This is a genomic window from Terribacillus saccharophilus (assembly GCF_002272745.1).
GTDB lineage: Bacteria > Bacillota > Bacilli > Bacillales > Amphibacillaceae > Terribacillus > Terribacillus saccharophilus_B.
Genome location: NZ_NPBD01000016.1, coordinates 56,971 through 98,051, shown reverse-complemented (window position 1 = coordinate 98,051; position 41,081 = coordinate 56,971). Strand labels below are relative to the sequence as shown.

Below are 41,081 nucleotides of genomic sequence, written 5' to 3'. Positions count from 1 at the left end.
TAGGAAAGTCGTCCATTTGGACGGCTTTTTTTATTTTTTTTAGGCATAGGAGTAAATCTCCTATGCCTTTTTTGTTTATTCTTTAGCCTATCGGGAAACAGTTTAGATAAAAGTCTTTTGGTAGGAGGATACGAATGGAGGATAGACATACATATAAACGCAGAAATATCCTGTCTGGATTTTTGTTCGGTGTCGGTTTGGTTGCTTTTATTGATGAAGCTGTCTTTCATCAGCTTTTGCATTGGCATCATTTTTACGATTTATCCTCTTCAACTTGGGGGCTTGTATCCGATGGTTTCTTCCATGCGCTGAGTTGGTTTGCGACGGTTGGAGGTTTGTTCCTTTTTGCTGATCTTCGCAGACGCAGAGGTCTGATTCCGCTTAGATGGGGCGGTGCTGTTTTGTTAGGGTGCGGCGTTTTCCAGCTGTATGATGGCCTGATACAGCATAAATTGTTCCGCATTCACCAGATTCGTTACGGAGTGGATATCTTCTATTATGATCTGATATGGAATGGTATCGCTGTACTGTTGATTGCGGCGGGAATTTGGTGTATCCGTCGTTCAAGGAGGAAAGAGTATGTACGTTGATAAACTTGCTCTCTTTTTTGCCTTCTTCTGTATACTATTTTATCTGCTGGCAATGAGAACTTCTGCGAAGCGCTTCAAAGCCTGGCCGCTGCGCAAGTTGATGTTATTTGTTAGCGGTATTGTTATTGGTCTTCAGGCTGTGGCGGGACCAATTGCTATGCATGCACATCATAGTTTTGTTTATCATATGATCGGGCATCTGCTGCTTGGGATGCTTGCTCCCTTGCTACTCGTTTTATCGCAGCCTGTCACCTTGCTCCTGCGTGCGCTGCCGCAATCGGGAGGGAGGGCTGTCTCTCGGGTTTTTCGCAGCAGGTATGCATGTTTCTTAATTCATCCGATCACTGCAGCCGTATTAAATATCGGAGGGCTATGGCTTCTTTATACAACGCATCTATTTCATTACATGCATCAGTCATCCTGGGTTTCGATGCTGGTTCATTTGCATATATTTGCTGCGGGTTATTTGTTCGCGCTGGCTATGCTGTATACAGACCCAGTTTCGTACCGGAAAAGCTATCTTTACCGGGTGATTGTTTTTGTATTTGCCCTTGCAGGACACGGCATACTGTCGAAGTTTTTATACGCGAATCCACCTATGGGTATAGCTGCTGCAGATGCACAGCAGGGTGCAGTGTTAATGTACTACGGCGGTGATTTGATCGATCTAACTATAATTGTTATATTGTGCTGGCAATGGTATCAAGCTACTGCGCCTAAAACTTCATTATCTACTGCAAAAGCTGCCGAATAAGGCAGCTTTTTTCATGGTTGCTTGTATTTTGGTAAAAATAACGCTGTAACAGATTTACAAAGTGTCAAGACACCTGTAAACTTAATGTGTCAAATAATATATTATCGTAGAGGTGCTGGAATGGAGAGAACAGTAGCAGGTCAAAAAACAGGCAAACCGATTTCTGAGCGGAAACTGCTCGGTATTGTCGGAACAGGCTGGTTGTTTGATGCAATGGATGTTGGTATTTTATCTTTTATTATTACGGCGTTAACATTGGACTGGGGATTATCATCCCAGCAGGCAGGCTGGATAGGCAGTATCAATAGCATCGGGATGGCTGTAGGGGCATTTGTGTTTGGAATTATGGCAGACCGTGTAGGCCGGCGGACAGTCTTTATGATCACGATTTTGATTTTTTCTATTGCGAGCGGGTTGTCGGCTCTAGCTGCATCTTACCTTATTTTCGTTGTGCTGCGCTTCTTTATCGGTGCAGGGCTGGGCGGTGAGCTGCCAGTTGCGTCAACATTAGTATCGGAGTCTGTGGCGCCAGAAAGACGAGGGCGCATGGTCGTACTGCTGGAGAGCTTCTGGGCGGTCGGCTGGCTGCTAGCAGCCATTATTTCTTATTTCGTCATCCCAGATTACGGCTGGCGGATAGCTCTCTTACTGACAGCGATACCTGCGTTATTTGCAGTCTTTCTTCGTAAAAATCTGCCGGATTCACCGTCTTATACAAAACTGAAGAAAAAAACTTCAGTCATGGCTGGAATTCGTCAATTGCTTGCGAAAGGATTTGCTAAGCGCAGTGCGATGCTTTGGATTGTTTGGTTCTGTATTATGCTCAGCTATTATGGCATGTTTCTGTGGCTTCCGAGCGTGATGGTGGAGAAGGGGTTCGATATGGTCCGCAGTTTCGAGTACGTATTAATTATGACACTCGCGCAGCTGCCAGGTTACTTCTCTGCAGCTTGGCTAATTGAGAAGGTGGGCAGGAAGCCGATTTTAATCATTTATCTTATCGGTACAGCCATTAGTGCAGTTCTTTTCGGTAATGCAGAGTCAGCGGGTATGCTGCTTACGGCAGGAATGCTGCTGTCATTTTTCAATCTAGGGGCTTACGGTATTTTGTATGCTTACACTCCGGAACAGTATCCTACTGCTATCCGTGCAACTGGCTCTGGGATTGCTGCAACCGCAGGAAGAATCGGAGGTATTCTTGGACCATTACTGATCGGTTATCGTGGTTCATTGGGGATATCTGTCAGCACTGTTTTCCTTCTATTCTGTGTAACAGTTCTCATTGCTGCAGTAGCAGTGTGGTTGCTTGGGGAAGAAACGAAGGGTAAAACACTTGCTTGATGCGAGATTTCGGTCCTGTGTGGTAAAGTAGAGCAAGAGTAAGAAGGAGGTTAACGCTTTGTTTTCCATACAAGATTATACCGAGGCAGTCAGTGTCTCCTTGAGGAAGCATTCAGAGGATGTCATAAGTGAATTGAAGCAGATCTTCCAGCTGCCGTTCCTCCCGGAAGTAGAGAAAATTGCTTTTCGCATGTTCAAGGAGCCGATGGCTTTTGAACTGACAATCATGTATTATGCACTCGATGCAGACGGCAACGAACGTTATTATGATGAAATGGGCGATAAATACGCTGGAGGAAGTGAAGAAGTAGCAGAGGAGATCCCGTATTTCCAACTGCCTGATACAGCTACCGATGCATTTGAAGCTTTTCGTGAACTGCAGGAGGATGCTGTAGAAAAAGCGGATGAACAGGTGATGATTGCCTGGTTTGCTGACTGCTACAAGCGAGCTGGCGGAAATGCTTTTGCTCTAGAAGCGAGTGTCGGTTTTCACAACGACGTGAAGGCATACTTCTTAAAACAAGGTGCCTGGGCGGAAGATCGACACTGAATGAAAGTGCGTACCACGTGTACGTACTTTTTTTATTCAAAAAAAATTAACAGCTTCCTTTACAGGCTGTTAATTGCGCTACATATTTTTTCTTTGTTTTTCGTATTCGTTCAATAGATCATCAAGCTGCACGCTTGCGGTGACGACTGCATCGGATGTAAGTGGCATACGGCGGGACAGGCTTAGCATGTGGTTGCGCGTCTGTTCGATTTTTTCCAAAAGATTGTCTAAAGTAACCATTTTAACCTCCAGAATCTGATATACTATTTGTCGTTAAGAGTACCCTTTATTTTTTTATTTAAAACTTCATACTTTAAGAAAATATTAAAAATAAGAAAAAAACTGTTGCTGGCACACTATAAGGTTTGAAAAAAAGATATTTTTGTGAAAGTGAAACCTTTTCGGAACGTCATTCGTTACTAAGAAGCCGCAGTTAGGCGGGAGGATTCCATGGAGAACATCATAAAATATCATATAAAAAACGTCAAGAAGGGTGATCATGCGGCCTTCGAGGAAATCGTTTCCTTTTATCAGAACAAGGTGTACCATATCGTATACCGAATGGTCGGAGACAGCCACGAAGCGCAGGATATCGCCCAAGAGGCATTTATCCGTGCTTACACCAACATCCATTCTTTTGACGAGAATCGAAAATTCTCCACATGGCTTTACCGGATCGCAACGAACTTAAGCATCGACCGTTTGCGGAAGAAAAAGCCTGATTTTCATCTGGATGCCGAGGTGAAGGGGACAGAAGGATTGGATATGTATTCTCAGTTGGCTGCTGACCAGGCACTGCCTGAGGAAGAAGTCGAAAGCATGGAGCTGCAGAGTTATATCCATAAGGAAATATTGTCCCTCCCGCCAAAGTATCGCAGTGTTATCGTACTGCGGTTCCTGGATGATTTATCATTAGCGGAGATTGGCGAAATCCTGGACCTGCCGCTCGGGACAGTGAAGACGCGTATCCACCGTGGCAGAGAGCTACTACGGAAAAAATTGCGCCACGTATAAAGGGGGGTAACACATGAATTGCGAAGAAAGCCTTGCGCTTATGCATCTGTATCTGGATGGAGATGCTTCAGAGGAAGAAGCACAGCAGCTTCGAGAGCACCTGAAAACCTGCCCAGATTGTAACCAGCATTACCGAGAGCTCAAACAGACAGAAAGCCTGCTTAGCGGTGCTGCCTATGAGTTGAGTGCACCGGCCGGCTTCACCGCCAGTGTCATGGCGAATTTGCCGAAAGAAAAGAAGCGCGTCGGGTATATGAGATGGTTCCGTGCGCACCCTGTCATCACAGCTGCTGCGGTATTCTTCCTATTCATGTTCACAAGCGTATTATCTGCTTGGAATAGTGATAGCAGTGTAAGTGTATCGAAGCAAGAGGGTTTGATAGTAGAGAATGATCTCGTAATCGTACCGGAAGGCGTCACAGTCAAGGGGGACCTGGTCGTCGAAAATGGCGATTTGGATATCAAAGGTCAAGTGGATGGTGATGTTACGATCATCAATGGCGACCTCGTCGAGGATCCTGGTGCTAAAGTGAATATGGCTTCTGTTGATAATATATCAGGTGAATATCAGGAAATTGACCGGATTTTCGGCTGGGCTTGGTACCATCTAAAAGAATTGGTTACATTCTAATGTAAGAGTAAGTTGAGCTGCTTGTAGAAGGGCTCTTTTTTTTACCCTTAAATCATTGGCGGTACAAGCCCGTATTACGTTAAGATAACAGGGGACAGTAAGGTTAGATTACTCTCCTTGTTAGTAAGCGACTGCTTTAGGGGAACTATGCTATAATGTACGAAGAAATTCGAGCTATTCATATAAAAGGACGTGTATCCATGTTTGGGGGATTAAGTGAACTTTCTATATTATCCATACTGCGGATTATCGTGGACATTGCAGCAGTATGGTTCATTTTCTACAAAGTCTTAATGCTCATAAGGGGAACGAAAGCAATTCAGCTGTTGAAGGGGATCTTCATCGTTGTTATTATCGCTTTCTTGAGCAGTGAGCAGATACTCGACTTCCCGATGCTCGCCTTCTTGAGCTCGCAGGCGATTACATGGGGATTCGTAGCCATCGTCGTTTTGTTCCAGCCGGAGATCAGGCGTGCATTGGAGCAGCTCGGGCGAGGCAGCTTCTTCTCCCGAAACGTGCGATCGGAGGAAGAACAGACAAATAAGAACATAGAAGCGATTGTGAAGTCCTGTAATTACATGGCGAAGCGGCGGATTGGTGCGCTAATCACAATCGAGCGCGAAACAGGTATGGGAGATTATATTGAGACAGGAATTCCGGTGAATGGTCATTTGACATTCGAACTGCTCACGAATATCTTTGTCCCGAATACGCCATTGCATGACGGAGCTGTCATTCTGAAAGAAAACCAGATTGCAGCAGCTGCCTGCTATCTGCCGCTTTCTGAGAGTCCGTTCATTTCCAAGGAACTTGGGACGCGTCACCGGGCGGCTATGGGTATCAGTGAGGTGACGGATGCACTGACAATCATCGTTTCGGAGGAGACAGGATCAATTTCCTGTACGAAGAACGGGGAGTTGTTCCGTGATATCACACCGGATGCCTTGAAAGAGATCCTCGATAGAGAAGTAGGCGTACCAGCTTCCGGTTCCAAGGCGAGAAGATGGAGGGGTAAGAATGGATAAATGGCTGAAGAGTCCATGGACATTGCGTGTTGTATCGCTTGTGTTTGCTGTCCTTCTCTATGCCTATGTTAGTGCGGAATCGGACGTAGATAACCGTGCGGGTGAGGTTCCAATCACCAGCTCGGACGAAACAAACACAGTCGATGCACCTGTCGGCATCCGGATCGACGACTCCAAATATGTCGTCAGCGGTGTACCGGAGTATGTATCTATGCAGCTTGTTGGACCAGCAAGTGATGTAACGGCAGCAATACAGCAAAAGAACTACGAAGCTTATGTGGATCTGACAGATCTTAATACAGGAACGCATACAGTGAAGCTGCATTACGAAAATGTCTCGGACAACCTGCAGGTATATATGCAGCCAGCCTCAATTGAGGTGACAATTCAAGAAAAAGCTTCACAGCAATTTAACGTAAACGTAGGCTATACCAACGAAGATCAAATGGCATCAGGATTCCAAGTTGATAGCTCCACTGTGGAACCTCAGACGGTTTCAATCGTAAGTACACAGGAGGTCATTGACCAAATTGCCAGTGTACGTGCTTATGTGGATCTGACAGACATCGATGCTGATATTAATAGCAGAGAAGCGCCGGTGAAAGTATATGACGCCCAGGGCAATGAGCTCAGTGTGAATGTACAGCCGGAAACAGTCGAGGTTTCGGTGCAGGTAAGCAATCCGAGCAAGACAGTCCCAGTAGAAGTGAAAACAAAGGGGCAAGCGCCAAATGATGTGTCTGTTGCTGCGCTTACACCAGATAAGCAAGAAGTGACTATCTATGCACCGCAGGATACATTGGATGGTATCGATTCGGTCAGTACCGAAGAAATTGATTTGTCCAAGGTGACAGAGAACCAGACGATAGATGCGGATTTACAGCTGCCGGATAATGTACGCTCAGCAAGTGATGAACAGATATCAGTCGATATTGAGCTGGATGAAACGAGCGAGACGACAATCGAAAACGTTCCAGTTACAATCGAAGATCTGCCTGATGATCAGGAAGCGACCATTACAGATCCTCAGAATGAGCAGATTGATGTAACAGTAAGTGGAGCGCAGAGTGAAATCGAAGGCCTATCGGCAGACGATATTACGGCAGTGATTGATGGAAGCAGCTTGGAAGAAGGGGAGCAGACGGTTCAGATCGACGTATCAGGACCTCGGAATATCGAGCTTACCCCGAGCCAAGAGGAAGCCACAATAACTGTTCAGACCGCAGATAATGCAACGAGTGAAGAAGAGCAAGATACGAATACAGATACACAGACACAGTGACTGTGAGCCATGTGAAGGAGAGGTAACAATGGGAAAATATTTTGGAACGGACGGCGTCAGGGGGATTGCGAATGAGGAGCTCACCCCGGAGCTTGCCTTCAAGCTAGGCAGATATGGCGGCTATGTACTGACAAAGACAAGTGAAGATAGACCGAAAGTGATGATCGGCAGAGATACACGTATTTCCGGTGAAATGCTTGAAGGAGCACTTGTTGCAGGACTTCTGTCCATCGGAGCTGAGGTAATGCGCGTCGGTGTCGTCAGCACACCAGGTGTTGCTTATCTTACAAAGAATATGGGAGCAGCTGCAGGTATTATGATTTCTGCGTCCCATAACCCTGTACAGGATAACGGTATCAAGTTCTTCGGTCCAGACGGTTTCAAGCTTTCTGATGAGCAGGAAAACGAAATTGAGCAGCTGATTGATGCAGAGACAGATGAACTGCCTCGACCATCCGGAGCTGATTTAGGTCAGATCAATGACTATTTCGAAGGCGGTCAGAAATATATTCAATATTTGAAGCAGACAATCGACAATGATTTCGAAGGACTTCACATTGCAATCGACTGTGCTCATGGAGCAACTTCTTCCATTGCAACACACTTGTTTGCGGATCTGGAAGCGGATATCTCCTCCATCGGTACATCACCTGATGGATTAAACATCAATAAAAACGTCGGCTCTACACATCCAGAAACATTGCGTGATTTCCTTCTGGAAAAAGAAGCAGATGTCGGACTTGCCTTCGATGGTGATGGCGATAGATTAATCGCTATCGATGAAAAAGGACAAATTGTTGACGGTGACAAGATCATGTACATCTGTGCTAAATTCCTGAATGACCATGGACGTTTGCGTCATAACACGGTCGTATCCACGGTAATGAGCAATATCGGCTTCTACCGTGCATTGGATAAGCATGCTATCAAGAGCAACAAAACAGCTGTTGGTGACAGGTACGTGATGGAAGAAATGCGCCGTGGTGACTTTAATCTTGGTGGAGAGCAATCTGGTCACATCATCTTCTTGGATTACATGACAACTGGTGATGGAATGTTAGCAGCACTACAGCTGATCAATGTTATGAAAGAAACAGGTAAGAAGCTATCCGAGCTTGCGAGTGAAGTAGAGATTTTCCCGCAGATCCTAATAAATGTGCCGGTAACAGATAAGAAGGAAGCACTTGTGAACCAGCAGATCCTCGACTCTATTGCAGAAGTCGAGCAGGAGCTTGGTGATCAAGGACGCGTCCTTGTACGACCTTCTGGTACAGAATCGCTTGTACGGGTAATGGTAGAAGCGCCGACGAAGGAAGACTGCGAGAAACATGCAGACAAAGTAGTTGCTGTTATCAAGCAAGTACTAGGAACAAAATAAAACCAACGTATGCGCAGGGAACAGAACATGCTCTCTGCGCATACTTTATTTACATGCAAGAAAGAATTGACCAACTGGATTTCCTTCATGTAAAATGGAGGAGTTAGTCATTCAAGCAGGAAAGTGAGGATAGAGGTTACAACATTATAAAAGCGCCAGGACTTATCCCGAGCGGTGGGGTAAGTTGACGAGGTGGAGGTTTATCGAACCATTCGGCGGATGCCTCCCGATTGCACACATCTCAGTCGTCATGTTTTAGAGCTGAAAGCAGAGAGGCGACTCTTTGGATAAGGACAAAACAAGATGTGAAAAATAGATAAAACGAGAAAGGGGCAAACAACGCCCCTGGCTTTAAGCGCAGGCCGTTCGTTTGCCCCTTCCAAGTCTTGAGGAGGACAACAACGACATGTGTGGAATTGTAGGATATATTGGACAGAATGATACAAAAGAAGTATTGCTTAACGGACTAGAAAAGCTGGAGTATCGCGGATACGATTCAGCTGGTATCGCAATTGAAAACGAGCAAGGTGTGAACCTTTTCAAAGTAAAAGGCCGCATTGCTGCATTGCGTGAAAAAGTAGATCACAACGTTTCATCCACAATGGGGATTGGCCATACACGCTGGGCGACACACGGTGCACCGAACGAAGACAACGCGCACCCGCACCAAAGTGCTTCTGGCAAATTTACGATTGTGCATAACGGTGTAATCGAGAACTATGTCGACATCCGTAAAGAGTATCTTTCTGACGTAACATTGAAAAGTGATACCGATACAGAAATCGTTGTACAGCTTGTAGAGAAAATGTATGAAGAGACGCAGGATACAGCAGCAGCATTCCGTAAAGCGGTTAGCTTGCTTACTGGTTCTTATGCCCTTGCAATGATCGATAAAGACGATAAAGAAACAATCTTTGTGGCAAAAAACAAAAGCCCATTGCTTGTAGGTATTGGCGAAGGCTTCAACGTCGTAGCAAGTGACGCGATGGCAACACTTCGTGAAACAGATACGTACAAAGAGATCCGTGACAAAGAAATCGTTATCGTTCGCCGTGACAGAGTGGAAATCCAACTGCTAGACGGTACAACAGTAGAGCGCGATAGCTTCAAAACGGAAATCGATGCAGCCGATACTGAAAAAGGCACATACGATCACTTCATGCTAAAAGAAACTGACGAGCAGCCATTCGTTATCCGTAAAATCATCCAGCACTACCAGGATGAAGCGGAACAAATCAAAATGGACCCTGCTATCCGTAATGCGATGATGCATGCAGACCGTATTTACATCGTGGCAGCGGGAACAAGCTACAACGCTGGACTAGTCGGTAAACAATTCATCGAAAACCTGGCTAAAATTCCAGTTGAAGTGCATATTGCTAGTGAATTCGCCTACAATATGCCGCTTCTATCTGAGAAGCCATTATTCATATTCCTTTCCCAATCTGGTGAAACTGCCGACAGCAGAGCCGTATTGGTGAAAATCAAAGAACTCGGACACCCAGCACTTACAATCACAAACGTGCCAGGATCCACCCTTTCTCGTGAAGCAGACTTCACATTGCCGCTTTACGCTGGCCCAGAAATTGCGGTTGCCTCTACTAAAGCATATACAGCACAGATGGCAGTTATGCTATTGCTTGCTGTAGACGCAGCAAAAGGCAAAGAAATCACACTAGATTTCAACCCGCTTCAGGAGCTTGCGATCGTTGCGAATGCAATGGAAGTACTGACAGACCAAAAAGAAACATTCGAAACACTAGCACAAAGCTATCTAAGTGAATCCCGCAACGCATTCTTCATCGGCCGCGGCGTCGATTACTTCGTCTGTGTCGAAGGATCACTGAAACTAAAAGAAATCTCCTACATCCAAGCAGAAGGCTTCGCTGGAGGAGAACTGAAACACGGCACTATCGCCTTGATCGAAGAAGGCACACCAGTCATCGCACTAGCTACACAAAGCTCCCTGAACCACTCCATCCGTGGTAACGTCCAGGAAGTAAACGCACGCGGTGCCAACACATTGCTTATCAGCATGAAAGGCCTTGAGCATGACGAAGACGCCTTCGTCATCCCAGCAGTGCATGAGCTATTAACACCACTTGCAAGTGTCGTACCGCTTCAATTGCTTGCTTATTATGCAGCAGTACAGCGTGGTGCGGATGTCGATAAGCCGAGAAACTTGGCTAAGAGTGTAACGGTGGAATAAGGAAAAAGAGATATTGCTATTAATCACCCCTTTGGATAATATTGTCTAAAGGGGTATTTATTTGCACTAAAAAGTAATCTATTATATTTTATCGACAAAAAAATTAAATTCATACATTTAATTAAAGTGAGTTGATTTTAAATGGGAAACGTTGAGGCAACCAGCAATAAAATAAAAGAAAATCAATATACTACAGACGCTAGTCCTAGTTGGAATGGTTATAACCATCAAGGCAAAGTGGGTATTTATGTTGTTTTAAAAATGATAGAAAAAATAAAGAAAGAAGATCACTCAAGATATGAATTGGAGCTAGAGTGGTTTGAAGATTTTTCGATAAAGAAAGATGATTTATATCAATCAATTCATCAAGTTAAGACTTATTCAGACACAGCGATATCCAAGTACAAAGATGCAATTTGGTTGCTATTAGCGAAATTATTAGACTTTACACATATAAGCAATGCATACTTACATGTTACTCAAAGTCTAACAAATAGTGAGAATATAAGGGGAAGATTGTTAGAATTAGATCCACCAACAGTTGTTAGTAAAGACAAAGATAAGGAAGATGATAAAAAAAGGACTAAATCGATATATGCTTCACCGAGAGAATGCTATGACAAAGTAGATGCTTCTGGTAAATATGAAGAGGTATCAAAAAAGTTTTTCTTGTATAACTATAACGAAGACCAAAATTATTGCTCTATGGAAGATATAGAATACTTGATTAAGGATCAATTGAAGAGATTAATTAAAGAGAATGTCACAGAAGTTCGTGTGGATAGAGCCTATCATTATTTATTAGGTCTAGTGGATAAAAATATAAGGCAACGACATAATAATATACAAGATAAGACGCGGGAAAATATACGGGTTCCTATAAAATTTGTTGAGATACAAGAGATAGTGGAAAATAATTTTGAAACGGTGAGTAAAGAATATGTATCTTATCACCTTAAGAATGATTTTAATAGAATTACAAATTGCTTAATTGAAGACTTAGAGGTTGATTTAGAAGATGGCATTATTGGTATAGAAGAGATAGAAAATATAAGAAAACTGGTGAATTATACAAATCAATTAAGTGAGGAAGATTTTTTGGTGTTTTGCTTGAAAATTACACCTGACAATCAAGTTAATATGGAAATACCAGATCAAATTATAAAAGTTATTAGGGAATGCTTGCATCAGACCAGTCTGAATGATGGTTTCTTTGAAATTTTAAAACAAGTCAAAAGAAATATAGATCCAGAAAGACTAATTTACAGTAAGAAAAACCAAGATGGAATTAATATGAATTATCTTCCTTCAACAATTATCGAAAAATTTCATCGTTCTAGGACGGCTAGGTTAGCCAATAGAATTGTTAACAATGCTCAGCCAGAAATGTTAAATGAAGTTGATAATATTATAACGAAGCACATAAGTTTACCTTTCTTGGAAGATCCGCATGTAACTTCAAATGTTCCGGATCCAGATATAGAAATCTTAGACCAAAACTATCATAATCGAATAACAAAAATAAAGAAAATAAGTTTGATTGATTTAGATACGGCAAAAGGGGAGCTATCATGAAGAATATAATAGACAAGATATTTAATGATAATGACTTTATCAAATTGTATATTAGCGATAAGTACAATAATCAGATTTCATATTATGCAAATTATAGCAAAAAGGCTGCCAACTTTTATTTGGTTGTATACTTATCTGAAATAGAGAGTAATTTTTTATCCGAACAAGTGCCCGATTACTATGATGCAGTAAAAGAGATGGAGAGTGGGTATGACGAGAGGATGGACAAAAATCTCTCAATGCTGATTTGTATAAATTCAGATAGATTTGATAATAACACTTTATCTGATGTAGTATTCGAACTTGAAGAGGATCCATATTTCTTTAAAAAATATGTTTTTGAATACAACAGAGTTCAATTGGAACAGCTTGAAATATTATTTAACAACATAAAGGATTCAAACTCTACCTTAAATAGTATAGTGAATAACGCAAAATATTTTCTGGATTTTAAAAGTTCAAATAAGAATACTGAAACATTACTTTATGAGATCTGTACTCGCTTAATGATTAAGTTACCTTTTCTAGGTTTAAATAAACAGCAGGAAGATATAGAAGATTTATCTCAAGAAATTAACAAGGTACTAAATGACGAACAACTATTAGAGCTGAACTCTAATCTAATGGATGTAGACGTAAATGACGTTGATTTAATAGAACAACTGATAGAAATATGGGAAGGTGGTAAAAATGAGTAAATATAAAATTGGCAGAGTATTCATACAAAATTTTAAGCACATAGATATTCTTAACTTAGATTTTTCAAATAAAGACTTAGTCGTTTTAGATGGTCCTAATGGGTTTGGGAAGACTACAGTTTTTGATGCCATTGAGATAATATTAACAGGTAAAATAAGTAGGATTAAGAATACTGCGGATAAAAGGTATGGATACAATGAAATACTTTTTGCAAATAAGAAAGATATGGATACTGAAATCAAAGTTGAATTTATAAGTGAAAAAGAGAATTTTGTTATTTCTAAGAGAATTGATTCAAATAAAAAATTAAGATCAACTGATCGCAAACCGGATAATTGGGCAATCTTCCAAACCTTTGCACTACCTAGTTTTTCTTCTGAAATTGAGGCGGGGATAGAGATTGAACAGAGTGAAATAAGTACTAAATTGTCATCAAGTAATCTAAAGAGGTACTTCAGTCTATTTTATTATGTACAACAAGAAGAGAACACTTTCTTCTTAAAACATAGTGCCAAAGAAAGAATGGATGAAATATCTCAACTGTTTGATACATATAAAGAAGAAAAGGAATTAGAAAAATTAAATAAAATAAAATCAAATATCGAAAGCGAAATAAAGACAATTGAAAGACCGCAAGGGATATTAGAAAGAAACCAAGATAAGTTAAATTTATTAAAAGAGGGCGTAAAGGATTTAAATACAGATAATCTGAGGTCAGTGGAATATTTCTCTTTATTACCAAATCATGAAACACAAGAAGAATGGGATAAGAAGGACATTGTCGTTAAGAAAGATAGTAGAGAAAAATTTATAAAAGATCTTAGGGAATTATATACATTAGTTAGAGATATAGAAGATTTTTCGCATACGGAATTTAATAATAAATTAGATAGATATAGTGAAAACATAGGCTTACTAAGAAATACTATAAACGCCTATTCTAATTTAGATAAAGTTGATATGATAAAAAAATTAAAAGAAAAAGAACGGCAATTAAAAGTTATGCAAAATGACTTATCTAAAGAGAAACTGAGTAACAAAATACAACTTTCACTTTTTACAGAATTGAATTCCTTAGTTGATTTCGATTTTGACATCGATGACATTGAAAAATACATTAATGACTTAAAAAGCCATAAAGATAGTATGGGTGAGATGTCAGATTTAGTTAGGAATTTAAATGAAACCAGAGAGACTTTAGTTGATCATTTTAATAAAATTAAAGAAAAAAATACAGATAAAGAATGTCCCTTGTGTGGTAGCTCATATGAATCATATGAAAGTTTGATTTCATCTATTTCTTCAAAAACTCAATACTTTTTGTCTTTATATGATGATTCCACCCAAAAGTATGACCAGCTTTACAACGAATTGTATGCAAAACACATTGTTAATATTCTAGAGAGAATAGATATTTATCTTAGTGATAATAAAAATATTGTCAGCGACAACTTTTTTGACCAGTTTACGGAAGCTGTTCAACAAAAGGATGATATATTAAGCTTCATGAAATGGTGTGAAGAGCATCATATTGATATAAGTACTTATCTAAACAGCAATACTGTAGATATTGAAGATATAAACAGCAGAGTTAGTGAAGTAAAAGAGAGTTTAATTGCTCATAAAAAAAATGTTGGTGATTCCTATATCAATCATACTAATAAGCTAATAGTTTTTAATAGACTATTTAATGGAAATTTAGAAGAAGTACGAAAGATAAAACTTGAAAAAATATTGGATAAAGTGGCGTATATAGATTATCAATACTATTATGGAAGTTCTACAATTATAAAAGAAATTGAAAAAGAGATTACTACCATAACATTAAAAGCAGATAAATTAAAAGAAATGATAGAATCTATAAAGTTAATAATAAGCGTATATGAAAACCAGATAATTAATCATTGGAAGAAAATAATAAGGGATATAGAGATTCCTTTCTATATCTTCAGTGGTAGGATAATCCAAAATTATCAAAGGGGATGTGGACTTTTTATATATGAAAATGAAAGTTTCGGACAGAAGAGTATTAGATTTGTCTCTGATATGAAATCTGATCATGATGCCATTAATTATCTCTCATCAGGGCAACTATCTGGATTAGTAATTTCTTTTACCTTGGCATTAAATAAAGTGTATGGTAAGGACTCGGTAGATTTATTATTAATTGACGATCCTGTACAAACAATGGATGAGATTAACATAGCTTCGCTAATTGAATTATTAAGAAACGAATTTAGGGAAAAACAGATATTCTTATCTACGCACGAAGAAGACGTCTCAAGATATATTCGTTATAAGTTTCTAAAATATGGTTTAAATACTGTTAGAATAAATCTTAAGAATGAATTATATACAAACCTTCTTAGCAATTAATTAATCTTGTAAATGTACACTGTAGATATGCAAGGTAAGTATCTTTTTGAAGATACTTATAAATCTTACATTGAAAATGGAGACAAACTAAGTTTCTAATAGTTATAGACAGTAACTTAGAGTTAGTCTAGCAGTATAATTACCTACAGTACAAGATTTCTAAGATTAATTACTGATTCCATATTGGCTTATTGTACCTTTGCTTAGGTGTGGTGAGCCTTTTCTTTTTGTTTCTAAGATTCTTATTGTAACTGACAACTATTACGTCAACATTGTATATGATGCTATGAGATCTAACTTAAACATTCCGTTATTTTATGAAGCATTATAAATATTATATATAAGATTATATGGTGCGACTTTTTATAATTAAGAAAGAAGGTGCACACCAAATGAAAAAAACATATTTTACCTGGCTTGCTATCCACTTTATAGTCTGGGCGCTAATTTTCTTGGAATTTGGAGCTGATTTAAATGCAAGACAACTGACAGGTATGAGTATTTTCCATAGCCTATTATTTATTGTACCGCTCTTTAAAGATAAACCATTCATACAAACTCTAATATTCTGTGTTCAAGCTTTACTCACAATCCTCATTTTCTACTCTATAAACAACAGTTTAAGTCCATATGCAATCCTCATACAATCCTTAGTAATGGCAGAAGCAGTCTTTTATCTTTCACGTACTAAAAGTTTAATAGTAATTGCTGTTCAAATTGCGAGTGTTGCAGTGATTTTAATATTATCGACACCCACCATTACTCAATTAGTATGGAGTGCATTATATTACCTTTTACTAGTAGTCGCCTTGCTTTATCATCAAGTTATACATAACAGAGAAAATGAGGCGCGCTTAAGCAATGAGGCCTTACTCGAAGAATACAGAAGAATGAAAAGACAGCTTCTTGTAGAGGAGCAACAAGCAAGACAAGATGAGCGGATGCTAATTGGACATGAGATTCATGATTCGGTCGGGCATAAGCTGACGGCGTTGCTGTTTCAGTTTGAGGCATTTCGGTTAACGGCGGCTGAGAAGGATAAGGAGACGGTCGGGAAGCTGAAAGAACTGGCTGAACAGAGCTTGGAGGAGACACGGCAGGCGGTGCGGTCATTCAAGCAAAATGAAGTGGGCGGTTTGCAGGGTGTGATCCGACTTATTCGGAAATTAGAGATAGAGAGTTTTATGAAGATCAATTTTTCTGTAAAGCATGGTGCGTTTGCGGCTCCTTTGACGGGTGAGCAGTCATTTGCAATCTTTCGTGCTGTGCAGGAGGCATTGACGAATATTATGAAGCATAGTTCTTCGAGAGAGGCGCAAGTCATATTCGAAGCTCCTGGAGGCAGTATTTTTCGGTTTGAGGTGATCAATGCTGCGACGCATGATCGTTACTTTCAGGAAGGGTACGGGTTGAAGGCGATGCGGGAGCGCTTAGAGAAAGTGGGCGGAACGCTTGAGATCGATTATGAGACGCACCGCTTTTTGGTGAGAGGCACGATAAGATTAGCAGACTGGGGCGGTTCTAATGATTAAAGTTTTGCTGGCTGAAGATCAAGTAATGGTTCGTCAAGGCTTGAAGATGATGATTGAAACGGATGACGAGATTCGTGTGACCGGGGAAGCAGATAATGGGAAAGAAGCGGTCAAATTATGTGAAAAGCAGCTTTTTGATGTAGCCATTTTGGATATTCGTATGCCTGTGATGGATGGGATTGAAGCTGCGAAAATTTTGCGCACGCGTTTTCCTTATATAAAGGTGCTCATGCTTACTACCTTTGATGATAACGAGTATGTTATGAATGCTTTGAAGCTGGGAGTTAGCGGCTATATGCTGAAAAATGGAGATACAGCATCGCTTATTCGCTCCATTAAAAGCGCTTTGAGCGGCGGCTTATCATTGGAGGATCAGGTTGCTTCAAAGGTGATGCCGATTCTGCTGCAAAACCAGGAAGAGAGACAGATTGACCCGACATTGACCCCGAGGGAAAGAGCAATATTGAAGTGTATAGGAGAAGGATTGAATAATAAGGAAGTGGCCGAACGACTAGGATTATCGGTTGGGACTGTGAAAAATCAAACGAGTCACATTTTAGATAAATTGGAATTAAGAGATCGGACACAGTTAGCTATTTATGCGATACGTCATCGTCTCGTATAAAAAAGTGACGAAAGTAATAAGTGCCCAATCGAAGAATGACCATAGTCAGTAGTGGCTTTGGTTTTTTTTATTTATGATGCAAGTAACAACATTAAAGGAGGCAAAAACGTGCTTGAAACCATCAACTTAAGCAAGTCCTTCAAAGGAAAGAAAGTTGTTCAGGATCTCAACTTGTACTTGGCAGATGGAGAATCAGTCGGATTACTCGGTCCAAATGGAGCCGGGAAATCAACTACAATTTCCATGATTTCCACTTTGATCAAGCCGACAAGCGGAAGAATAACCATGAACGGTGTGAACGCGATTGCTAAACCGGGTGAGATCAGAAGCGTTTCTGGTGTGGTGCCACAGGAATTGGCGCTGTATCAGGAGCTGTCCGCCTATGAGAACCTTAAGTTTTTTGGATCGATTTATAAATTGAGGGGCAAAGAACTGGAGAAAGCTATTCAGCAGGCTTTGGAGTTTGTCGGGTTGGATGATCGAAAAAAGGATTTGGTTAAGACCTATTCCGGCGGGATGAAACGCAGGCTTAATATAGCGGCGGCGTTATTGCATCGCCCGAAGATTTTAATATTGGATGAACCGACAGTCGGTATCGATCCGCAATCGAGAAATCATATCCTAGAAGCTGTACGGGCGTTGAATCAGACAGATGGAACGACAATTCTTTATACGAGTCATTACATGGAAGAAGTAGAGCAGCTTTGCGATCGATTATACATTATGGATCACGGCAAGGTCATTGCAGCAGGAACTAAAGATGAATTACTCAGTATATTGTCGACCGAGAATAAGATAAAGGTGGAATTAAACAAGCTGGATGAAGCCTTTGTAGAGCAAGTAAAGACAATTGAAGGAGTTCATAAAACAGAAGTAACGGAATTGCAACTGAAGATTATAGCCGCAAAAGGCAGCAACTTAATCAGCAAATTGGTTCATCTTACAGAACAGCATCAAATCCAATTGCTTCATTTCCAAACAGAAACGCCTAGTTTGGAAGATGTATTCCTTCACTTAACCGGACGTACGCTGAGAGATTAAAGGGGTGTCGTGATGCGAAGTTTCATCAAGAAAGATTTGTTGATATTTTTACGGGACTGGAAAGAGCTGCTCACGGTCCTGTTGCTTCCTATTATTTTGGTTATCGTGTTGAATTTTGCTTTTGCTGGGTTATTTGATAGTGGTGATGAAGTATCAATGGACTTACAGTTAGCCGTGGTCAATCAGGATAATGAGACGGAAGCAATGGAGCAGCTGAAGGAAAGATTGGTTCGTGATGCTGCCTTTGAAGAGCAGGAGGCAAATGCTATCTTGGAAGCTGCGGGAGAGATACAGCCTGTTCAACTGCTATCGGATTATCTGGAAAGTGACGATGTAAAGGAATGGGTGACGGTTCATCATCTGGAGGAAAAGGCAGCAGCCGAGAAAGTCAAAGAGGGCGAACTGGATGGTATGCTAGTCATCCCACAGGGATATACCGCGGATAGTTTATATGCGAGCTTCGCAGGCGAACCTCCAACTACATCATTGATTTATAAAATAGAAGAAGAGACGACAGATAGCAGTGCTCTACAACAGTTTATACAAGGATTTATTGAGCAATTAAATTATCAATTTGCAATGCAGGAAATAACGAGTGGTACAGAAATAGAGGCAGATCTTCCTGAAGGCGGTATGGAGGATATAGGCGCAGCGCACGACTTCACGATGACCCAGTACTTTACGATAGCTTTAGGAGGATTATTTGCCTTATTCGTCGTGGCGACGGTAGCGATGAAAACAGGAGTGGAAATCAGGGACCAAGTATTTAACCGAATATTGTTAGCGAATAGCCATCCAATGCGGTTTTTAATTGGTAAAATGGCTTCCACGATTTGTCTGGTTGTACTGCAGATTATATTTGTATTACTTGTATCCCACTTTCTTATGGCTGTATTTCCGGATCGTTCGATAGCCTTTTGGGGTGGTGTCTTCGTGATGATAGTCTTGCTCGCTTTGGTGCTGTCGGGCTTAGCGGCTATTTATACGGCACTGTTATTGCGGATGAATAGTGTTGATGCGGCAAATGGGATTTTTATGTTTTTTACTTTGCTGTTCGGTACGCTAGGAGGAGGATTTGTTCCCATTTATATGCTGCCTGAATGGCTGCAGCAAATTGGAGAATGGACTCCGAACGGTTTATTTCTGTCCATACTGACAGAGTGGGTACAATTTGAGAAACTGTCATCCATCTTCCAGCCAAGCATGTTCATGATCGGTTATTTCTTATTATTCACTTTCATTGGCTTAGCTTTGTTTCCGAAAAGGGGGAGAGCACAATGAAAAATGTATTATGGGTGCAATTCTCAAAGGACAAACGAAATCCATTGCTCGTTCTATTGTTGATTGCGGGAAGTATTGTAGCTGCCATTTTATTTGGCGGTGGCATTCAGTCCGCGACAACAGTTGGGATTTTCAGTGAAGAAGCTGATGCTGCAGAAATAGAAGATAAGTGGGAAGCATTGTTAAATACCGATGACTCCTTTACATTTGAAATAGTGGAACCAGAAGAAGCGCGTGAAGACATAAAGAAAGGCAATATCGATGTAGCAGTAAAGGTCATGGAGGATGATTACCGATTGCTGGTCTCCAAAAATATGCCGACCGTTTCTTCTGTAGAACGACATGTTGATAAGGCGTTTCAGCAAGAAGCGCAAATCAGTGCGGTTGAATCACAAGTGGGAGAAGATGTCCGGGATGAAATGGAGAGCTACCTAGAAGATGCACCATTTCAGCTGGAAGCGCAAGGGTTGGATAGCGAACAGATTCCTACGTACAACATCCGTACACAGTTGCTATTTTCCTTCACATTCTTGATCTCGATGTTCATCCTTGGATTCAAGGTTAATAATGTGACACAAGATAAGGTTGCTGGTATTTGGGATCGGATGATTTTATCGCCAATGAAGAAAACTGGTATGTACAGTGGTTATTTGTTGTATAGTTTTCTGATTACGATGCTTCAAATAGTTATCGTGCTGATCGTGTTTAAATATGTCTTGCGTTATGATGTCGGAGATAGTCTGTGGCTGATCATCCTCATTGCAGCGTGCTTTACTTTTGGCATGATCAGTATTGCCATGTTGATTACCGGATTTGTCAGGACGCCGGAGCAATTCTATGCCATTTATCCGTCCGTCATCCCGCTAATTCCGCTTGTCAGCGGAGCTTATATGATGCCGGGAACGATTACCAATTCTGTGCTACTGTTTATTGCGGATCTGTTCCCGCTGGCACATGCAATGGAAGCGATTATGTCGGTTGTGTTCTATGGTGCTGGTTTGCAGGATGTCATGATGTCTCTGTTGTATATGTTATTGATTGGTGTCGTGGCTATGGGGTTGGGAATTAATCTTGTGGAGCGGCGGAGCAGTTAGGGAATTGCTTATATGAAACGAAAGAGCCTCGATTACGCATCGAGGCTCTTTCGTTTCACATCATACCATTTGATTAAGCTATGTAAAATACTATCCAATAAACCAATCTCGACTGCTTTTGCTATGGCTCCATCCCCAAATCGTTCACTGCGCACTATATAAGTAGCAGCGCGAATGGCATCTGCAACACTTAACTCCATAGAAGGTAAATAGTCTGGCAACCCGTTACTCTTCCAATTGTATAAAGGGGTTATGGCGCCGACAGTATATAGCAGATTCGTGGCTTTGTCTATGCGTTCACTATAGGCAGGGTAGTTTAATGAATGCTCGTTTCCTCCATTTGTCCATACTACATTACGATCTTCAACTGTCATCTCTTCCGCAACAGAACGCAATTCCGCCCAGGCGTCTGTCTTCGACTTGTCTAGTTCGTTTATGAGTTGTATATTATCTGGATTTCCGTCCATAAACATCATCCTCCTTTTATTAGATTATATCGCATTCCCAGTATACGCTGAGTTGCGAACACGAAATCTGTGATCGTGTTACGGCCTCCTCTTATCCTCAACTTCCATAATTCTAAATATTATAGTAACAGTAGACATATTAAAACTGGTTCCAGACTCTCAGATGTTAATTCGTTTATTCGGATATTTGTACGTACAAGTATATAGGATCGCTTTGAAAACATATATTTATTTTTAAAAATGATAAATAATCTATTCATAAAACAGGGATTTTATACTTATTGACAACTTTATCTATTCCTCCTAATCTTAAACTAGTAATATGAAAGCGTTATCACGTATTGAGGAGGAAAGAGATGAAAGCTAACAAAAGTATACTTGTGACGTCGATGCTGTCTGCCGCATTACTTATTCCTGCTATTCCAGGCGCTGATACCCTGGCAAAGGATAAAGAAGGAAAAGAGAATATACCTGTATTTGAAAATGCCTCTGTCCATGATCCTTCCTTCATTGAAGTGGACGACCAGTACTATGTGTTCGGTTCCCACCTAGCTGCAGCAAAAACGAACGACCTTATGAAATGGAAAATGGTAGATTCGGGTGTACGTGATGGGAATAAGCTGATTCCCAACATAACGGAAGAACTTAAGGAGACACTTGAATGGGCACAGACGGATACGCTCTGGGCAGCGGATGTAATTCAGCTGGCGGATGGGAAGTTTTATATGTATTACAATGCGTGTAAAGGAGATTCGCCGCGGTCTGCAATGGGTGTGGCAGTGGCGGATGATATCGAGGGACCGTATAAGGATACTGGCATCATCCTGAAGTCGGGTATGTGGGACGAGCCGAGTGAAGATGGAACGATCTATGATGCGACAAAGCATCCGAATGTAGTGGATCCGGATGTGTTCTATGACAAGGATGGCAAGCTGTGGATGGTGTATGGCTCATACTCTGGCGGTATTTTCATTATGGAAATGGATGAAGAGACAGGCAAGCCGCTTCCAGGCCAAGGATATGGGAAGAAGCTGATGGGCGGCAACCATAGCCGGATCGAAGGGCCAGCAATGATGTACAGCCCAGAAACAGATTATTACTATATGTTCCTATCATTCGGTGGGCTGGATGCTGTTGGCGGCTACAATATTCGTGTGGCGCGTTCTAAGTCTCCAGATGGTCCGTTCTACGACGCAGAAGGAAATGACATGATTGATGTGAAAGCAGATCCGAATCTGCCTCTGTTTGATGACAAGTCTATCGAACCTTATGGCGTGAAGCTGCTTGGAAATAACTTGTTTGAGAAGAAGGTCGGTGATCCAGGTGAGAAGCCGGGTATCGGCTATGTTTCGCCAGGACATAATACCGCTTTTTATGATGAGGACACGAAGAATCATTATTTAATCTTCCATTCTCGTTTCCCAGAGCGCGGTGAGGAGCATGAAGTACGGGTGCATCAGATGCATATGAACGACAATGGATGGCCGGTTGTCGCGCCATCTCGTAATACGAATGAGAAAGAAGCGAAGATTAAACGCGAAGATATGGCTGGTGATTATCAGTATGTGAACCATGGAAAAGATATTTCTGCTGATGTGAAAACTTCTGAACAAATCACCCTGAAAGAGAACGGAAAAGTCGAAGGTGCTGTAAAAGGAAAGTGGAAGTACGGAAAAGATAATGAGATTACCCTGACAATTGATGGCGAGAAGTATAATGGGTTCTTCCTGAAACAGTGGGATGAAGCGGCAGAAGAATATGACACGACTTTCACTGCTTTATCTGATAAAGGTGTCGCAGTCTGGGGCAATCGAATGGAAGACATGAAAGATAAAGAAGTAGTTGCAGCAGTCAAGAAGGATCTGAGCATCTCAAACAGCGATAATTTATTTCAGAATGTAGAGCTGTCGACAGAAGGGACTCATGAATCCGCGATCAAATGGACGTCATCCAATCCAAAAGTGATTGAGGCTGATGGTACGATACACCGGCCAGCGGCAGGAAGCGGAGATGGCAAAGCTACACTGACTGCAAGTATTCAAGCAGGAAAAAAGAAAGATACGAAAACATTCCAAGTAACAGTAAAGCAACAGGCTTCTGAGCCGGAAATTGCGCAATATAACTTTGGTAATCCTGGCAGTAAGGAAGCTACTGATTCTTCCGGCAGCAATCTGCCTGCACAATTGAAAGGGAACGCTGTGCAAACCGAGGATGGCAGGCTGGCGTTGGATGGGAAAGATGCTTATGTGGAACTTTCCCCTCTTGTTGCAGATGCAGAGGATTTCACATTTTCCGCCCGGGTGAACTGGCAAGGCGGTGTAGCATGGCAGAGAATCTTTGATATTGGTGAAAGCAACGGCAAGAACATGTTCTTCACGCCATCTGACGGCAGCGGCAAGCTGCGATTTACGATTCATAATGGAGTAGATCAGAATATCACGACTGATGAGGCATTAGCTACAGATGAATGGGTACATCTTGCGGTGACGCTTGAAGGAGATACCGGAAAGCTGTACGTGAATGGAGAGCTTGCAGGAACAAACGAAAATATAACGACTAACCCATCTGATATTCTCGGAAATACAAACTATCTAGGGCGAAGCAGGTATGCTGCGGATGCGTTCTTTGGCGGGCAGATGGATGATGTTGCAGTGTATCGGAAGGCGTTGAGTGAAACGGAAATAAAAGAATTGGCTAACTAAAGGCAGTTAAGAACACCTCTTGTGAAGGAGGTGTTCTTTTTCTTTACTCATAAATTAAAAATTATTATAAGTATTAACAGTGATTTTAATATGGTTAAGGAATAATATTCCTTTAGTGTTTATAATGGAAAATACAAGGTGAAAGTTTATGTTAGGATGATGATGTTGCGTACCGAGAGATATAAGAACCAAACAGAGGCTTTAGAGTATTGTCATGAAGCTATATTCTCTCTTGTTATAGGAATCTTATCAATATTAGGAGTCATTTTTTGGGATAATGGAGCAACTCTAGGCGGATTCGGACTAGGGATGGCGTACATAGCGCATAGAGAGATTAAGAAAAGCAAACTAAAAGGCCGGAAGTTTGTAGTAATAGGTATAGTGTGCAGTTTGATTGGTATAGTAGGTAGTTTCTTGTGATAGATTCCTAGTATAAAGTCGGTAATAGAACAATCTATTACTAATCAACTTTTCTTTTACAAGGCTTGTGGTTATAGTAGGGATACAATAAGATCTTCAATAATTTTTCTTGGGGGTAAGTAAAATGGAAGCATTCGCAGAATATCTAGCTCAAATTGACAACCCGCAGCACCGGGAACGAACGGAAGAAGTGCTGAAATGGGTGGCTGAGAAATATCCTAATATGGAACAGAAAATAGCCTGGAATCAGCCGATGTTTACTGATCACGGTACATTTATTATTGGCTTTAGCATCGCAAAACAGCATTTGGCTGTTGCTCCGGAAAAGGCGGGAATAGATCATTTTTCTGATGATATTGTGCAGGCAGGCTATGACCATACGAAGCAGCTGGTTCGTATCAAATGGGATGGGCCGGTGGATTATTCATTACTAGAAAGAATGATAGAGTTCAATATTACAGACAAAGCAGACTGTACGACTTTTTGGAGGAAATAAAGTAAGTGAGTTGGAAGCACCTCTAAAGGTGTTTCTTTGCTGGGAATTCAAGATTCCGAGCTTGCTGGACAGAGTAAGGAGAAGACATATGGAACAATCTAATCAATTAAAACAAAACGCCTCACGTGTTGGTATTGCTGTGTTAGTCTTAAGCATTCTGCTTGTCGGTGCTAACTTGCGTGCTCCGATAACAGGGTTAAGTCCTTTAATAGATAATATTCGTTCAGATACAGGCATAGGCAATGCTGCAACAGGCATGCTGACTACTTTGCCTTTGGTTGCATTTGCTGTATTTGCGTTGGTCGCGCCAAGAATTGCTAAGCGTGCAGGTATTGAAAGAACTTTATTTGCCGGACTGATTATCATAGCTGTTGGACTTATATTTCGGTTTTTCTCACCAGTATGGATGCTTTTCGTTGGTACGGCTTTAGCGGGAATCGGTATTGCCATGGGAAATGTACTCTTGCCGGGATTAATCAAGCGGGAATTCCCTAAAAATGTTGGTGTAATGACTGGAGCCTATGCGATGACCATGAATGGGATGGCCGCGCTTGCTTCTGGAATCAGCGTTCCTCTTTCAAATGGACTTGGAAGTGGATGGCATGGCTCACTCGCAGTATGGGTTATTTTGACGCTTGTAACGATGGTCGCTTGGATACCGCAGCTGCGCCAAAGAGTAACAACATCATCCATTTCCCTTCCTAAGAAAGGAAAGAAACTATGGTCATCGGGTCTCGCCTGGAAGGTAACAGGTTTTATGGGATTGCAATCGCTATTGTATTACATCATGATTACCTGGATGCCCACAATACTTCAAAATCAAGGCTTTAGTGAATCAACAGCTGGCTGGCTTTTAGCTCTCACACAGCTTTGTAGCTTGCCGACTTCATTTTTGCTCCCGATCCTAGCAGGTCGTCTTGCAGGACAAAGGGGCATAGTGAGCATCATAGCTTTGTGTTTCGTTATGAGCTTCTCCGGGTTGTTGACGGGTATTACCTGGATTTGTGTTATCAGTGTTTTACTGTTCGGATTAGCGGGAGGCGGTGTGTTCAGTCTCGCAACAATGTTTTTTGTATTGCGGACACACTCAGCTCAGGAATCCGCAGAATTATCAGGTATGGCACAGTTTGTCGGATATCTATTAGCCGCAGTAGGGCCAACATTATTTGGATTAATTCATGATGTTACGTCAAGCTGGACAGTGCCGCTAGCATTGTTGGTTGCTGTGGCTGTAGTGCTCTGGATTGTTGGTATGGGAGCTGGGAAAAACGCGTATATCAATCAGAGGCAAGGCGGGGGCATACAGTAACAAAAAAGACTAACTACTCATCACAGGGTAGTTAATCTTTTTAATCTCTGTAAGATGAACTGAAAAAGGCAGCTGAAGAATAGATGAGGTGCCCGTTCTCTTGTTTCGTTTCACAAGTTTTTGATACTATTTATTCGAAAATTTCTGTAGAATACAACTGAAAGGAGAGAATACCTATCATTTAAATTTTCTTGAATTCGTTCGAATCACGGAACGAGTATTCTACCATTGATTTCTCTTAGACTCATGCTTCTATAAGAATCAGATAATGAAAAGGTATAGTACAGGATAAAAAAATATAGGTGCTATTGGTGAGTAACTGTCTAATTTTAGATTAGTTGTCAACTTTTATTTTCTCTTATCCCCTAGTAATCGCAACTTGTTTCCTTACATTCTTCTTTAAATTCAGGAAAACCTTCATTTGTACTGATACCTGCTACACTTATATCTTTATGGAATTTTATTGAGAAACCAGCATTACCATTCACTGTTCCATCTATAGTCATGCTACCCATTGGAGCTGTATAAGGTTCGTCCATTTCAATAGAGCTTACATTTTCGAAATTGCTTTCTATATAACTTTTAGCTGTATTCTTGGCTTTAGTTATTGTGTCATCATCGAACTCAGAATTACTCCCGTTCACATTACATCCTCCTAGTAGTATAATGGAAAATATAGAAACTAATAGAAAATGTACAATTTTTTTCATAACTACACCTCGTATAAAGTATAACAAAGAGAGGGCTTGTTACCAATGAGCAAATTGAATGATTATCAGGCCGGTTATATTTCACAGGAAACCTATGTAAATGGTAAGAAGCAAATCGTGATTGAATCATCTTTTTCGAATGAAAGAGTAATCTGGAAAACAGTAGACATTATTGAAGACGAAGACACAGGTTTATATGGTTATGTATTAGAAAATCCTAAGACTGAAGAGATAGTAATTAGTTTTCGAGGTACAGAAACTGATAAAGGTTTATCTGAAATGATAAAAGACTTTGATGAGGATTTAAATGGAGTTGTTTTAGGTGATTCGAATTATACAGATGTGTATGAGGCAACGGAGACTTATACTGGTTCCCGGGCTCAAATCCAAAGTTTATATGTTGGCAGTGCGAAATATAATGCGGAAGAGCGAACGGTTACATACACAAATAAGAACCAGTTTTCTGAAGCAGAAGTTGCTGTTAAAAAATATGTGGAGAGATATGGTGCCGAGAACATAACATTTACTGGTCATTCGCTTGGCGGAGGAATTGCGCAATATTGCGCAGTCATTTATGACGCCAATGCAGTTACCTTTGCTGCAGCAGATGCTTACGGGTTGTTAAGTGAGGATCAGCAGCAAAATGTTCAAAATGGTGATTACAAAGATAACATTATTACTTATGCATATCCAACTGATATAGTCTCTATGTTTCATGATAAGACAATTGGCTCGTTTTATTATATGGAAGATCCAGCGGAGAAAGATGGTGTAGGGAATCAATTAGCGGATAAGCTTGGTTCTCACTATATTAGTAATTACATGGATGAAAGTCTCTATAATAAAGATGGCTACTACAAATCAGATCTTCTATTTGATGAAAAACTTCGCGCAGCTATCTCCACATCACCTCTCTTCCTAAAAAATAGTGGTGTCTCAGATTTCCACATCGTTATTCAAACCGAATTAATGAAATCCTATGCGGCGCAAGTAGAAGCTAGCGAAGATCTCATTGCGAAGACTAAAAAAGAGATGATGCAGTTCTTGGATGATTATCTCTCCGCGATGGAATATGCAAAGAGTAAATTCAAAGGGCAAGTTGGATCGGGCAGATATGATAAGTTGAATGGCTCCGATGTAGATGATATCTATCGGGATCTGACTGTGACTGGCCCAAAAGGTGTTCCGATGTTATTCGAGATGGATTATTTTGATGAAGTGATTCAATTTCTGAAGGATGCACAATCTGACACGGGGGAAATCGCACACAATATGAACAAGATGGCGAAGGATTTTGCGCATATTGATGAAATGCTGGCAGGTTGGCTGAGGTTCTGATTCTTTAGTGGAAGGCATGATAAGAATGTTAGATATACTTGATGAATTTGACGAATTCTTGGAGAGACGAAAGCAAAAGAAAGAGTTGGAAAGAAGTATCAAAGATGATTTGGAAGCAGATGAGAAGTTTTATAAGAAGTATTTAGAACGCTGCAACCATATTGAATCGCTTTCAGAGGAGCATATAAAACTCAAGGATGCGCTGGAGGATTGCTTTGATGGACAGGCGAATAAAGCACTGAGGCAACGTTTGGAGGAGAATATCCTGCTTTTGAAAGGGATAGAGCATTCATATGTTATTTTAAGAGAAAGCATTAGAGTTCGTGGTGGATGGTGGTCTTAACTTTTATTAGTGTCACTAAAATCTGCAATAGTATGACGAAAGTTTATTTGAAAAAGATTGATTAGTCGCGAACATATATTACTACGAGAAACCGTCAGCATTTGTGCTGGCGGTTATTTTGATTGTCCTGGCAGAATTTCACTCTATGTAATGGGGTATAGATACTGTAATAGTGTTGGTTGCTGTTGCAGTTGATTCCTATATTTGGATTATTAAAAAGTATCGTATCCAGCCGGGGATGATTGTATAATCATGAAGCATATATAGCAGACGTATTTAATACAACAGCAACATAGCCGTTATAAGATAAAGGAACTGTCCTACTAAGCAAACTAGCAGCATGAGTTAAAGACCTAGAAGAACGAGGTGTTGCGATAGTGAATGTATATAAATCAACTAAAGATAATTTGAAAGAAGAGTTGTTGCACGCACTTGATAGGGAGGAATTTCGTCTTCTTTACCAGCCAAAGCTCAACCTGCAGACAGGCAAATTGTCCGGAGTGGAGGCGCTGATCCGCTGGGAGCATCCTGAACAGGGAATAATATCTCCGCTGGAATTTATCCCTACTGCTGAAGAGACAGGGATGATTCTGCCTATTGGGGAATGGGTGCTGCGGACGGCATGTATACAGAATAAAGCGTGGCAGGAACAAGGTCTGTCTTCTATGATTGTGGCGGTTAATCTATCCGCTTCTCAGTTGTACCAAGGTGATTTGGCAGAAAAGGTACAGTCTATTTTAGAAGAATCACGGCTCTCTCCGGAGCATTTGGAGCTGGAGATTACCGAGTCTATGACGATGGATGTCGATTATGTATTGCCTATATTGCATAAGCTGAAACAGATAGGTGTTCGAATCAGTCTGGATGACTTTGGCACCGGATATAGTTCCCTCTACCACTTAAAGGAATTTCCGATAGACATTATCAAAATAGATCGGTCATTTGTGCGTAATTGCACGATTGATTCAAAGGACGCTACCATTGTCAAAACAATTATCGCAATGGCGCACCAATTAAAGCTTGAAGTGATAGCTGAGGGGGTGGAGTCCAAAGACCATCTCGTCTTTCTGCAGCAGAACCTATGTAATGAGGCGCAGGGTTATCTTTTCAGTAAACCGGTTGCGCCAGAGGAATTTACGAGAAGCATTCCTTGTTTGGAACAGATTATTCCAGATGAAGGCATCTCTTTAGAGAAATCCAACGAAACGTGGCTGCAAAACGGTGTAGAAAATACGTATCAGGATTTGCAGGAGGCCGTCAGAAAACAGCGCGGCATGATTTTTAAATATAAAAAGGAAAATGAACGGTTTGTCCATAGTTTTTGTGATGGGGAACTAATTTACCGCTTGCAGTTTACTCCTGACCAGCTTATCGGAAAAGACTTAAAAGACTTTCTCCCGGTTGAAGAAGCGGAAAGAAAAATGGAATTTTACGAGCGGGCATGGAATGGGGAAGAGAATGTCATATACGAGTCCGATGTGAATGGTTTGTCATATGTCACTTCGCTGCGACCAATTATACGTGGTGGGAAGGTAGTCGAGGTAATTGGATGTTCCGTGGATATTACAAAGAAAACTGGAGTTGTATTCAGCTCAGATGATGTGAAATATCGTCTGATTGCAGAGAATGTCCAGGACTTGATATGTATAATAAATTCGGACGCTATTATCCTTTATGCTTCACCGTCCCACCAAAAGCTGCTGGGTATAGCTCCTGAAACCTTTGTAGGAGAAAGTGCTTTTAAATGGATACACACTGAGGATGAGGAATTGATTCAAACCCGGATCCATCAGATTGTGACATTGAAAACAGCTTGGCAGGTGAAGTTCAGATACAAGTGCGCCGATAATGGATGGCTGCTAGTCGAAGCTATCGGAACTCCTGTACTGGATGAACAGGGGGAAGTGGAATATATAGTGGTGGTGTGTCGCGATGCATCGTAGAGAAGAGGACTATATATTCGAAAAGTTAGATGTACAGCAGCTGATGTTTCTGGAATCATTACCTGTAGCCATAGTCATTCACAGAGAAGGCAGCATCCAGCACGCAAATAAAGCTTTTGTTGATCTGATTGGTGCTATCTCTATACAGGAGCTAAAAGGAAAATCAATTCTGGATTTTTCTCCCCCTGCCTATGTAGACATGGTTGAAAAGCGTTCCCAGCAATTAAATCAAGTCGGAGTAGTAATATCGCCGACAGAGGAGAAAGTGGTGCGTCTGGATGGAGCGGTCATTGATGTTGAAATAACTGGTGTTTCTTTAGAGTATGAAGGAGAGCTTTCTTACTTAATGATCATACAGGAGCACACCGGAAGAAAAATGGCTGAAGAAGCGTTGCGGCAAAGTGAAGCGCGATACAGATTGATTGCGGAGAATATGACAGATTTGGTCTGTATCATTGATTGGGAAGGCTATTTCAAGTACGCTTCACCGTCCCATGTAACGGTGCTTGGGTTTCCTGCTGTTGCGTATGAGGGAAAACCAGCGAGGGATTTCATGCATGAAGATGACCGTATAAAGGTACGGCGGCAAATGGATGAAATGGTGATGACCAAAGAGGGCAAAGTGCTGAAATTCCGTTTTAAGAATATCATGGGCAATTGGATTTGGCTGGAGGCGCAAGCAAGTCCTATCTTCGACGAGGATGGGATATTTGAACATTTCCTCTTTGTCTCAAGGGACATTACGGAAAGATTGGCATATGAACAGAAACTGACGCATATGGCCTATCATGATACTTTAACTGGGCTCCCGAACCGCAGGCTGTTCAAGGAAAAGCTGGATCAAGCGCTGGAAGAGGCAAAGCAGAACAAAAAGAAAGCAGCTGTTATGTATTTGGATCTCGACAATTTTAAATATATCAATGATACTCTTGGTCATGATGTAGGCGATGAGCTGTTAAAGCAATTCGCTCACAGGGTCAAGGGATGCCTGCGGAATCATGATGTACTCTCGAGACAAGGTGGGGATGAATTTACGATTCTTTTGCCGGAAATTGAAGAGGAAAATGATGTTCTTCGTATTGCAGACGATATCCTGGCGTCCTTTCAAAAAGCATGGAATATAGGCAGGAATCTCTTTAGGACAACATCCAGTGTCGGGATAGCCTTCTATCCGGCGGATGGCACGAAGGAGTATGAGTTGATGCGGAGTGCTGATGCCGCATTGTATCAGGCGAAAAAGAATGGCAAGAATATGTATCGGACATTTTTTGAATGAGATCAGATTAATAGAACTTCCTGCATACAGTTATTATCTGTATGCAGGAAGTTTTTTGTTTTTCAGTAGATTGAAATCCAACACTAGTTTATGATGATGAATATATATATGTAAAATTTATACAAACGTTGTCAGGAGGAAGTTATCATGCTAACAGAACACATACTTGAAAACCTTCCATCCTTAGAAACCGAGCGGCTTATTCTTCGTAAGTTGACTGCATCAGATGTAGAGGCAATATATGCCTATGGATCAGATCCGGCTGTTTCTGAGTTTGTCACTTGGACCACTCACCAATCGGTGGACGATACACAGCAATTCCTGGATATCATTCTGAGTTTATACGAAAGTAATCAGGCAGTTTTTTGGGGAATTGAACTTAAGGAAGAGAAGCGTTTAATTGGTACAATTAATTATGTCTCCTGGCAGCAGAATCACCATGTAGGTGAAATTGGCTACGTACTTGCGCAGCCGTATTGGCAGAAGGGCTACATGACCGAGGCAGCAAAGCAAGTCATTCAGTTCGGTTTTGAGCGAATGGAACTTGAGCGTGTTCAGGCGAAATGTGATGTGGAAAATAGCGGTTCGGAGAAAGTCATGCAGAAGGCTGGTATGTCATTTGAAGGGACATTACGCAAGTTGCTTTATATAAAAGGAGCACAGCGTGATGTGAAAATGTACGCAGTAACTAAATCTGATTTTTTAAATACAAAAAGGACAGGTTGATAACAACCTGTCCTTTTTCATGTATTGGTATCAGCTCTCCATTCGATAACTGATAAACGATAATAGGGAGGCGATAAGGGCACATATTCCGCCCACAATTGCTAGGTTAGGCAGGTTTCCGTATGCAACGACCAATCCTCCTAAAGCGGAGCCAAGTGTAATACCGATATTGACGGAAACGGGAGTCAGCGAGGAAGCAAAATCCCTGGCTGCTGTCGAATAAGCTGCTGCCTGGTCCATGAGATAAATTTGAATGGTCGCATTCATAACGTAAATCATAACTGCCATCAGCATGATGCTGATCAATCCAGCAATTGTAATATCCATTGTTAGGTATAGGGAGCCAATGATGATTGCCTGGATGATGAACGCGTAACGCAGATCTCCAATACCGTTTCGGCCTGCAATCTTACCAGCCAAGAAGTTGCTAGCGATGGAAAAGAGTCCGTATGCAAGCAAGACAAGACCGACTGAGCTGGATGCAATACCTAATTCATCCTCGATGATAGGTGTGATGTACGTGTATATTGTATATGTTCCAGCGATACTGAATGTCGGGATAAAGAAACCGACAAGAATTTTTGGATTTTTGAATAGGACAAGCTGCTTCACGATGGAACTTTTCTCGCCTGCTGCTGTCTTTGGTAAGATGAACAGACTGATAACAAAGGCGATCACCCCGAGTAGTGCAGTCACCCAGAATGTCAGATGCCACGAACCTAATTGACCTATGAATGTGCCAAGCGGTACACCCAAGACATTGGAGATCGTGAAACCAGCAAAAATGAGTGCAATAACGGAAGAACGTCTTGCCGCTGGCATTGTGTCACTAGCTACAGTCATTGCTAAAGCAGTAAGGACACCACTCGCTGCTGCTGTGACGATTCGTGCTGCAAGTAAGACGCCGAAGGATGATGTTAGTGCGCTAATAGTATTACCTAGAATAAAAACAATAATAAGTGTAAGCATGAGCGGATACTTCGGAAATCGGCTTACCCATCCAGTTAAGAGAGGAGTAGCGATTGCATAGGCAATCGCAAAGCCCGAAACTAGTGTTCCTGCAGATGCTACAGTTACGTTTAAATCGGCAGCTACTTCTGTCAATAAGCCGACAATGACGAATTCGCTTGTTCCCATTACGAACGTCAGTAAAGTTAATGTGAATGCTAAAAATGTCTGTTTCTTAGTTAAAGCCATCGTGTCACTCCAATTGTTGTATATTTGTATATCGTAATAAACCGATATCCAAAGTTGAAAGAAAAGAAATCCATGGAGGATCTCTTGAAAGTCATTACAATTCTTTATCCAGGTAAGCTGCTAGCTTCTGAATAGTCTCTTCATTTCTGCGGTAGTATGTCCATTGATTATAACGGATAGACTCCAATAACCCTGCGCGCTGCATCATGGCCAGATATTGCGAAACCGTGGATTGAGAAGCTTGGACCTTTTCTTGAATGTCTCCGACACAGACACCGCCCTTGTAATGAACCTCCTTCGGCAAATGTGCCTGCTGCTTGGGAAAATGCTTCTCCGGTTCTTTAAGCCAATGCAGTATTTGCAGTCGTTTTTCATTCGACAAAGCTTTGAATAGATCGATTGTATTCATGAGTCTATTGTATATCGAGGTTTTCCGATAAAGCAATCATAAAAACTTAAACATTTTCTGGCAATTGTTTAGAATGCATCTTTAGTGCTTGCTACATCTTGCAGTTATGTCAGTATCTTGCTATAATGCTATAAGAAAATGGAATACGTTCGTGTTACACTGTATAACCTCAATAATTTGGTTTGAGGGTCTCTACCAGGAGCCATAACTCCCTGATTACAGATTTATAATCTGTAATCAGGGAGTTTTTTATGTGCCATTTTCGAATATAGGATATAGAAAGGAAATGGAAATTGAATTTCAGAGTCTTTATATTAGCTATTTCTGTTATATCGGTAGGGTTAGTTGAACTAATTGTCGGGGGGATATTGCCAACCATAGCGAGTGATCTGCAGGTTTCAATTGGACAGGCAGGGCAGCTTATAACGGTATTCGCTTTGGTTTATGCGGTGTCTGGTCCGATTTTATATACGATGACTGCAAATATTGAGCGGAAGAAGCTCTTGCTGCTGACACTTGGTATATTTGTACTGGGGAATGTCATCACTTATATGAGTCCTTCCTTCCTCTTTGTCATGATTGCTCGCGTTATTACGGCCATGAGTACAGCATTAATTATAGTTCTTTCTTTGACGATAGCGGCGAAAATCGTGAAGCAGCAGCATCGTGCGAAAGCAATCGGTCTTATTTACATGGGGATCAGTTCTTCACTTGTACTTGGGGTGCCGATTGGTATTATCATCAGTGATGCATTCGGCTGGAGAATGCTGTTTTTGTTCATTGGCTTAATGGCTTTGCTTTCTATGATATTAATCGCATTCACGCTCGATCGTATTGAGGTAGAACAAGTGCAATCCTTGAAATCGCAGCTGAAAGCACTGCGTAATAAAAAGATGCTGACAGCACATTTAACAATGCTTTTCCTGCTTGCAGGTCACTATACGATTTACGCTTATTTCACACCTTTCCTTGAATCAGAATTAGGTCTGAACACGCAGTGGATTAGTATTTGCTACTTTATCTTTGGTATTGCTGCAGTTGGCGGCGGAGCCTTTGGAGGCAGCCTGGCGGATAAATTTGGATCAAAGGTGAGTATCATCCTTGTTGTAGCGTCATTTGCAATTATTTTGTTCCTGCTTCCGTTCTCTACGGTTTCCTTCCCGTTATTCCTTGTAGTTATGGTAATCTGGGCTGCATTAAGCTGGAGTCTGGCACCGCCATTACAGAATTATATAGTGGAAACAGATGCGGAAACAGCGGGCATTCATCAGAGTTTCAATAATTCTGCACTGCAGATTGGTATATCGTTAGGTTCATTGGTTGGAGGAGTCGTAAACGGTGCAACTTCTTCCATGCAGACAACAGCACATGTTGGCAGTCTCTTGGTTGTTATCTCCTTTGGTTTCGCGATATGGTCTTTACGTAGTACGGTTCGAAAAACAGTTCAAAATCAATAAAGAAAAAGCGGGCATATCATATGTCCGCTTTTTCTATTTCTACAGTTGTCCGCCGTGAAATATTTTTAGAATGATGTCGCGTTCGGGTACTTTGAATCTTTCATACCCTTCTAAGAAAGATCTGTTATCATATAGGACTTCAATTATTTCAATTTTTATTTCTTCTTTTATATCTACAATTGCGTAAGGTGCGGCAGGCTTTGGCTGACAGCCGAGAGAGCCAGGGTTCAGGAAGATGCTGCAGTTGTTGCGAAAATGATGGATAGGGTGGTGATGACCAAAACAAATTAGTTCTGTATCCGTGTGGTTCTGAAATAAAAGTTCCAAGTTTTCTAGAGTAGGCGCAACAATTCGAGAGAAAGGCTCCTCGCTTATATGTGCAGTCGCCTTATCATGGTGGATATGATAATGCGTGAACAAAACTGTATGTCCCTTGATCTGCTGATAGATTTGGCGTGGTAGTTTATGGAGCATATCAAGATAACCCTGATTCGTCCGGTCGGTAATCCACTGGTGGTGTGCTCTTTCGTTTTGATGGCTTTCGGGGTAAGTCTCCTGTCTGCTTAGTGCAAGTACTGTTTCATCATGATTTCCGGTAATAATCGATATGTCATCTCTCCCAAATAAAAGCTCCAGTACTCGATCAGTTTCATAACCAATCGCCAACATATCACCGAGGCAGTAAATATGCTCGATGTCTCCCCGTTTGTCTATATCACCTATTACAGCCTGCAGTGCAGGAAGATTTCCGTGTATATCTGTTAGGACAGCAATGCGCATATAACCAACCCCATTCATACTTTTTATATCCTGCATATATTTCCAATTATGGTAACATGGTTTGTGAGTGGAGAATAGGGGTCGATTACATGAGTGTGAAAGGATTGATTGTCGGAGCTGCATTCAGTATCACGGCTGCGGTACTTTGTACCTTTGTTTTTGGAGTTGTTGTCAGTTTCCTTGTTCTCATGGCAGCTACCCCAATATTGTATGTCGGGATATTCCTGCAAGTCATTGTGCCATTTATTGTGGTTTTAAGTATTGCTGGAGCACAATTCAAAAAAATTGACCGTGTCAGTGAAGGTAGAAAATTGGTTATCAGCATCATCATGGCTTTCGTTGTCGTCACTTATGCTGGAACGTTTGGTTCCCTGACGACACATCGAATAGTGTGGGGAAATGAACTGGCAAACTTAGCAGTCGAAGATATTATTGTGTGGGGAATTATCTACGGGTTTCTGCTGCTACCACTGGCGGCGCCGGTCGGGCGATGGTTGCTTCTTTTACTAGTAGACTGCTGTAAGTATTTTGAAGATTCAAAAGAGGGGGATATTTAATAATGAGCGGATTAAAGAATAAGTTGGAAAAGGTTGCAGAAGAAATAGATTACTCTGGTGTGGTGTATGTAGAAGAAGGTCAAGAAAGCTTTTTCTTCCAAAATGGTTATGCCAATAAGCAAGAGAAGCTAGTATTCGATAAGCAAACAAGATTCGGGATAGCTTCGGGAGCAAAGGTTTTCACAGCTGTAGCTATCGCGAAGCTAGTAGAGCAAGGAAGACTGGATTTTCAGTCAAAGTTAACAGATTGTCTCTCGATAGAGTTTCCGCATTTCCATCAAGACGTTACAATTCACCACTTGCTGACACACACATCTGGCATACCGGATTATTTTGATGAAGAAGAAATGGATGACTTTGAGGAGCTATGGCAAACGCTGCCGATGTACCGGGTAAAATCGGGTGCTGATTTTCTGCCATTATTCCAAGATAAGAAAATGATGTTTCCGCCTGGTGAACGGTTCCATTATAACAACGCTGCTTTCATCGTATTAGGATTGGTAGTAGAGGAGCTAGCTGGCGAACCATTTACGACCTTTGTCCAAAAGCATATTTTTTATCCTGCTAAAATGACAGAAGCCGGCTATTTTGCATTCGATAAACTGCCGGGGAATACTGCAATCGGCTATATTAAAGAGGAAGATGAGTATCGTTCCAATATATATGCGTTGCCGGTAAAAGGCGGTGCGGATGGCGGGGTGTATGTGAGTGCTTCTAATATGGCGCGTTTCTGGGATGCATTGACTCAGCATAAGCTGCTGAACGCAGCACTTACCGAGGAGCTCCTGAAGCCGCATGTCAAAGTGGATGAGGAAACGTCTTACGGATATGGCATTTGGATAAAAAAAGACGAGGAAAAAATCAAGAAGTATTATGTTGTTGGCTTTGATCCGGGTGTGAGTTTCCATTCTGCTTATTATCCGGAGACTGGACGAAAGGTAGTGGTACCTTCAAACCATGGTGCTGGTCCATATTACATGGTTCAGGCAATTGAAGAATAAGTGGGGGGCACGAAGCAAATGACGCAGGATTTAACCATTGATTTAGGAGAACAGGTGCTGAATTGCCGGACAGCGGGCATTATTGTAAAAGATAATCATGTGCTGCTGCATAAGAACAAGAAGGACCCATTCTGGACGCTGATTGGCGGACGAATCCAGCTTGGAGAAGATTCAGCTCATGCTGTGGAGCGAGAATTTGAGGAGGAACTTGGCATTTCTGCTCAGGCAGAACAGCTTCTATGGGTCGTGGAGAATTTTTTCGCGTATCGAGATCGTCCCTTCCATGAGTACAGTTTTATTTATTTGATGAAAGATGTAGAAAGTAAACTTCAGGGGACTGGAGAGGTTATTTCTCATGTTGCTGGGGATTTTATTTACGAATGGATTCCCTTGGAAAGAATCGAGGCGATCTCTCTAAAACCGGATTTCCTGCGAGAAAAGCTAGTCAATTTGCCATCTGCACCAGTGCATCTGATTCATAAAGAGATAATCTCTGTGGATGCGGAATGAAAAGCAGCTATATGCAGGATCATTTTGACGCTATCTATCTGCAAAGAAAAAAGTTTGATGAAAATATCCAGGAATACAGAAATAAAGAATAGATGCGGCCTCATCCGGTTAAATGGTCCATTGGAGAAACATATTACGTTTCAGACAGGCTGATTAATGTCTATATCCTGGTAGTAAGCCGTTCAGTAAAGTACGGAGGTGCGCGCCCTATAAAACGGAGATAGAAGATATCTATAAGGCGTATTAGGGGAAAATTGGAAAACCGATGAAAGCACCCTCCATTCTGCTGCCGCCGAAGAATATAGAAAGCAAGATACAATTTAAAGTTAAAGCAAAATTTGCATAATGAAACATTTCAATTAAAAAGGGTGGTCTCCGGTATAGAAAGCATTGCCGGACAAATCCGCTACCCTGATCCACTCGCACATTACCCCCAACTTGATTCAAAGCATTCACTTGATAGGAAATCATGAGCAGCACCGCTTCTGCCTCTGCCAAAAGTATTACAAAATGAATTAATGAACATATTAATCTTATATGTGTAATAAATGATTTTGTCCCATTGCAATTCGCTTGACTGTATTTTCAATGTAGGTGTAAGCTTTTACATAGAGGTAGGTAAATAAACCTATTTCTCAATGCTTAGGGGGGCTTTGCTTATGGGTGAGCAGAAAGTTGCAATCATCACTGGAGGGGGCAGCGGACTTGGACAAGCTGTGGCATTGCGACTGGCTGAAGAAGGTATCGCAATCAGCGTCGTTGATGTATCTGAAGCTGCCGGTCAAGAGACAGTTCGTTTAGTAGAAGAAAAGGGATCAAAAGCTATCTTCGTTAAAGCTGATGTAAGCAAGGCAGAAGAAGTAAAGCATTATGTAGATAAAACGGTTGAGGTATTTGGTACCATCGATATGTTCTATAATAATGCAGGTATTTCCGGCCCTGGGGTAAAATTTGTGGATAATACAATCGAGCAGATCGATTTGGTATTAGGAATTAATCTAAATGGAGCCCTTTACGGTTTGAAATATGTATTGGAAGTGATGCTTGCTAATGGCGGCGGGCGAATTGTCAACACGTCATCCACAGCGGGTGTTGTTGGGCAGGCGACAGTTGGTACATATTCCGCAACGAAGCATGCGATGGTCGGTATCACGAAGACCTTGGCTGCTGAGTATGCCGAGCAAGGCATTGTCGTGAACGCGATTGCTCCAGGTACGACGGAGACACCGATGGTTCGGGAATACAAAGAGAAGAATCCAGATGCATTTAAAAATGCGACAGAACCGATTCCTCAGAAGCGTCTTGGCCAGCCCGAGGAAGTAGCAGAGCTTGTCGCATTCCTATTGACTGGAAAAGCACCTTATATAAACGGCGTAGTTGTTCCGATTGATGGCGGATTTACAGCAATTTAATACAATTATAAAAGGAGAGATTTTCTATGAAACGTTTTGAAGATAAAGTAGTGTTGATTACAGGTGGCGGTTCTGGATTAGGCCGTTCAGCAGCATTGCAAGTAGCGAAAGAAGGCGCAAAACTATCCCTCGTTGATATAAGTGAAAAAGGATTAGAAGAGACAAAGCAGGAGGTTCTTGCAGCAGCACCTGAAGCAGAGGTTATTACAATTGTGGCAAACTGTGCAAATGAACCGGAAGTTGAAGCGTATGTAAAACAAACAGTTGATCAGTTTGGCAAGATCGATAGTTTCTTCAACAATGCTGGTGTAGAAGGAACACAGAATCTAACAGAAGAGTATCCTGTAGATGAATTCGACCGCGTTGTGAACATTAACTTGAATGGTGTTTTCTACGGCTTGCGTCACGTATTAAAAGTAATGAAAGAGCAAGGTCATGGTTCTGTAGTAAATACAGCTTCTGTAGGTGGTATCCGCGGAATTGGTAACCAGTCCGGCTATGCAGCAAGTAAGCATGGTGTAGTAGGTCTTACTAAAAACTCCGGTATCGAATACGGGCAATTCGGTGTAAGCATTAAAGCCATTGCACCAGGTGCCATCATGACACCAATGGTTGAAGGTTCGCTTCGTCAGCTTGGCGGAGAAAACTGGGAAGAGGCGGGCAAAGAATTCGTCAGCGTTAACCCGATGAAACGTTTCGGTAAGCCAGAGGAAGTTGGTTATCTTGTTGCATTCCTTCTTTCTGATCAAGCAAACTTCATCAATGCTACTGTTATACCAATTGATGGCGGACAATCTTATAAATACTAAGTAAGCGCTGAAAGACCATCTGGAAAAAACCAGATGGTCTTTTCTTTTTTATAATCAAAATCTTGCATAAAATGCTATTTATGTTACGATGTGGGTAAGTTCATAATGATTCACACTAGGGGAGCCCTTTATAAGGGCTGAGATTAAGAGTATTGACTCTTTAAACCCTCATAACCTGAACAGGTTCGGACCTGCGTAGGAAAGTGTAGACACTCGAGTTTA

The 41,081-nt window shown here is 41.3% G+C and carries 39 protein-coding genes and 2 riboswitches; of the genes, 33 read left to right on the top strand and 6 right to left on the bottom strand.

From position 1 onward, the window contains the following. The first annotated feature begins 134 nt into the window (after nt 1–134). The 4 genes from CHH58_RS15895 to CHH58_RS15880 all read left to right on the top strand — a co-directional run bounded on the left by CHH58_RS15895 (nt 135) and on the right by CHH58_RS15880 (nt 3,235). Nucleotides 135–590, top strand: coding sequence for a DUF2243 domain-containing protein (locus CHH58_RS15895; RefSeq protein WP_095228350.1), 456 nt, complete (start codon nt 135–137; stop codon nt 588–590). Next, entirely contained in the window at nt 580–1,344 is a 765-nt protein-coding gene (locus tag CHH58_RS15890) for a cytochrome c oxidase assembly protein (protein ID WP_095262806.1), read from the top strand. Before CHH58_RS15895 ends, CHH58_RS15890 begins: the two co-directional genes overlap by 11 nt. A gap of 120 nt (nt 1,345–1,464) precedes the next feature. Beyond that, a complete protein-coding gene (locus tag CHH58_RS15885; RefSeq protein ID WP_095233710.1) occupies nt 1,465–2,685 on the top strand; it encodes an MFS transporter in 1,221 nt (406 codons plus the stop codon). 58 nt (nt 2,686–2,743) lie between these two features. Then, nucleotides 2,744–3,235: a hypothetical protein gene (locus CHH58_RS15880; RefSeq protein ID WP_095262805.1), complete on the top strand. Its 492-nt coding sequence runs from the start codon at nt 2,744–2,746 to the stop codon at nt 3,233–3,235. A 78-nt stretch (nt 3,236–3,313) separates the two neighbouring features. On the opposite strand, the gene CHH58_RS15875 is transcribed toward CHH58_RS15880, so the two are convergent. Continuing rightward, nucleotides 3,314–3,475, bottom strand: a complete 162-nt coding sequence (locus CHH58_RS15875; RefSeq protein WP_095220469.1) for an aspartyl-phosphate phosphatase Spo0E family protein — start codon at nt 3,473–3,475, stop codon at nt 3,314–3,316. 210 nt (nt 3,476–3,685) lie between these two features. On the opposite strand from CHH58_RS15875, the gene sigW reads away from it, so the two are divergent. The 14 genes from sigW to CHH58_RS15805 all read left to right on the top strand — a co-directional run bounded on the left by sigW (nt 3,686) and on the right by CHH58_RS15805 (nt 20,997). Next, nucleotides 3,686–4,249 (top strand): RNA polymerase sigma factor SigW, encoded by a 564-nt coding sequence (sigW, locus tag CHH58_RS15870; RefSeq protein WP_095220470.1) that lies wholly within the window; start codon nt 3,686–3,688, stop codon nt 4,247–4,249. 13 nt (nt 4,250–4,262) lie between these two features. Beyond that, nucleotides 4,263–4,880 carry an anti-sigma factor family protein gene (locus tag CHH58_RS15865; RefSeq protein ID WP_095228357.1) on the top strand — a complete coding sequence of 206 codons (618 nt, stop codon included), beginning with the start codon at nt 4,263–4,265 and terminating at the stop codon, nt 4,878–4,880. A gap of 200 nt (nt 4,881–5,080) precedes the next feature. After that, entirely contained in the window at nt 5,081–5,905 is an 825-nt protein-coding gene (cdaA, locus tag CHH58_RS15860; protein ID WP_038565321.1) for a diadenylate cyclase CdaA, read from the top strand. Continuing rightward, nucleotides 5,898–7,187, top strand: coding sequence for a CdaR family protein (locus CHH58_RS15855; RefSeq protein ID WP_095262804.1), 1,290 nt, complete (start codon nt 5,898–5,900; stop codon nt 7,185–7,187). The genes cdaA and CHH58_RS15855 overlap by 8 nt, the downstream gene beginning before the upstream one ends. Before the next feature lie 28 nt (nt 7,188–7,215). Further along, complete coding sequence (glmM, locus tag CHH58_RS15850; RefSeq protein ID WP_095228361.1) at nt 7,216–8,565, top strand: phosphoglucosamine mutase; 1,350 nt, start codon at nt 7,216–7,218, stop codon at nt 8,563–8,565. 406 nt (nt 8,566–8,971) lie between these two features. Continuing rightward, entirely contained in the window at nt 8,972–10,774 is a 1,803-nt protein-coding gene (gene glmS, locus CHH58_RS15845) for a glutamine--fructose-6-phosphate transaminase (isomerizing) (protein WP_095235148.1), read from the top strand. A 141-nt stretch (nt 10,775–10,915) separates the two neighbouring features. Beyond that, nucleotides 10,916–12,349 carry an ABC-three component system protein gene (locus CHH58_RS15840; protein WP_095262803.1) on the top strand — a complete coding sequence of 478 codons (1,434 nt, stop codon included), beginning with the start codon at nt 10,916–10,918 and terminating at the stop codon, nt 12,347–12,349. Next, complete coding sequence (locus CHH58_RS15835) at nt 12,346–13,047, top strand: ABC-three component system middle component 1 (protein WP_095262802.1); 702 nt, start codon at nt 12,346–12,348, stop codon at nt 13,045–13,047. The genes CHH58_RS15840 and CHH58_RS15835 overlap by 4 nt, the downstream gene beginning before the upstream one ends. Further along, on the top strand, nt 13,040–15,424 hold the full coding sequence (locus tag CHH58_RS15830; RefSeq protein WP_095262801.1) for an AAA family ATPase: 2,385 nt from the start codon (nt 13,040–13,042) through the stop codon (nt 15,422–15,424). The genes CHH58_RS15835 and CHH58_RS15830 overlap by 8 nt, the downstream gene beginning before the upstream one ends. A gap of 392 nt (nt 15,425–15,816) precedes the next feature. Further along, nucleotides 15,817–16,956 (top strand): sensor histidine kinase, encoded by a 1,140-nt coding sequence (locus CHH58_RS15825; protein WP_095262800.1) that lies wholly within the window; start codon nt 15,817–15,819, stop codon nt 16,954–16,956. Next, nucleotides 16,949–17,581 carry a response regulator gene (locus tag CHH58_RS15820; RefSeq protein WP_095262799.1) on the top strand — a complete coding sequence of 211 codons (633 nt, stop codon included), beginning with the start codon at nt 16,949–16,951 and terminating at the stop codon, nt 17,579–17,581. The genes CHH58_RS15825 and CHH58_RS15820 overlap by 8 nt, the downstream gene beginning before the upstream one ends. 108 nt (nt 17,582–17,689) lie before the next feature. Further along, nucleotides 17,690–18,622: an ABC transporter ATP-binding protein gene (locus CHH58_RS15815; RefSeq protein WP_095262798.1), complete on the top strand. Its 933-nt coding sequence runs from the start codon at nt 17,690–17,692 to the stop codon at nt 18,620–18,622. A 12-nt stretch (nt 18,623–18,634) separates the two neighbouring features. Further along, the gene (locus CHH58_RS15810; protein WP_095262797.1) at nt 18,635–19,903 is read left to right on the top strand and encodes an ABC transporter permease; all 1,269 of its coding nucleotides are present in this window, start codon (nt 18,635–18,637) and stop codon (nt 19,901–19,903) included. Beyond that, nucleotides 19,900–20,997, top strand: a complete 1,098-nt coding sequence (locus tag CHH58_RS15805; protein WP_095262796.1) for an ABC transporter permease — start codon at nt 19,900–19,902, stop codon at nt 20,995–20,997. Before CHH58_RS15810 ends, CHH58_RS15805 begins: the two co-directional genes overlap by 4 nt. 32 nt (nt 20,998–21,029) lie before the next feature. Here the strand turns inward: CHH58_RS15805 and CHH58_RS15800 are convergent, their stop codons facing one another. Next, entirely contained in the window at nt 21,030–21,464 is a 435-nt protein-coding gene (locus CHH58_RS15800) for a DUF6508 domain-containing protein (protein WP_095228373.1), read from the bottom strand. A gap of 356 nt (nt 21,465–21,820) precedes the next feature. Between CHH58_RS15800 and CHH58_RS15795 the strand changes: the two genes are divergently transcribed. The 4 genes from CHH58_RS15795 to CHH58_RS15780 all read left to right on the top strand — a co-directional run bounded on the left by CHH58_RS15795 (nt 21,821) and on the right by CHH58_RS15780 (nt 26,391). After that, entirely contained in the window at nt 21,821–24,166 is a 2,346-nt protein-coding gene (locus tag CHH58_RS15795; RefSeq protein WP_095262795.1) for a family 43 glycosylhydrolase, read from the top strand. Nucleotides 24,167–24,322: 156 nt separating this feature from the next. Then, complete coding sequence (locus CHH58_RS18940; protein WP_141235106.1) at nt 24,323–24,586, top strand: DUF4190 domain-containing protein; 264 nt, start codon at nt 24,323–24,325, stop codon at nt 24,584–24,586. A gap of 124 nt (nt 24,587–24,710) precedes the next feature. Beyond that, nucleotides 24,711–25,082, top strand: coding sequence for an iron chaperone (locus tag CHH58_RS15785; protein ID WP_095262793.1), 372 nt, complete (start codon nt 24,711–24,713; stop codon nt 25,080–25,082). A gap of 88 nt (nt 25,083–25,170) precedes the next feature. Next, complete coding sequence (locus tag CHH58_RS15780) at nt 25,171–26,391, top strand: CynX/NimT family MFS transporter (protein ID WP_095262792.1); 1,221 nt, start codon at nt 25,171–25,173, stop codon at nt 26,389–26,391. A 365-nt stretch (nt 26,392–26,756) separates the two neighbouring features. Here CHH58_RS15780 and CHH58_RS15775 read toward each other — a convergent pair whose 3' ends face one another. Continuing rightward, nucleotides 26,757–27,101 (bottom strand): hypothetical protein, encoded by a 345-nt coding sequence (locus tag CHH58_RS15775; protein ID WP_141235105.1) that lies wholly within the window; start codon nt 27,099–27,101, stop codon nt 26,757–26,759. Nucleotides 27,102–27,146: 45 nt separating this feature from the next. Here CHH58_RS15775 and CHH58_RS15770 point away from each other — a divergent pair, with 45 nt between their 5' ends. The 5 genes from CHH58_RS15770 to CHH58_RS15750 all read left to right on the top strand — a co-directional run bounded on the left by CHH58_RS15770 (nt 27,147) and on the right by CHH58_RS15750 (nt 32,727). Next, complete coding sequence (locus CHH58_RS15770; protein ID WP_095262791.1) at nt 27,147–28,439, top strand: lipase family protein; 1,293 nt, start codon at nt 27,147–27,149, stop codon at nt 28,437–28,439. A 25-nt stretch (nt 28,440–28,464) separates the two neighbouring features. Continuing rightward, a complete protein-coding gene (locus tag CHH58_RS15765; RefSeq protein WP_095228387.1) occupies nt 28,465–28,782 on the top strand; it encodes a hypothetical protein in 318 nt (105 codons plus the stop codon). A gap of 377 nt (nt 28,783–29,159) precedes the next feature. Further along, nucleotides 29,160–30,725 (top strand): EAL domain-containing protein, encoded by a 1,566-nt coding sequence (locus CHH58_RS15760; protein ID WP_095228389.1) that lies wholly within the window; start codon nt 29,160–29,162, stop codon nt 30,723–30,725. Then, a complete protein-coding gene (locus CHH58_RS15755; protein WP_095262790.1) occupies nt 30,715–32,001 on the top strand; it encodes a sensor domain-containing diguanylate cyclase in 1,287 nt (428 codons plus the stop codon). The genes CHH58_RS15760 and CHH58_RS15755 overlap by 11 nt, the downstream gene beginning before the upstream one ends. A 147-nt stretch (nt 32,002–32,148) precedes the next feature. After that, a complete protein-coding gene (locus CHH58_RS15750; protein ID WP_095228392.1) occupies nt 32,149–32,727 on the top strand; it encodes a GNAT family N-acetyltransferase in 579 nt (192 codons plus the stop codon). A gap of 30 nt (nt 32,728–32,757) precedes the next feature. Here CHH58_RS15750 and CHH58_RS15745 read toward each other — a convergent pair whose 3' ends face one another. Then, a complete protein-coding gene (locus tag CHH58_RS15745; RefSeq protein ID WP_095228393.1) occupies nt 32,758–33,924 on the bottom strand; it encodes an MFS transporter in 1,167 nt (388 codons plus the stop codon). 94 nt (nt 33,925–34,018) lie between these two features. Further along, entirely contained in the window at nt 34,019–34,333 is a 315-nt protein-coding gene (locus CHH58_RS15740) for an ArsR/SmtB family transcription factor (RefSeq protein WP_095235041.1), read from the bottom strand. Between the two features lie 139 nt (nt 34,334–34,472). Continuing rightward, a riboswitch (purine riboswitch) is annotated at nt 34,473–34,572 on the top strand. A 54-nt stretch (nt 34,573–34,626) separates the two neighbouring features. Here CHH58_RS15740 and CHH58_RS15735 point away from each other — a divergent pair. Then, nucleotides 34,627–35,790, top strand: coding sequence for an MFS transporter (locus CHH58_RS15735; protein WP_095261454.1), 1,164 nt, complete (start codon nt 34,627–34,629; stop codon nt 35,788–35,790). Between the two features lie 39 nt (nt 35,791–35,829). Here the strand turns inward: CHH58_RS15735 and CHH58_RS15730 are convergent, their stop codons facing one another. Continuing rightward, a complete protein-coding gene (locus tag CHH58_RS15730; RefSeq protein ID WP_095262810.1) occupies nt 35,830–36,570 on the bottom strand; it encodes a metallophosphoesterase family protein in 741 nt (246 codons plus the stop codon). 89 nt (nt 36,571–36,659) lie between these two features. Here CHH58_RS15730 and CHH58_RS15725 point away from each other — a divergent pair, with 89 nt between their 5' ends. The 5 genes from CHH58_RS15725 (at nt 36,660) to CHH58_RS15700 (ending at nt 40,859) form a co-directional block, all read left to right on the top strand. After that, the gene (locus CHH58_RS15725; protein ID WP_095262789.1) at nt 36,660–37,127 is read left to right on the top strand and encodes a hypothetical protein; all 468 of its coding nucleotides are present in this window, start codon (nt 36,660–36,662) and stop codon (nt 37,125–37,127) included. A gap of 2 nt (nt 37,128–37,129) precedes the next feature. Continuing rightward, the gene (locus CHH58_RS15720; RefSeq protein WP_095261452.1) at nt 37,130–38,128 is read left to right on the top strand and encodes a serine hydrolase domain-containing protein; all 999 of its coding nucleotides are present in this window, start codon (nt 37,130–37,132) and stop codon (nt 38,126–38,128) included. Between the two features lie 18 nt (nt 38,129–38,146). Continuing rightward, nucleotides 38,147–38,638 carry an NUDIX hydrolase gene (locus CHH58_RS15715; RefSeq protein ID WP_095228403.1) on the top strand — a complete coding sequence of 164 codons (492 nt, stop codon included), beginning with the start codon at nt 38,147–38,149 and terminating at the stop codon, nt 38,636–38,638. A 659-nt stretch (nt 38,639–39,297) separates the two neighbouring features. Next, complete coding sequence (locus CHH58_RS15705) at nt 39,298–40,050, top strand: SDR family NAD(P)-dependent oxidoreductase (protein ID WP_095261451.1); 753 nt, start codon at nt 39,298–39,300, stop codon at nt 40,048–40,050. A 26-nt stretch (nt 40,051–40,076) separates the two neighbouring features. Further along, the gene (locus CHH58_RS15700; RefSeq protein ID WP_095228407.1) at nt 40,077–40,859 is read left to right on the top strand and encodes an SDR family oxidoreductase; all 783 of its coding nucleotides are present in this window, start codon (nt 40,077–40,079) and stop codon (nt 40,857–40,859) included. Between the two features lie 107 nt (nt 40,860–40,966). Beyond that, a riboswitch (TPP riboswitch) is annotated at nt 40,967–41,078 on the top strand. Nucleotides 41,079–41,081 lie beyond the last annotated feature (3 nt).

Excerpts from the sequence above, each read along its gene's own strand:
- CHH58_RS18940 (WP_141235106.1), top strand. The coding sequence starts at position 24,323 with ATGATGATGTTGCGTACCGAGAGATATAAGAACCAAACAGAGGCTTTA.
- CHH58_RS15875 (WP_095220469.1), bottom strand. The coding sequence starts at position 3,475 with ATGGTTACTTTAGACAATCTTTTGGAAAAAATCGAACAGACGCGCAAC.
- CHH58_RS15730 (WP_095262810.1), bottom strand. The coding sequence starts at position 36,570 with ATGCGCATTGCTGTCCTAACAGATATACACGGAAATCTTCCTGCACTG.
- CHH58_RS15855 (WP_095262804.1), top strand. The coding sequence starts at position 5,898 with ATGGATAAATGGCTGAAGAGTCCATGGACATTGCGTGTTGTATCGCTT.
- CHH58_RS15895 (WP_095228350.1), top strand. The coding sequence starts at position 135 with ATGGAGGATAGACATACATATAAACGCAGAAATATCCTGTCTGGATTT.
- CHH58_RS15705 (WP_095261451.1), top strand. The coding sequence starts at position 39,298 with ATGGGTGAGCAGAAAGTTGCAATCATCACTGGAGGGGGCAGCGGACTT.
- CHH58_RS15830 (WP_095262801.1), top strand. The coding sequence starts at position 13,040 with ATGAGTAAATATAAAATTGGCAGAGTATTCATACAAAATTTTAAGCAC.
- CHH58_RS15745 (WP_095228393.1), bottom strand. The coding sequence starts at position 33,924 with ATGGCTTTAACTAAGAAACAGACATTTTTAGCATTCACATTAACTTTA.
- CHH58_RS15890 (WP_095262806.1), top strand. The coding sequence starts at position 580 with ATGTACGTTGATAAACTTGCTCTCTTTTTTGCCTTCTTCTGTATACTA.
- CHH58_RS15765 (WP_095228387.1), top strand. The coding sequence starts at position 28,465 with ATGTTAGATATACTTGATGAATTTGACGAATTCTTGGAGAGACGAAAG.
- CHH58_RS15775 (WP_141235105.1), bottom strand. The coding sequence starts at position 27,101 with ATGAAAAAAATTGTACATTTTCTATTAGTTTCTATATTTTCCATTATA.
- CHH58_RS15795 (WP_095262795.1), top strand. The coding sequence starts at position 21,821 with ATGAAAGCTAACAAAAGTATACTTGTGACGTCGATGCTGTCTGCCGCA.
- CHH58_RS15700 (WP_095228407.1), top strand. The coding sequence starts at position 40,077 with ATGAAACGTTTTGAAGATAAAGTAGTGTTGATTACAGGTGGCGGTTCT.
- CHH58_RS15715 (WP_095228403.1), top strand. The coding sequence starts at position 38,147 with ATGACGCAGGATTTAACCATTGATTTAGGAGAACAGGTGCTGAATTGC.
- CHH58_RS15755 (WP_095262790.1), top strand. The coding sequence starts at position 30,715 with ATGCATCGTAGAGAAGAGGACTATATATTCGAAAAGTTAGATGTACAG.
- CHH58_RS15825 (WP_095262800.1), top strand. The coding sequence starts at position 15,817 with ATGAAAAAAACATATTTTACCTGGCTTGCTATCCACTTTATAGTCTGG.
- CHH58_RS15810 (WP_095262797.1), top strand. The coding sequence starts at position 18,635 with ATGCGAAGTTTCATCAAGAAAGATTTGTTGATATTTTTACGGGACTGG.
- CHH58_RS15770 (WP_095262791.1), top strand. The coding sequence starts at position 27,147 with ATGAGCAAATTGAATGATTATCAGGCCGGTTATATTTCACAGGAAACC.
- CHH58_RS15820 (WP_095262799.1), top strand. The coding sequence starts at position 16,949 with ATGATTAAAGTTTTGCTGGCTGAAGATCAAGTAATGGTTCGTCAAGGC.
- cdaA (WP_038565321.1), top strand. The coding sequence starts at position 5,081 with ATGTTTGGGGGATTAAGTGAACTTTCTATATTATCCATACTGCGGATT.
- CHH58_RS15780 (WP_095262792.1), top strand. The coding sequence starts at position 25,171 with ATGGAACAATCTAATCAATTAAAACAAAACGCCTCACGTGTTGGTATT.
- CHH58_RS15805 (WP_095262796.1), top strand. The coding sequence starts at position 19,900 with ATGAAAAATGTATTATGGGTGCAATTCTCAAAGGACAAACGAAATCCA.
- CHH58_RS15835 (WP_095262802.1), top strand. The coding sequence starts at position 12,346 with ATGAAGAATATAATAGACAAGATATTTAATGATAATGACTTTATCAAA.
- CHH58_RS15720 (WP_095261452.1), top strand. The coding sequence starts at position 37,130 with ATGAGCGGATTAAAGAATAAGTTGGAAAAGGTTGCAGAAGAAATAGAT.
- CHH58_RS15740 (WP_095235041.1), bottom strand. The coding sequence starts at position 34,333 with ATGAATACAATCGATCTATTCAAAGCTTTGTCGAATGAAAAACGACTG.
- CHH58_RS15840 (WP_095262803.1), top strand. The coding sequence starts at position 10,916 with ATGGGAAACGTTGAGGCAACCAGCAATAAAATAAAAGAAAATCAATAT.
- glmS (WP_095235148.1), top strand. The coding sequence starts at position 8,972 with ATGTGTGGAATTGTAGGATATATTGGACAGAATGATACAAAAGAAGTA.
- CHH58_RS15800 (WP_095228373.1), bottom strand. The coding sequence starts at position 21,464 with ATGGACGGAAATCCAGATAATATACAACTCATAAACGAACTAGACAAG.
- glmM (WP_095228361.1), top strand. The coding sequence starts at position 7,216 with ATGGGAAAATATTTTGGAACGGACGGCGTCAGGGGGATTGCGAATGAG.
- CHH58_RS15785 (WP_095262793.1), top strand. The coding sequence starts at position 24,711 with ATGGAAGCATTCGCAGAATATCTAGCTCAAATTGACAACCCGCAGCAC.
- CHH58_RS15865 (WP_095228357.1), top strand. The coding sequence starts at position 4,263 with ATGAATTGCGAAGAAAGCCTTGCGCTTATGCATCTGTATCTGGATGGA.
- sigW (WP_095220470.1), top strand. The coding sequence starts at position 3,686 with ATGGAGAACATCATAAAATATCATATAAAAAACGTCAAGAAGGGTGAT.
- CHH58_RS15750 (WP_095228392.1), top strand. The coding sequence starts at position 32,149 with ATGCTAACAGAACACATACTTGAAAACCTTCCATCCTTAGAAACCGAG.
- CHH58_RS15725 (WP_095262789.1), top strand. The coding sequence starts at position 36,660 with ATGAGTGTGAAAGGATTGATTGTCGGAGCTGCATTCAGTATCACGGCT.
- CHH58_RS15885 (WP_095233710.1), top strand. The coding sequence starts at position 1,465 with ATGGAGAGAACAGTAGCAGGTCAAAAAACAGGCAAACCGATTTCTGAG.